This window comes from Bacteroides sp. D22 (assembly GCF_000163675.1).
Taxonomy (GTDB): Bacteria; Bacteroidota; Bacteroidia; order Bacteroidales; family Bacteroidaceae; genus Bacteroides; species Bacteroides xylanisolvens.
Genome location: NZ_GG774797.1, coordinates 312,047 through 359,719 on the forward strand (window position 1 = coordinate 312,047; position 47,673 = coordinate 359,719).

The 47,673-nt window shown below is 42.8% G+C and carries 26 protein-coding genes (1 of these 26 running past the window's edge); 16 read left to right on the plus strand and 10 right to left on the minus strand.

Features of this window, described 5'->3' with window-relative positions; genetic code table 11:
- The 4 genes from HMPREF0106_RS20285 to HMPREF0106_RS20270 all read left to right on the plus strand — a co-directional run.
- Positions 1–1,819: the 3' portion of a bifunctional UDP-N-acetylmuramoyl-tripeptide:D-alanyl-D-alanine ligase/alanine racemase gene (locus HMPREF0106_RS20285; protein WP_008020734.1), read on the plus strand. Its footprint begins 722 nt before the window's first position; the window shows 1,819 of its 2,541 coding nt (coding positions 723–2,541); the start codon falls outside the window, past its left edge; the stop codon is at positions 1,817–1,819.
- 157 nt (positions 1,820–1,976) lie between these two features.
- Entirely contained in the window at positions 1,977–2,198 is a 222-nt protein-coding gene (tatA, locus tag HMPREF0106_RS20280) for a twin-arginine translocase TatA/TatE family subunit (RefSeq protein WP_004301497.1), read from the plus strand.
- A gap of 17 nt (positions 2,199–2,215) precedes the next feature.
- On the plus strand, positions 2,216–3,052 hold the full coding sequence (gene tatC, locus HMPREF0106_RS20275; protein WP_004301498.1) for a twin-arginine translocase subunit TatC: 837 nt from the start codon (positions 2,216–2,218) through the stop codon (positions 3,050–3,052).
- Complete coding sequence (locus HMPREF0106_RS20270) at positions 3,015–6,572, plus strand: AAA domain-containing protein (RefSeq protein WP_032851012.1); 3,558 nt, start codon at positions 3,015–3,017, stop codon at positions 6,570–6,572. Before tatC ends, HMPREF0106_RS20270 begins: the two co-directional genes overlap by 38 nt.
- A gap of 400 nt (positions 6,573–6,972) precedes the next feature.
- Here the strand turns inward: HMPREF0106_RS20270 and HMPREF0106_RS20265 are convergent, their stop codons facing one another.
- From HMPREF0106_RS20265 to HMPREF0106_RS20255, 3 genes are all read right to left on the minus strand, one after another.
- Complete coding sequence (locus HMPREF0106_RS20265; RefSeq protein WP_004301500.1) at positions 6,973–8,490, minus strand: MFS transporter; 1,518 nt, start codon at positions 8,488–8,490, stop codon at positions 6,973–6,975.
- Between the two features lie 327 nt (positions 8,491–8,817).
- Positions 8,818–9,738 carry a 5-dehydro-4-deoxy-D-glucuronate isomerase gene (gene kduI, locus HMPREF0106_RS20260; protein WP_004301501.1) on the minus strand — a complete coding sequence of 307 codons (921 nt, stop codon included), beginning with the start codon at positions 9,736–9,738 and terminating at the stop codon, positions 8,818–8,820.
- A 67-nt stretch (positions 9,739–9,805) separates the two neighbouring features.
- On the minus strand, positions 9,806–11,212 hold the full coding sequence (locus HMPREF0106_RS20255) for a PTS galactitol transporter subunit IIC (RefSeq protein ID WP_004301502.1): 1,407 nt from the start codon (positions 11,210–11,212) through the stop codon (positions 9,806–9,808).
- Between the two features lie 301 nt (positions 11,213–11,513).
- Between HMPREF0106_RS20255 and HMPREF0106_RS20250 the strand changes: the two genes are divergently transcribed.
- The 5 genes from HMPREF0106_RS20250 (at position 11,514) to HMPREF0106_RS20230 (ending at position 22,134) form a co-directional block, all read left to right on the plus strand.
- On the plus strand, positions 11,514–12,713 hold the full coding sequence (locus tag HMPREF0106_RS20250) for a glycoside hydrolase family 88 protein (RefSeq protein ID WP_004320969.1): 1,200 nt from the start codon (positions 11,514–11,516) through the stop codon (positions 12,711–12,713).
- A gap of 9 nt (positions 12,714–12,722) precedes the next feature.
- Entirely contained in the window at positions 12,723–13,694 is a 972-nt protein-coding gene (locus tag HMPREF0106_RS20245) for a pectinesterase family protein (RefSeq protein ID WP_009039060.1), read from the plus strand.
- A 359-nt stretch (positions 13,695–14,053) separates the two neighbouring features.
- Positions 14,054–15,802, plus strand: a complete 1,749-nt coding sequence (locus tag HMPREF0106_RS20240; protein WP_032851014.1) for a pectinesterase family protein — start codon at positions 14,054–14,056, stop codon at positions 15,800–15,802.
- 365 nt (positions 15,803–16,167) lie between these two features.
- On the plus strand, positions 16,168–17,508 hold the full coding sequence (locus tag HMPREF0106_RS20235) for an ATP-binding protein (RefSeq protein WP_009039062.1): 1,341 nt from the start codon (positions 16,168–16,170) through the stop codon (positions 17,506–17,508).
- A 90-nt stretch (positions 17,509–17,598) separates the two neighbouring features.
- Positions 17,599–22,134, plus strand: coding sequence for a two-component regulator propeller domain-containing protein (locus HMPREF0106_RS20230; protein ID WP_009039063.1), 4,536 nt, complete (start codon positions 17,599–17,601; stop codon positions 22,132–22,134).
- A gap of 84 nt (positions 22,135–22,218) precedes the next feature.
- On the opposite strand, the gene HMPREF0106_RS20225 is transcribed toward HMPREF0106_RS20230, so the two are convergent.
- The 7 genes from HMPREF0106_RS20225 to HMPREF0106_RS20195 all read right to left on the minus strand — a co-directional run bounded on the left by HMPREF0106_RS20225 (position 22,219) and on the right by HMPREF0106_RS20195 (position 35,924).
- Entirely contained in the window at positions 22,219–23,715 is a 1,497-nt protein-coding gene (locus HMPREF0106_RS20225) for a pectate lyase (RefSeq protein ID WP_009039064.1), read from the minus strand.
- A 35-nt stretch (positions 23,716–23,750) separates the two neighbouring features.
- Entirely contained in the window at positions 23,751–25,409 is a 1,659-nt protein-coding gene (locus HMPREF0106_RS20220) for a pectate lyase (RefSeq protein ID WP_009039065.1), read from the minus strand.
- A 31-nt stretch (positions 25,410–25,440) separates the two neighbouring features.
- Positions 25,441–27,018, minus strand: a complete 1,578-nt coding sequence (locus HMPREF0106_RS20215) for a polysaccharide lyase family 1 protein (RefSeq protein ID WP_009039066.1) — start codon at positions 27,016–27,018, stop codon at positions 25,441–25,443.
- A gap of 94 nt (positions 27,019–27,112) precedes the next feature.
- On the minus strand, positions 27,113–28,756 hold the full coding sequence (locus HMPREF0106_RS20210) for a pectinesterase family protein (RefSeq protein WP_009039067.1): 1,644 nt from the start codon (positions 28,754–28,756) through the stop codon (positions 27,113–27,115).
- 83 nt (positions 28,757–28,839) lie between these two features.
- Entirely contained in the window at positions 28,840–30,717 is a 1,878-nt protein-coding gene (locus tag HMPREF0106_RS20205) for a DUF5123 domain-containing protein (RefSeq protein ID WP_009039068.1), read from the minus strand.
- Between the two features lie 15 nt (positions 30,718–30,732).
- Entirely contained in the window at positions 30,733–32,640 is a 1,908-nt protein-coding gene (locus HMPREF0106_RS20200; RefSeq protein WP_009039069.1) for a RagB/SusD family nutrient uptake outer membrane protein, read from the minus strand.
- Between the two features lie 26 nt (positions 32,641–32,666).
- On the minus strand, positions 32,667–35,924 hold the full coding sequence (locus HMPREF0106_RS20195; protein WP_009039070.1) for a SusC/RagA family TonB-linked outer membrane protein: 3,258 nt from the start codon (positions 35,922–35,924) through the stop codon (positions 32,667–32,669).
- Positions 35,925–36,269: 345 nt separating this feature from the next.
- Between HMPREF0106_RS20195 and HMPREF0106_RS20190 the strand changes: the two genes are divergently transcribed.
- The 7 genes from HMPREF0106_RS20190 (at position 36,270) to HMPREF0106_RS20165 (ending at position 47,453) form a co-directional block, all read left to right on the plus strand.
- Positions 36,270–37,064 carry a LiaF transmembrane domain-containing protein gene (locus tag HMPREF0106_RS20190; protein WP_008642166.1) on the plus strand — a complete coding sequence of 265 codons (795 nt, stop codon included), beginning with the start codon at positions 36,270–36,272 and terminating at the stop codon, positions 37,062–37,064.
- 3 nt (positions 37,065–37,067) lie between these two features.
- Complete coding sequence (locus tag HMPREF0106_RS20185; protein WP_009039071.1) at positions 37,068–37,886, plus strand: LytTR family DNA-binding domain-containing protein; 819 nt, start codon at positions 37,068–37,070, stop codon at positions 37,884–37,886.
- 460 nt (positions 37,887–38,346) lie between these two features.
- A complete protein-coding gene (locus tag HMPREF0106_RS20180; RefSeq protein ID WP_009039072.1) occupies positions 38,347–39,216 on the plus strand; it encodes a hypothetical protein in 870 nt (289 codons plus the stop codon).
- A gap of 11 nt (positions 39,217–39,227) precedes the next feature.
- A complete protein-coding gene (locus tag HMPREF0106_RS20175; protein WP_009039073.1) occupies positions 39,228–41,033 on the plus strand; it encodes a DUF5123 domain-containing protein in 1,806 nt (601 codons plus the stop codon).
- Between the two features lie 27 nt (positions 41,034–41,060).
- A complete protein-coding gene (locus HMPREF0106_RS28200) occupies positions 41,061–43,466 on the plus strand; it encodes a BACON domain-containing protein (RefSeq protein WP_009039074.1) in 2,406 nt (801 codons plus the stop codon).
- A gap of 41 nt (positions 43,467–43,507) precedes the next feature.
- Complete coding sequence (locus HMPREF0106_RS20170; protein WP_009039075.1) at positions 43,508–46,714, plus strand: SusC/RagA family TonB-linked outer membrane protein; 3,207 nt, start codon at positions 43,508–43,510, stop codon at positions 46,712–46,714.
- 19 nt (positions 46,715–46,733) lie between these two features.
- On the plus strand, positions 46,734–47,453 hold the full coding sequence (locus HMPREF0106_RS20165; RefSeq protein WP_009039076.1) for a RagB/SusD family nutrient uptake outer membrane protein: 720 nt from the start codon (positions 46,734–46,736) through the stop codon (positions 47,451–47,453).
- Positions 47,454–47,673 lie beyond the last annotated feature (220 nt).

The window sequence follows — 47,673 nt, forward strand, 5'->3', positions numbered from 1 at the left end:
GATTTACAACGGTGATAACGAGTTAATCAGCAATTGTGTCGCAAAATCAATGCTGACGGCACGTGAGATTGCCTGGAGCCGTACAGACATTGAACGCCCGTTGTATATCAGCCGTGTGACCAAGAAAGAAGATCATACCGTTATATCCTATCGTTATCTGGAGATGGATAATACTTTCTGTATTCCTTTCATCGATGACGCTTCCATTGAAAATGCACTGAATTGTCTGGCAGCTTGTCTTTACCTGATGACACCTGCCGACCAGATAACCGAGCGGATGGCCCGTCTCGAACCGATTGCCATGCGTCTGGAGGTGAAAGAAGGAAAGAATAACTGTGTACTGATTAATGATAGCTACAATTCAGACCTGGCATCATTGGATATTGCTCTCGATTTCCTTGTACGCCGCTCGGAAAAGAAAGGCTTGAAGCGGACGCTTATCCTGTCGGATATACTGGAAACCGGACAAAGTACCGCTACGCTTTATCGGCGTGTGGCACAATTGGTACAGAGCAAAGGCGTTAATAAACTGATTGGTGTAGGGCAGGAGATATCTTCTTGTTCCGCTCGTTTTGATGATGATCTCGAACGCTACTTCTTCCCTAATACAGAAGCACTCCTTGCATCCAATATACTTAAATCGCTTCATTCGGAAGTGATTCTGGTGAAAGGTTCCCGCGTGTTCAACTTTGATTTGGTATCCGAAGCCCTCGAATTGAAGGTACATGAAACCATTCTTGAAGTAAATCTCGGAGCGATGGTAGCCAACTTGAACCATTACCGTTCTATGCTTCGCCATCCGGAAACAAAGATGATCTGTATGGTGAAAGCATCAGCTTACGGAGCCGGTTCGTATGAAATTGCCAAGAGTTTGCAGGAACACCATGTCGATTATCTGGCCGTAGCCGTTGCTGACGAAGGTTCCGAACTCCGCAAGGCAGGCATTACCGCCTCTATTATCATTATGGACCCGGAACTTACCGCATTCAAAACCATGTTTGATTATAAACTGGAACCGGAAGTCTATAATTTCCATCTGCTCGACGCACTTATCAAAGCTGCGGAGAAAGAAGGAATCACCAACTTCCCCATTCATGTGAAACTTGATACAGGTATGCACCGTTTGGGCTTTGCGGTAGAGGATATTCCATTGCTTATCCGTCGACTGAAGAATCAGAGCGCGGTGATTCCCCGTTCGGTATTCTCTCATTTTGTAGGAAGTGATTCGTCACAGTTCGACGCTTTCACCCGCGGACAGATTGAATTGTTCGAGAAAGGTTCGCAAGAATTACAGGCCGCCTTCTCTCATAAGATTCTTCGTCATATCTGTAATACGGCAGGAATCGAGCGTTTCCCCGAAGCACAGTACGATATGGTGCGCTTGGGAATCGGACTTTATGGAGTCAGCCCGATAGACAATTCGATAATACATAATGTAAGTACGCTCAAGACCACCATCCTTCAGATCCGGGATGTTCCTCAAGAAGATACGGTAGGATATAGCCGGATGGGGCATTTGGTACGCCCTTCCCGCATTGCAGCTATTCCTATTGGTTATGCGGATGGACTGAACCGCCACTTGGGACGCGGCAACGCCTATTGCCTGGTGAACGGAAAGAAAGCTCCTTATGTGGGGAATATCTGTATGGACGTTTGCATGATCGATGTGACGGATATTGATTGTCGGGAAGGCGATCAGGCTATCATCTTCGGTGATGATCTGCCGATTACGGTGTTGTCCGATAAGCTGGAAACGATCCCTTATGAAGTGTTGACAAGTATATCGACACGGGTGAAAAGGGTATATTATCAGGATTAATTCACCACAGATTACACGGATTCACACAGATTGAAGAGAATATATAGTAGAAATAAATCGAAAGATAAGCTATAAATCTGTGTGAATCCGTGTAATCTGTGGTGAAAATGATTATATTTGCAGCAACTATTAAAAACCTCTTATATCAAATAAACTTATGACAAACTTATTATTGTTAGGCTTTTTGCCCAGTGGTTCCGAATGGATTATTATCGCTTTGGTTATCCTTCTTCTTTTTGGTGGAAAGAAAATTCCTGAACTGATGCGCGGATTAGGCAAAGGCGTAAAGAGCTTCAAAGACGGTGTGAACGAAGCGAAAGATGAAATAAACAAGGCAAAAGACGAGTTGGACAAACCTGTAGATCCTTCTAAGAACTAAAAGAGCACAACATACGGATGGCAGAAATGACCTTTTGGGATCATTTGGACGAACTGCGTAAGGTACTTTTTCGGGTAGTTGGAGTTTGGTTTGTATTGGCAATAGGCTATTTTATTGCTATGCCCTACCTCTTCGACCATGTGATACTTGCGCCTTGCCACAATGATTTCATATTCTACGATTTATTACGGCATATCGGTAAAACATTTGATTTGACCGATGACTTCTTCACGCAACAATTTTATGTGAAGCTGGTCAATATCAACTTGGCTGCTCCTTTCTTTATTCACATGTCGACAGCATTCTGGATGTCGGTGGTGACGGCTATGCCTTATATCTTTTTTGAAATATGGCGTTTCATCAATCCCGCCCTTTATCCGAATGAGAGAAAGGGCGTGCGTAAAGCATTGACTATCGGAACACTGATGTTCTTCATCGGTGTACTGTTGGGCTACTTTATGGTTTATCCGTTGACTCTCCGTTTCCTTTCTACTTATCAGTTGAGTTCGGAAGTGGAGAATATCCTGTCGCTCAATTCTTATATCGACAATTTTATGATGCTGATTCTCTGCATGGGATTGGCTTTTGAACTTCCATTGGTTACATGGTTGCTTTCTTTAATGGGAGTGGTCAACAAGTCCTTCCTGCGGAAATACCGCCGTCATGCGGTTGTCGTCATAGTGATAGCTGCTGCTATTATTACTCCGACGGGAGACCCGTTCACCTTGAGTGTTGTTGCTATTCCGCTTTATCTGTTGTACGAGATGAGTATTTTGATGATAAAGGACAAGAAGAAAACAGAAGAGGAAGTTGAAGATGAAGCTGGAGATGAAGTTGCCCTGTCCGAAGAGTGAAGCGATAGAATCTTATGAAATCCTTTTAGCAGTTTGCCGGACGGAAGATGCTTATCTTGCCGTAGGATATAAGCAAATGCGCGACTTGCTGGAGCGTATTTGTCGCGCGCAAATGCAAAACGAAAGCTTACAGATGACCGACCTTTCCGCACGAATCAGTTTCGTGGCGGCTAAGGTCGGTCTTTCTGTTGCAGAGCAGAACCGGCTGCATACTTTCCGGCTCACTTCGAATGCTATCTTGAACCGCCAGCAGGAGCCCAACCGGGAACAACTCTTGCGCGATGCGAAAACATTAGCTTTCTTTATTCGTAAACTCCTGGAAGAGGATATTCCTTTGGAACTATACCGGCTACTTCCGCGTGCGGATGCCACCTACCTGGTTGCGCCTCCTGCCCGCGAACGAGTGCAGCGGATGCGTGTCTGCTTCCAGTATGCCGACGAGCAATATTTGTATGTGACTCCCTTGGACGAAGTCTCGGAGAAACCATATTTAGTTCGTTATAATATCCCTCAAATCAATGAAGAGTTTGCAGAAACGTGCAAATTGCTTTGGCGTCATGCCCAGGTCAATTTATTGGATGTTGCAGTGGATGAGGCGGGAATCCTGACTCCTTCTTTCATTGTACTCGAACCGGATTATTTACTTGACATCAGTTCTTTGGCAGAGTGTTTCCGTGATTACGGGCATCATCCAGCCAATTATTTTCTTTCCCGCCTTCAACCGATTGAAAATGCCCGGCCTCTGTTACTGGGAAATATAGCCAATCTTTTCCTGGACGAATGGATTCATGCGAAGAGTGAAGACATAGATTATCGTACCTGTATGCAGAAAGCCTTCCGGCGTTATCCTATTGAGCTGGCTGCCTGTTCCGATTTGCGCGACAAAGAGAAAGAACGCCAATTCTTTGAGGACTGCAAACTGCACTTCGATCATATTCGTGAAACGGTCAATGATACCTTTCATGCAGCCGGTTATGAACTGGACAAGACGGATGCCGTGCTCGAACCGTCTTATATCTGTGAAGCACTCGGACTTCAGGGACGTCTCGACTATATGCAGCGGGACATGTCTTCTTTCATAGAAATGAAATCCGGTAAGGCGGATGAATACGCTATCCGAGGCAAGGTAGAGCCGAAGGAGAATAATAAAGTACAGATGTTACTTTATCAAGCAGTCTTGCAATATTCAATGGGAATGGATCACCGGAAAGTGAAAGCCTATTTGCTTTATACCCGTTATCCGCTCCTTTATCCCTCCCGTCCTTCGTGGGCGATGGTACGTCGGGTGATTGACTTGCGTAACCGTATTGTGGCCGATGAATATGGCGTCCAACTACGCAACAGTCTGGAATATACGGCACAAAAACTGGAAGAAATCAATGCCTCCACCTTGAATGAAAGAGGATTGAAAGGACGTTTTTGGGAAACATATCTGCGTCCCTCTATTGATAACTTTCAATCGAAACTGAAAGCTCTTTCTCCACTGGAAAAGAATTACTTCTATGCGGTGTACAACTTCATTACAAAGGAACTTTATACCTCAAAATCCGGTGATGTGGATTATGAAGGACGTACTGGGGCAGCTTCTTTATGGCTTTCTACATTAGCGGAGAAATGCGAGGCCGGAGAAATCATCTATGATTTGAGAATAAAGGAGAATCATGCTGCCGATGAACATAAAGCCGGACTTACTTTTTCTTTCTTTAAAAAGGAAAAGGCTGGGAAAACTTTGTTGAATGAGTCTGCCGTAAATGACATTACCGGAGATAAAGCTATTGGAAATGATATTACCGGAAATGAAGCCTCTGCAAGTAAGACTGTCAGAAGTGAAGCTCTTGAAACAGAGACTTCTCTTCCTAATTTCCGTCAAGGCGACGCCATTATCCTTTATGAACGTAACCGCGATACAGATAACGTTACCAATAAAATGGTTTTCAAGGGTAATATTGAATACCTGACAGAAAACGAAATAGGTATTCGCTTACGTGCTACCCAGCAGAACCCATCCGTACTTCCTGCCGAAAGCCTTTATGCGATAGAACATGATACAATGGATACAACATTCCGCTCGATGTATCAGGGGTTATATATTTATCTTTCTGCAAGGAAGGAGCGGCGTGACTTATTGTTGTCACAGCGTCCTCCTCGGTTTGATGAATCATTGGATTCCATGATTTCCCGTTCGGAAGACGATTTTACGCGAATCGCCCTGAAAGCAAAAGCCGCACAGGATTATTTCCTTCTTATCGGACCTCCGGGAACAGGCAAAACTTCATGTGCCCTGAAGAAAATGGTAGAGACTTTTCATGCAGATAAAGATGCGCAGATTCTTTTGCTTTCATACACCAACCGGGCTGTCGATGAGATATGCAAGTCGCTGGCTTCCATTGATCCGGCAGTTGATTTTATACGTGTGGGAAGTGAATTATCATGTGATGAAGCCTACCGCGGGCATCTGATTGAAAATGAATTATCCTCTTGTAACCGTCGTTCGGAAGTGTACGAACGCATCCGGAATTGTCGGATTATTGTGGGAACGGTAGCGGCTATTTCCGGCAAACCGGAACTGTTTTGTTTGAAGCATTTTGATGTAGCCATTATTGATGAAGCTACCCAAATATTGGAACCGCAGTTGTTAGGCATCCTCTGTGCACGTGGAGAAGACGGAAAAGATGCAATAGATAAGTTTGTGTTGATCGGAGATCATAAGCAACTGCCTGCTGTCGTACAGCAAAATACGGAGCAATCGGCCATTTATGATGAATCTTTACTGTCTATCGGGTTGACCAATCTGAAAGATTCCTTGTTTGAACGCCTCTATCGGAACTGTACTGCAACGGTTCAACGTATATTGTCTTCATCGGAGCAGTCGTCTCCATTGGAACAATCATATTCATCATTTGCAGCTCATCGCTCCTACGATATGCTGTGCCGTCAAGGGCGAATGCATCCGAAAGTTGCTTTGTTTGCCAATCGTGCCTTTTATGGAGGGCGTCTGATCCCTGTCGGCCTGCCTCACCAAATAGAATCATCCGATACCATCTGTCGTTTGGCTTTTTATCCCTCTGTGCCGGAGAAGGCCGGAGCGTCTGCAAAGATCAACTATTCGGAAGCACGTATTGTTGCCGACTTAGCTGTTCGCATTTATGAAGATCATCAGACAGATTTTGACGAATCCCGTACTTTAGGGATCATTACCCCTTACCGGAGTCAGATAGCATTGATAAAAAAAGAAATAGAATCATTAGGCATTCCAGCTCTGAACCGAATCCTGGTTGACACAGTAGAACGGTTCCAGGGAAGCGAGCGTGATGTAATAATCTATTCCTTCTGTGTCAACTACCCTTACCAACTAAAATTTCTATCCAATCTGACGGAAGAAGAGGGTGTTTTGATCGATCGGAAGCTGAATGTTGCCTTGACCCGTGCAAGAAAACAGATGTTCATCACAGGAGTTCCCGAACTACTCGAACGCAATCCACTCTATAAAAGTTTATTAAAATTAATAGAAAGCTTCTGAAAAATTGCATCATTTTGCAGATGTTAGTTTTTATTCTCTCTTTATGCAATTCATTAACACCTCTATGTTGAACAAACGCCTATATTTGCAACACGTTTTTTTCATAGAGATTTAGATTTAAGGTTAGAAGAATTGTGGAAGTCGTGAGACTTCCCTTTTTTTCATCTTAACGTTTACTATACTTCATTATAGGAATGCAAAAACACTGTTTCTAGTGTTTCGGTTAAAAATTTTGCAGGAGGATGATGCAGGATAAGTAAACCTAAAAAGCCTTCTTCGTGAGAAGAGGCTTTTTTATTTTTTCATTTTTCATTTTTTTGAATAATTGGTTAAAAACAAAAGAGTAACTCGGCGACGAGTTACTCTTTTGTTTTTAACGATTCTATCTGTTCGAATAGATTTACTCTAATACGATAGGTTTGTATTTCGGAACTAATGCCTTCATGATAACCCAACCCAACAGATAAGCTACTGCACATACGCAGAAGATAACGAAATATCCGGCTGGTTTGCCTTCGAATCCCATGAATGTCATGGCTGGGTGTACGAATTGTGCTCCTTGTTCGAGTAATTCTTTTGTCATTTCCACCTCTTTGCCGTCGATCATCGTTGTTCCGGAAGCATATACGAACAAGTTACCTGCCACTTTCTGAAGAATCATAGAGCCTACGCCTCCTGCCATACCACCTATACCGGTGATACTTGCAATAGCTGTTCTTGGGAACATATCGCCTACGGTAGAGAATATATTGGCCGACCAGGATTGATGAGCAGCTCCACCAATACCGATTAAGATAACCGGGAACCATGGAGAAACAGTACCTAACGGTTGTGCTAACAGTACAACCAGCGGGAAGAAGGCGAAGATTAGCATCGCTTTCATACGGGCTGCATACGGATTCATACCTGTTCTGTTGATGAAGATAGTAGGTAATTTACCACCATAGATAGATAACATAGTCACTGCATAAAGCGTAAAGATCAACGCCATACCCAGTGGGTCGGAGGTTTTGATACCGAATTGTGTATTCAGATAAGACGGAGTCCAGAAAAGGAAGAACCACCATACGCCGTCAGTCATGAACTTACCGAAGACAAAGGCCCATGTTTGTTTGTAGCTGAAACATTGCCAGAACTTCATTCTCTTTTCATCTTTTTCGTCTGTCATTGGAGCACTGCCTGCTTCGCGATTATCTTGCTCGATGTAGTCAAGCTCTGCCTGATTGACATGTTTGCTTTTCGACGGGGCATCATACATAAACACCCAGAATCCCATCCAGATAAAGCCAAGTCCACCAATTACGATAAATGCCATTTCCCAACCGAACATTTTTGCCAGAATAGGAATGGTAAGAGGAGCGATCAATGCTCCGATAGATGCACCAGCATTAAAGATAGAAGTAGCATAAGCACGGTCTTTTTTAGGGAAGTACTCTGCGGTTACTTTAATAGCGGCAGGGAAGTTACCGGCTTCTCCTAAAGCAAGGATACAGCGGGCAGCGAGGAAGCAGTACATACTGACCGTAGCAATAGTCACTACCACATCTCCTGTGGCACCTGCCAGTTCTGCTGCACTATGAAGTCCAACTTGTGCTTCTGTGACAATACCACAAACGGCATGAAGACAAGCACCTGCCGACCAGACACCGATAGCCCATAAAAATCCTTTTTTAGTTCCCATCCAGTCGACAAAACGACCGGCAAACAGCATACATATAGCGTATACAATGGAGAAAACAGAAGTAATAGTACCGTAGTGAGATTCGTCCCAGTGGAATTCCGGTTTGATAAATTCATCCCACGTCAATGAGAGAACCTGACGGTCGAGATAGTTAACTGTAGTAGCAAAAAATAGCATAGCACAGATGGTCCATCTGTAGTTTGTCATCTTTTCGCCTGTTTTTTGAAATGCATTCATGATAATGGATTTAAATAGATTTTGTTTCGTTGACAAAGGTCGGTATTTCGACTGAATTTTATTTGTAAAAATTGGTCAAAATCATGTATTATTCGTTGCATTATATATGCTATTTGTTTCAAAGGATATAAAAATGTCTCATAGCATTATCATTTGCAACGTTGGGGGTAATACAGAAAGAAGATAAACGAGTTTGTGAATCAAGAGCAAATGAGTCTAATCTTTTAGACGCAGATGACGCGGATAATGCGGATTCTTATTTTTGATCCGTGCTATCCGCGTTATCTGCGTCTGAAAAATTATATGTCATACAGGAATACGCAACGGTTAGCGCATTTCTGTATATTTGATCTTGTCCATGTCTCCGTAGTCGAGGTTTTCACCTGCCATACCCCAGATAAACATGTAGTTGCTTGTTCCGGCAGCAGCGTGGATAGACCATTCCGGTGACATGATAGCTTGTTCGTTCTGCATCCATACGACGCGTTCTTCTTGAGGTTCGCCCATGAAGTGGCAAATAGCATTTCCTGCCGGTACATTGAAGTAGAAGTATGCTTCTACACGACGAGAGTGAGTGTGTGCCGGCATGGTGTTCCATACGCTACCCGGTTTCAGTTCAGTCAATCCCATCTGCAATTGGCAAGGACCTTCCTCAAGTACGTTGTTAACAATCAACTGGTTGATAACGCGGTCGTTGCTTTCTTCCAGCTTTCCGGCAGCAAATGAGTTTGCTTTCAGAGAACCTTTACGTCCGTCGATAGTAATCAATTGAGTCTTGTATTCCTTGTGGGCAGTAGCCGAGTTGATGTAGAATTTAGCAGGATTGCTGGAATCTTTGCTCTTGAAAGTCACTTTCTGCTTGCCTCTACCTACGTACAGAGCATCTTTGAATTTCAGCGTATATTCTTTACCGTCTACGGTTACGATACCTTCGCCACCAATGTTGATGACACCCAGTTCGCGGCGTTCGAGGAAGAATTTAGATTTCAATGGGTCGATTGTTTCAAGTACCAATTCTTTTGTTGCAGGTACTGCGCCACCGAAGATCAGACGGTCGTACATAGAATAAGTAACGTTGATTTCGTTTGGAACCATTACTTTTTCCATCAGGAAGCTACTGCGCAAGCGGTTAGTATCATACGTTTTCACGTCTTGCGGGCTGCAAGCCACTTGCATCTTGTAATTCACCTGGGCGGAGGCAGACATTGCTGCGATACCCAACATCATTGCAATTGCTAATTTTTTCATCTTTCGAGTTTTTTATTGAGTTATATATTATATACCACTTATTATTATCAGTTAAAGGCTTTTCTACTTATTCCTTATTACTGTTCAATGCGTTTTTTGCGTCGTTTCTAGTCATGCGGATACGGTTGTAGATAGCCATTCCGAGTGCCAGTGCCACGAGGATGGCAGGGCCGATAATCTTCAGACTGTAAGTAAGGTGGAAGATACCCCAACAGAAGAGACTGGAAGCAAAGTCAAGCGCGCCGCCTTCAAAACCGGCGGGGATGTTTACTGTTGGGTCACCTGTTGCTTCGTATACATCTTTAGCAGCCAGTGTGAAGAAGCCTGCCAGTCCTGTTACGAAATACAGACCTACAATCAATGCCACCAGGCCGATAATAAATGATTTCACTACGTTACCTTTTGTAATAGGCAGAATCATCGGGAACAGGTAGAACATACCTGCCAGAGAAGCCAGCGGTAAGAAACGGTTGCCTGGAAGGATTACAGCCAAGAAGATAGTGACAGGGATCAACAGCAGAGATACCACCAGGGTAGTCGGGTGACCGATAACCAGTGCAGGGCTCATACCGATGCTCAAACCGGTGTTATTCTTATATTTCTTAGCGATCAGTTCGCGGGTAGCGTCAGAGATCGGTTTCAAACCTTCGATAAAGAGGCTGGTGATACGTGGAATCAATTCCATTACCGCACCCATCTTGATACCCAGTCCTAAAATGCCCGGAATATTATCCAATACTTCTTTCCAGCTGGCACAACCCAATGCGCCGATACCGCAACCGATTACGATACCCAAGAACAGCGGTTCACCCATCAATCCGAATTTCTTTTTCATACCTTCAGAATCGATATTCAGCTTGTCGAATCCCGGAATTTTATCCAATAGTTTATTGATTACAATAGCAAACGGAACGAAACTTTGGCAGAACGGTTGAGGAATAGAGATACCGTCCATTTTATCATAGAACTTCTGGAAAGCAGGAGCAGTCATATCAGCCATTACCAGTGTAATGATGTAGCAGATGATGGCAGCGAAGAATCCCCAATAGATATTGTCGGAAGCAAAGTAGACGATAGCACCGATAAATGCGAAGTGCCAATAGTTCCAAAGGTCGATATTAACGGTACGGGTTGTTTTGGTAAGCAACATTAATAAGTTAACTCCCAAGCAAACAGGGATGATGAAAGCACCGACTGAAGTGTTGTAAGCTACCGCCGCAGCAGAAGGCCAACCCATGTCGAAAATTCCCAATTCCAATCCGTAGATTTCAACCATTTTACTTAATGCCGGACCCAGACTGCTGGTGAGCAATGCCGTCACTACTGATAAACCAACGAAACCGACACCAACCAACAAACCGCTCTTCAGCGCTTTGGGAAGTTTAATACCGATACATACTCCTAAAATCGTGAAAATGATTGGCATCATTACTGCCGCTCCAAGACCGATAATGTACTTAAATACTTCTTCCATTCTGTTCTATTTTTTCTCTGTTTTAATGATAAATTACCTGTGTTTCCCCAGAGGGTATTAGTTGTAAACCGTGCCAAAAGTAAGACCTTTTTTGCTTTCTTCCAAAACGAAACTCTTAATTTATGAGATATTGCATCAAAAATGGACATTTTTGACGTTTGCGTGCACAAAATTAGTCGTTTCCGTGCACGAAAAACAAAAAATGCACCTACTTGACTAAAAAATCCCACTGGGTTTGGAGGAAAAACACTACTTTCGTACCGTGAAAAAAGACTATGTTGAATCCTTAAAATAACAAACCATGAGACGAACTCCTTTTTATAATTTTTTTATAGTGGCTTTATTGGTTACAATGACCGCTTCCGTATCGGCACAACAGGTAGACAGCAAACTTCCCTGGTCTGTGCGACTGACTGAATCGGAAATGATCCGTTACCCCGAATCCTGGCAGCTCGACTTTCAGCCGAAACTGAAGTGGGATTATTGCCACGGACTTGAACTGGGAGCCATGCTCGATGTGTACGACGCTTATGGCGACAAGAAAATTCGTGATTACGCCATCGCGTATGCGGATACAATGGTGCACGAAGACGGAAGCATTACCGCTTATAAATTAACCGATTATAGTCTTGACCGTATCAACTCCGGAAAAATCCTTTTCCGTATCTATGAGCAGACCAAGAATCCTAAATATAAGAAAGCGCTCGACCTGCTTTATAGCCAGTTTGAAGGACAACCGCGTAATGAGGACGGTGGTTTTTGGCATAAAAAGATTTATCCCCACCAAATGTGGCTGGACGGAATTTACATGGGAGCTCCTTTCTACGCGGAATATGCATTCCGTAATAATCTTCCGCAGGACTATGCAGATGTAATCAACCAGTTTGTCACTTGTGCCCGTCATACGTACGATCCTAAGAATGGTCTTTATCGTCATGCGTGCGATGTAAGCCGCACTCAACGTTGGGCGGACCCGGTGACCGGACAATCGAAACATACATGGGGACGTGCAATGGGATGGTATGCGATGGCATTGGTGGATGTGCTCGAATTTATTCCGCAACATGAAGCCGGAAGAGATTCCCTGCTTGATATATTGAATAATGTAGCTGTGCAGGTGAAGAAACTTCAGGATCCGAAGACCGGAGGATGGTATCAGGTGATGGACCGGAGTGGTGATAAGGGTAATTACGTAGAATCTTCCTGTTCCGCTATGTTCATTTATTCGCTCTTTAAGGCGGTTCGTTTGGGATATATTGATAAGTCTTATCTGGATGTGGCATTGAAGGGCTACAAAGGATTCCTGGATAATTTTATCGAAGTGGACAAGAACGGATTGGTAACCATCACCAAGGCTTGTGCAGTGGCAGGATTGGGAGGAAAGGTCTATCGTTCCGGCGATTATGACTATTATATTAATGAAACTATCCGCAATAACGATCCTAAAGCCGTAGGACCTTTTATTATGGCTAGCTTGGAATACGAACGTTTACAAAAGTAATTTCCGACAATGAAAAGGAGTATTTTTAAAGGAATGATGTGTTTGCTTCTACTGGGTGTGGGAGCAACATCTGTTTATGCACAACAACAGCAATGCAAAGACACATTAGTTGTGGCACGCGACGGGACAGGGGAGTATCGTAACATTCAGGAAGCCGTGGAAGCTGTCCGCGCTTTTATGGATTATACGGTGACGATATTTATCAAGAACGGTATATACAAAGAAAAACTGGTCATTCCTTCCTGGGTAAAGAATGTGCAATTAGTGGGCGAAAGCGCAGAAAAAACGATTATCACTTACGATGACCATGCCAATATCAATAAGATGGGTACTTTCCGCACCTATACGGTAAAAGTGGAAGGGAATGACATCACTTTCAAAGACCTGACGATTGAAAATAATGCGGCTCCACTGGGGCAAGCGGTAGCTCTTCACACCGAAGGTGACAGACTGATGTTTGTCAACTGTCGTTTCTTGGGAAATCAGGATACTATTTATACAGGAACCGAAGGAGCGCGTCTCTTATTCACAAATTGCTATATCGAGGGAACTACCGATTTTATTTTTGGTCCTTCCACCGCTCTATTCGAATATTGTGAACTGCATAGTAAACGTGATTCGTATATCACTGCCGCTTCCACTCCTCAAAGTGAAGAATTCGGTTATGTTTTCAAAAACTGTAAGTTGACGGCCGCTCCGGGAGTGAAAAAAGTATATTTAGGTCGTCCGTGGCGTCCTTATGCGGCAACGGTCTTTATCAATTGTGAGTTTGGTAATCATATCCGTCCCGAAGGATGGCACAATTGGAAGAATCCGGAGAACGAAAAGACAGCCCGTTATGCCGAATTCGGAAATACGGGTGCGGGCGCAGATACTTCCGGGCGTGTGGCATGGGCTAAACAGTTGACAAATAAGGAGGCAATGAAGTATACTCCGCAAAATATCTTTAAGGAAAGCAGTAATTGGTATCCCTATAAATAAAAATACGTAGGTTTTCCGACTGTTTATGCAGCTTGAAATTTTTGTTTCCGGGCTTGGCTCTTTGCTTTCCCTAGCTTAAAACTCCTGTTCCAAGGCAGGAAACTGCAGTTTCCCTATGTGGGAACTGTCGTTTCTCTACGTGGAAACTAGCGTTTCTTCCCGGGGAAACTGTAGTTCCTATGCGTGGAAACTGAATTTGCCTGCGTGCAAAACAGGATTATATAAGGTGTTGCAGATAAACATCTGCAACGGTATCTGCAACAGTATCTGCAACGCTGCAATCAGTTGATTGCAAGTAAGATACAAGCAAAACGTTGCAGGTGGCAGATAAAAACAAAAAATAAAACTCGTAAGAGGGGATGAAGAATATGAAAACACTTAGGGTTAAAATGGTAGGGCTACTTGCAACGGCTCTTATTCTTTTTTCTGCATTTCGTGCAGACAAACCGGTCATCACTATCTTTATGATAGGTGATTCGACAATGGCTAACAAGAAAATAGACGGAGGAAATCCCGAACGTGGTTGGGGAATGGTACTTCCCGGATTCTTCTCCGAAGACATACGGATAGACAATCATGCCGCCAACGGTCGAAGTTCTAAGAGCTTTATCAGCGAAGGACGCTGGGAAAAAGTAATTTCTAAAGTGAAAAAAGGAGATTATGTCTTTATTCAGTTCGGCCATAATGATGAGAAAGCAGACTCTACCCGTCACACCGATCCGGGCAGTACTTTTGATGAAAATCTTCGTCGGTATGTGAATGAAACCCGCGCCAAAGGTGGAATACCGGTATTGTTCAACTCTATCGTCCGTCGAAATTTCGTACAGCCGAAGGATGATGCCATCGCAAAAGATGTCCGCCGCACACCAGGGGAAAAGGAACAACCGAAAGAAGGAATTGTTTTATTCGATACGCATGGCGCCTATCTGGATGCTCCCCGCAATGTGGCAAAAGAACTGGGAGTGACTTTCATCGACATGAATAAAATCACCCACGACCTGGTGCAGGAACTGGGACCAGTAGAATCAAAGAAACTATTTATGTTTGTCGAACCCAATCAGGTGCCGGCTTTCCCGAAAGGTCGTGAAGACAATACTCATTTAAACGTATACGGAGCACGAACAATTGCCGGACTGGCAGTGGATGCCATCGGCAAGGAAATTCCGGAACTGGCGAAATATATCCGTCAATTCGATTATGTAGTGGCCCAAGACGGTAGCGGTGATTTCTTTACCGTGCAGGAAGCTATCAATGCTGTTCCCGATTTTCGCAAAGACGTCCGTACCACTATCCTGATTCGTAAAGGAACTTATAAAGAGAAACTCATCATCCCTGAATCCAAGATTAATATCTCTTTGATTGGAGAAGACAGTGCGATACTGACTTATGACGGTTTTGCAAACAAGAAAAATGTATTCGGCGAGAACATGGGAACTTCCGGTTCGTCCAGCTGTTACATCTATGCCCCCGATTTTTATGCGGAGAATATCACATTCGAGAACTCATCAGGTCCCGTAGGACAGGCAGTTGCCTGCTTTGTGTCTGCCGATCGTGTCTATTTTAAGAACTGTCGTTTCCTCGGCTTCCAGGATACCCTCTATACATACAGCAAGCAAAGCCGCCAATATTATGAAGACTGCTACATCGAAGGAACGGTAGATTTTATCTTCGGTTGGTCTACGGCTGTTTTCAACCGTTGCCACATTCATAGCAAACGGGATGGTTATGTCACCGCTCCCTCTACTGATAAAGGTAAAAAATATGGCTATGTATTCTATGATTGCAAACTGACTGCGGAACCGGAAGCCACAAAAGTGTATCTGTCCCGTCCCTGGCGTCCGTATGCACAAGCTGTATTCATCCGTTGCGAATTGGGGAAACACATTCTTCCCGTTGGCTGGAACAACTGGGGCAAGAAGGAAAACGAGAAAACTGTCTTTTATGCCGAATATGAAAGTCGGGGCGAAGGAGCCCATCCGAAAGCGCGCGCTGCTTTCTCCCAACAATTGAAGAATCTGAAAGGATATGAGATAAATGCAGTTTTGGCAGGAGAAGACGGATGGAATCCGATAGAGAACGGAAATAAACTGATAACGGTAAAGCGTTGATCTGACGAACAGATATGATTGTTTACTCAAGTTTCGGAAGTAGTTTAATAGGCTGAAAGCCTTCTATTATATAGCGTAGGGCATTGCCCTACGTGATAGGTATACACCAAACATAAGCCCTGAAAGGGCGGAACTGCATATGCTCAACTGGTACACTGCTTTATTGAGCTGGTACAACTTTATTGAACTGGTACAAAGTTGGTGTAATATACCTCTGCAATGGAACAAAAATTAAGCTAATTTACCTCTGCAATGGAACAAAAATTAAGCTAATTTACCTCTGCAATGAAACAAAAAATGAGTAAATTCACCCCTGCAATGAAACAAATTTGTATATTTGTAACTGTAAATAAACAAATTACGATATGTTTGAACGAAGGATACAGAAGCAGTTGCATGAGTGGGCAGAGAAAAATAATAGAAAACCTCTGATATTGAGAGGAGCCCGCCAAGTAGGGAAGACCACTATTGTTGAGCAGTTTGGCAAAGAATTTGATAATTTCCTGTCTTTAAACCTTGAAAAGAAAGAGGCAAAGGATTTGTTTGAGTCTACTGATGATGTAAAGATGCTGCTGCCTTTATTGTTTTTGTATGATAATAAGCCGCAGAGACCGGGACGAACCCTGCTTTTTATCGACGAGATACAGTCGTCGCCACAAGCTGTTGCATTGTTGCGGTACTTTTACGAGGAATTGCCGGAGTTGTATGTTATTGCAGCAGGTTCTCTTCTGGAAAATATGTTGGACAAACACATCTCGTTGCCTGTAGGACGGGTGGAGTATATGGCTTTGCATCCGTGTTCCTTTATTGAGTTTCTTCAGGCAATAGGAGAGGGACGGTTTGTAGATTGGATTTTGGAAGCACGCTTGCCGGAGGCTTTCCACCAACAATTAATGCTACTTTTTAATAGTTATGCACTGATAGGCGGGATGCCCGAAATTGTAGCGAGGTATGCTGCCAACCGAGATGTTGTATCCTTGTCCGATACTTACAATCAACTGCTAAATGCCTACAAGAATGATGTGGAAAAGTATGCGGAGACAAACACGCAAGCTGCGGTGATTCGTTACATACTGGAAGAAGGTTGGGGATATGCAGGGCAAGCTGTCACTTTAGGAGGATTTGCACAGTCCGCTTACAAAGCCCGTGAAACGGGCGAGGCTTTCCGTACTCTGGAAAAAGCATTGTTGCTGGAGTTGGTATATCCTACCACTCATACGATAATGCCAGCTACCACAGATTTGAAACGCGCTCCTAAATTGATCTGGCTGGATACAGGACTAGTAAATTATGCGGCTGAAATACAAAAAGAATATCTTCTTAGTAAAGATTTGACGGATACATGGAGAGGTATGGCTGCCGAACAAATCGTTGCGCAGGAATTAAAAGCTCTTTCCAACGAAGTAGGTAAGAAGCAAAAGTTTTGGGTACGGGCTAAAAGGGGGAGTTCTGCAGAAGTGGACTTTGTATACATATATGGCGGGAAAATCATTCCAATTGAAGTGAAAAACGGACACAACGCCCACTTAAAATCCATTCATCAGTTTATGAATGAAACGGAGCATGATTTGGCAGTTCGAATCTGGTCGGGGAATTATGCTATAGACGAAGTTACTACTAATGAAGGAAAACATTTCAAACTTATCAACCTTCCTTTTTACATGATAGCCGCATTGCCTAATATTTTAAAAAAAATAGAGACATAAGTCATGTTGGCCCGATTCTGTTAAATAGCCGCTAAAGATTGCATGATACTACAAGTATTTTTCTATCTTTACGCCACAGAACCGAGTGATATGATGAAGAAAACCTTAATTTCAGTAATTCTTTTGTTAGCTGTTGTGTTCTCAACATACGCGCAACAGCACTGTTTTTTCACCCACTATTCTACTGAAGATGGACTATCCCAAAATACGGTGATGAACATCTTGCAGGATCACAAAGACAACCTTTGGTTTGCCACCTGGGATGGTATCAACCGTTTCAACGGTTATACTTTCAAAACATACAAGGCTCGTCAGGGAAACTACATCAGTCTGACCAATAACCGTGTAGACCGTATGTATGAAGATTGTTACGGCTTTCTGTGGTTGCTGACTTATGACAACCGTGTCCATCGTTTCGACCCGAAGACAGAGACATTCGAGCAAGTGCCTGCTGCCGGAGAAGAGGGGAGTGCTTTCAATGTGCATACCATTGAAGTGATGCCGAACGGAACCGTCTGGCTGCTAACGGAAAACGATGGAGCTATCCGCATCCTGACGCATCCGGATGAGAATAATCGCTTGACATGGGATATTTATTCCAGCAAGACAGAACTGTTTCCTTCTTTACATGTATTCAAAGTTCATCAGGATAAAGCCGGCAATGACTGGTTGTTGACGGATAATGGCCTCGGTATGATCCATCCCGGAAAGAAAGAGCCGGATTCTTATTTTACGGAGACAAAAGGAAAGTTTGGCGGAATGAATCAGGCTTTCTATGCTGTGCAGGAACGCGATAAAGATATTTGCTTCGCCTCGGATCATGGACGCATCTGGTCTTATCAGAAAGAAAGCGGAGAGTTTACGTTGATCGAGCTTCCCACAAAAGGACAGATAACCTCCATTCATCCCATTGCACCGGACGTATCCGTTATTACTACCGATTCGGATGGCTTCTTTACTTACAACCTGCGAACAAAAACAAACGTACATTACTCGTTCCTGGCTTGTAAGGCGTTACCCGCAAAGCCGATCCTTTCTGCATACGTAGACCGTTCTTCGGAAGTGTGGTTCGAACAGGAAGAACCGGGTGTTGTAGCTCATTTTAATCCCTCGACCGGAGTGGTGACCCGTGAACAAATTCCAATAGAATATAGTAATCCCGAACGTTCCCGTCCGGCTTTTCATATCCATGAAGACGTAAACGGTTATCTTTGGGTACATCCTTACGGAGGAGGTTTCTCTTACTTCGATCCTCAAAAAAAATGCTTGGTTCCTTTCTATAACGGACTGGGTAGCCGTGACTGGCGTTTTTCCAATAAGATTCATTCGGCCTTTTCCGACAAACAAGGTAATCTGTGGCTTTGTACCCACTCTAAAGGATTGGAGAAGGTGACTTATCGAAATGTACCCTTTGCGATGATGACCCCTATGCCTCATGAACACGAATCGTTGCATAATGAGGTACGTGCCCTGTGTGAAGACAAACTGGGAAATTTGTGGGTTGGCTTGAAAGACGGTATACTTCGTATATATGATGCCGGCAAAACTTATAAAGGATACCTCACCGAAAGCGGCACGATCTCTACCACCGGTACTCCCATGCTGGGAACCGTTTATTTTGTTATTCAGGATTCAAAAGGAATCATCTGGATTGCGACAAAAGGAGACGGCCTTGTTCGTGCCGAGCCGATTTCTTCCAACGGAATGTCTTATAAACTGACCCGTTATCTTCATCGTGAAGATGATATGTACAGTTTGAGCGATAATAATGTATATTGCGTCTATGAAGATCATTATGGTCGTATCTGGCTGGCAACTTTTGCCGGAGGTATCAATTATATCACGGAGAATGAAGCTGGAAAGACATTGTTTATCAATCACCGGAACAACCTGAAAGGTTATCCCATTGATCCTTGTTACAAAGCTCGTTTCATCACTTCCGATAACAACGGACGCTTGTGGGTAGGAACAACTACGGGTGCCGTTGCTTTTGATGAGAACTTTAAGAAACCGGAGGATGTGAAGTTCTATCATTTCTCCCGTATGCCGAATGATACGCAAAGCTTGAGTAATAATGATGTCCATTGGATTATCTCCACCAAGAAAAAGGAACTTTACCTGGCTACTTTCGGCGGCGGACTCAACAAGCTGGTATCTATCAGTAAGGACGGTCACGGAGAATTCAAATCATATTCCGTATTGGATGGTCTTCCTTCCGATGTCCTGCTTTCCATTCGCGAAGATAGTAAGCAGAATCTATGGATTAGTACGGAGAATGGAATTTGTAAGTTCATCCCCTCTGAAGAACGTTTTGAAAGTTATGACGAGCGTAGTATCACTTTCCCCGTACGTTTTAGTGAAGCCGCTTCGGCATTGACTGCTAAAGGAAGCATGCTTTTCGGTGCTAGCGGCGGAGTCTTTATATTTAATCCTGACTCTATTCGTAAGAGCAGCTATATCCCGCCTATCGTATTCTCCAAACTGACAGTGGCTAATGAGGACATTACCCCCGGAAGTAACTCATTGTTGAAAGTGGATATTGACGACACTGATAAATTGGTACTTTCGCATAAAGAGAATATTTTCTCCGTTCATTTCGCGGCACTCGATTATACCAATCCGCAGAATATACAGTATGCTTATATTCTCGACGGATTTGAAAAACAGTGGACCTTTGCCGATAAACAGCGTAGCGTGACTTATACAAATCTTCCGAAAGGAGAGTATGTGCTTCGCGTCCGTTCTACTAATAGCGATGGTGTGTGGGTGGATAACGAACGTATCTTGGATATTGTCATTCTGCCTTCTTTCTGGGAAACGCCGATAGCATACGTGCTTTATATACTTTTCATTCTGATTATTATTCTTGTGGCCGTTTATATCTTGTTCACCATTTACCGGTTGAAGCATGAAGTGTCGGTCGAACAGCAGATTTCGGATATAAAACTGCGCTTCTTTACGAATATATCCCATGAGTTGCGTACTCCGCTTACGTTGATAGCAGGTCCGGTAGAGCAGGTCTTGAAGAATGATAAATTGCCGACTGATGCCCGTGAACAGTTGGTGGTGGTGGAACGGAACACCAGCCGTATGCTTCGTCTTGTCAATCAGATATTGGACTTCCGTAAGATTCAGAACAAGAAGATGAAGATGCAAGTACAGCGTGTAGACATCGTTCCTTTCGTGCGCAAGGTGATGGATAATTTTGAAGCTGTGGCCGAAGAGCATCGGATTGATTTCCTGTTTCAGACGGAAAAGGAGCATCTTTATCTTTGGGTGGACGCCGATAAGCTGGAAAAGATTGTATTCAACCTGCTTTCCAATGCATTTAAGTATACGCCGAATGGCAAGATGATAACGATGTTTATTCGTGAAGATGAGAATACAGTTTCTATCGGTGTACAAGACCAGGGAATTGGTATCGCGGAAAATAAAAAGAAGTCCTTGTTTGTCCGTTTTGAGAATCTGGTGGACAAGAATCTGTTCAATCAGGCTAGTACGGGTATCGGACTTTCATTGGTGAAAGAGCTTGTGGAGATGCACAAGGCTACAATTTCCGTGGATAGTCGTTTGGGAGAGGGAAGTTGTTTCAAAATCGATTTCCTGAAAGGGAAAGAACATTATGATAAGGAAACCGAGTTTATCCTGGAAGATGCGGAAGCTCCGGTAAGGATGGGGCAAGTGGTGGATATAGCCAACTCTTCCATTCAGTCTGAAACGCTGATACCCGATGAATCGGAGAAAATTGAAGCTGTTTATGAGGAAGATGCTGCGAAAGAAGAAAACTCCAAAGAACTGATGTTATTAGTCGAAGATAATCAGGAGTTACGTGAATTCTTGCGTAGTATATTTTCTCCGATGTACCGGGTAGTGGAAGCTGCCGATGGTAGGGAAGGAGCAAATAAAGCATTGAAGTATCTTCCGGATATTATTATCAGTGACGTGATGATGCCCGAGAAAGACGGTATCGAAATGACGCGTGAACTGCGTGCGGATATGACAACCAGCCATATACCTATTATCTTGCTTACTGCCAAGACTACGATTGAAAGTAAACTGGAAGGATTGGAATATGGTGCGGATGATTATATAACGAAACCTTTCAGTGCTACCTATCTGCAAGCCCGTGTGGAAAATCTGTTGATGCAGCGTAAGAAACTGCAAAGTTTCTATCGGGATAGCCTGATGCATATCCATATCTCTGCCGGTCAGGAGGATGCACCTGTTGCTACGGATGTGCCATCGGCAGAAGAAGACACCTCCGAAACTGTACCTGCAACGCTCGAGATGTCTCCCAACGACCGCAAATTTATGGATAAATTGGTGGAATTAATGGAGCAGAATATGGATAATGGTGAACTGGTGGTAGATGACTTGGTTCGGGAACTGGCTGTCAGCCGCTCTGTCTTCTTTAAGAAACTGAAAACACTAACCGGACTGGCTCCTATCGAATTTATCAAAGAAATGCGTATCAAGCGGGCCACGCAATTAATAGAAACCGGAGAGTTTAATATGACGCAGATTTCATATATGGTCGGTATTAATGATCCGCGTTATTTCAGTAAATGTTTCAAGGCGCAAGTTGGAATGACGCCTACGGAGTATCGGGATAAAGTGGGAAGATAATAACAGGAAAGGAAAGAATCAGAACTCTCTTCTCCGGTGAGGAAGCAATTCCTTACCGGAGAAGAGAGTTTTAGTTATCCAAAATTATTTTTTAGGGTATAGATGATTGACGAGGCTGTTCATATACATTTCCAGATTTGTATATTCCGGACTTAATGTATACTTGGCTCCGTCTGAAGGGTCATTCGGATTCAGATTATGTTTCTTTTCCCATTCGTCGGGGATACCGTCTCCATCTGTATCGGCAAGTGCTGTTTCTGATTTATATTCCGGCCATCCACCTACGTCAGACGGTTGGTCGATCATTCCGTTCGTGCTTTCGTGAGAACCTTCGTAAGTATACCTACCTTTGAGAGTTTCTTCTACGATGCGTTGATCTACGGCGTCACGACGATAAGAAGCTCCGGCAAATTCGAGAACGTCTTTGTAGGCTTTCTTCGCCGGTTGCAGGGAAGTATGTTCGGCTATGTCAAATGCTTTTTTAGACAATAGTTCTTTTTCTGTGGCAAAGTCTTTTTTGATAACCAGTCCGTAAGAGTTGTCCATATTCACTTTATAAAGAGCTTCTTTTTGCTTGTCGGTCAGTTTGGAACAGGTAGGATCCATGTAGTTACCTTTGAAATAGAACACACCATGAACACCGGCTTTATTATTGTTTTTGCCATCATCAGCATAAGCTGTGAACAAGCGTTTGAAAGAACCTTTGGTTGCGCTGAAAGGTCCCGGCTTATAGTAGTTGTTGATAAAGTTGTAGGAACCTCCTTCACCGGCATAAGCGCCGTCGCTACCATAATTATAAATCACATTATTGAATAACTCCACTTTTTCATCTTCCGGACGACCTGTATAACGGCTTCCGCAAAGACGGGGTGTGCGGTTGGTATGATGGGCGAGCAGATTATGGTGGAAAGTAGCAGGTTGTCCGCCCCAGATACCTCCATAACCGTGCGCTCCTTTCTCATGAATGGAGTTGGCGAGACTTTCACTGATGATGCACCATTGAAGTGTGAAGTTACGGTTGTCGTAGAAAGTGGCACATTCGTCCGTACACCAACTCATGGAGCAGTGGTCTATGATGATATTTTGGTGGGCTTTGGTACCATTCATTGCGTCGTCACCTTTCTGTTTGATATCAACTCCCATACGCGAACGGATGAAACGTACAATTACGTTGTCTGCCTGAATAGAGAATGTGTAGTTTTTCAGGCAGATACCGTCGCCCGGTGCTGTTTGTCCTGCAATGGTCACATCGCCATTGTTCAGTTTCAGTGCTTTTTGCAATTCAATGATTCCGCTGACTGCGAAGACAATGGTACGGGGACCTTTCTTGTTGATAGCCCAACGGAGTGTTCCCTCCGAGCCGTCGTCTGCCAGAGAAGTAACAGTGTATACAGTACCTCCGGCACCACCAGTTGTATATTTTCCTGCTCCGTCGGCGCCCGGGAAGGCGAGAACTTTGGAACGATCGGGGGTAGGATAGTCCTTCAATGCTTTTTCACCCGAAATGGCAGGTTGCATGGCTTGTCCTACCAAAGGAAAAGCCAATACCAAACTACAGATTGCTAATATATTCTTTCTCATTACTAATTTATCATTTGGGTTCGAATTTACTAAATTTATTCTACAACGCTACCACCTGCGGCACCATTTACCATGATTTCATGTACCAGACTATTGAGATACATTTCCAGGTTGGTATACTTTCCGTTTTTGTCGATAGTTGTTTCTTTTCCGTCAGCCGATTTCTTGGGATTCAGGCCATATTCTTCTTCCCAATAGTCGGGGATACCGTCACCATCTGTATCTTTCACATCTGCATTGGCAACAGATTTCAGAACGTCATAGGGGTCGCTTACTCCCAAAGCTGTGCAGACATCTTTAGGGTCGTTGATGTACCCTTTTTTGTTTTGTGAATAGCCGGAAAGAGTGTTCCACTTGCTGGCATCCCCTGTGCTGCTTGCAGCTCTGTTCTTAACATCGCTGATTATCAATTCATCGATTTTATCCCGGTAGTTGCTGGCTCCTACGTATGATGTAACACGTTCATAAGCTAAATCTGCAGTGTGAGTTGTTACTTTACCTGCCTCGACTACCAGTGAGTTGGATTTGATTTTGGTATGCTTCTCCCAAAGACCAGTTCCGCAGTTTTTATTGTCCATTTGGGCAAATACACCTTTTGTCCAGTTGTCGTTGCTTACATCCGTATTGCCTACTACTTTATTTCCGTTAATATAAAACTTCCCCCAGGTTTGAAACCATTTTTTGTAAGCTTCGCCAGAGTAATTTTCCGGATATACATCCGGCTTGGCGATACGGTAGGCACGGTCTGCTTTACCGGTTTCGTCGGTGCCGGGACCTGGTTTGTAGTAGTTGTTCACGATGTTGACGTGTTGGGCTTCGCCGCCGTAGCATCCTTCGCCACCCCAGTTGTAGTAAACGTTGTTGCGCATATCGACGCGCTCTCCGTCGTTGTTATTTAGTGCCAATGTCGTATAGCGTGGGCCGAGACGAGGAACACGGCTTTCACAGTGGGCAATCAGATTATGGTGATAAGACGCGTAGTTTCCTCCCCAGTTGCCTCCATATCCGTGGGCGGCAAATTTGTTGCCGGCTGCTGCTATCTTTACATCAGTGACACGCAGTGCTTGAGCGGCTATACACCATTGTACGGTAGAGTTCTGCATACCATAAACGGAAATACATTCGTCGCTGCCCCAGCTTACAGAGCAGTGATCGATCATAATATTTTGTTTGTCACATCCACCTAGTCCATCGCCATCCACATTTGGATTTCCGGGACGGAAGCGTATAAAACGGATAATGATATTGCTGGAATTGATCGTGAAAGGATAGCCGGCTATACAGATTCCTCCCGGTGAGGTTTGTCCTGCAATAGTCAGGTTGTCTTTCTGTGTTTTCAATTCTGCTTTCAGATGGATAGTGCCTGAAACGTCGAATACAATTGTTTTTGCGCCATCTTGTTTCATAGCCCAGCGCAAACTTCCACTGATATTTCCGTTGGCATCGTCTTCAAGGCTGGTCACATGATAAACCTTGCCTCCACGTCCTCCGGTGGTGTTGCGTCCGTGACCTTCAGCGTATGGGAAAGCAAGCAGTTCTCCGTAATCCAACTGCTTCACATTAGAAGATGTTCCGCCTGAATTATTTGTTCCTCCACCTGTATCGTCTATCGGATCGTCGGAAGAACATGAGGTACATAATCCTGCCATGCCGAATACTATAGCTATATAAAATAAGTATCTTTTCTGCTTCATTATTTTTGAAATATTCGAGAATATATACGATTTATTTATTGGGATACAACGATTCTACCAGACTGTTGAGATAAACCTCCAGATTGGTATACGTTTTACTTAGAGTATATTTAGCACCGTCGGCTTTGCTTTTTGGATTCAGACCGTTTGCAGTCTCCCATTTGTCGGGGATGCCGTCGCCGTCAGTGTCTTTCGGACCGTTTTCTTGTTTATATTCAGGCCAGCCACCTACATCGCTGGCTTTATCAATGAGTCCCTTTTCACTGCCATTGCTGCCGTTAGCTGTATAATCACCGTTACGTACGTTGGCAATGATGCGGTTATCAACATCATCATGCTTTAAGGAAGCACCAGCATACTTCAGTACTGATTCATAAGCATCTTTCGCCGATTGAGTGAATTCGGATGCATCTTCGGAAATGGTAAACTCTTTGCTTGATTGAAGAGCTTTTTCCCCTCCGTCAGGTAAAGGGACTTCATCTGTTGGATTGGGATGTAATCCTTGCCAGTTGTCACTGTTTACAGAAGTAAGCAAAGATTGATATTCAGCTTTCAATTCAGGACATGTACCATCAAAATAATTCCCTTTCAGATAAAAGCTGCCCCATGTACCTTTGACATTTTTATTTGTACCATCATCACCGTTAGGCTGGAAGATACGGTTTACGATATTTTTCTTGGTATTGGTAACAGGGCCGGGTTTATAGTAGTTATTCACAAAGTTATAACTTCCCCCTTCGCCTGCATAACCACCGTTGGTTGGTCCCCAATTATAGAATACATTGTTTCGTAAATCGACTTTTTCGTTTTCTGGTTTTCCTGTATAACGGCTACCGCATAAACGTGGTGTACGGCTGCTATGGTGGGCTAATAAATTGTGATGGAATGTCGCGGGCGATCCTCCCCATATTCCTCCATAACCATGATTGCCTTTGGTGTGCACCGAACGGTTCAAGCTTTCGCTGATGATACACCATTGCATGGTAAAATTAGTGTTATCGTAGAAAGAAGCACATTCATCATTGCTCCAACTCATGGAGCAATGGTCAATGATAATATTTTTATGTTGCTTTCCCCACAGTGCATCACCGCTGTCAGCTTCTGCTTCTGTCGTAAAGTTATCCGATCCCATACGGAAACGCATGAAACGGATGATTACGTTGTCTGCCTGTACGGATACGGGATGTCCTTTCAGACAAATGCCATCACCCGGTGCACTCTGACCGGCAATCGTCACATCTCCGTTGGTTATTTTCAAGGGACTTTTTAGTTCTATCAATCCGCTGACTGCAAATACGATCGTACGTTTTTCTGTACGATTTAATGCATAGCGTAATGTTCCTGGTGTTGTGTTATCTTCAAGCGAAGTTACTGTGTAAACAGTACCGCCTGCACCGCCGGTAGTATAACGGCCTGCACCGTAAGCACCCGGGAAGGCGTAACGTGTTTCAGCAGGTGTTTCTTCTTCGCCACCTTCGTTCTCATTGCCACCGTTACCGGTATTCTGCCCCGGTATTTCATCGGTAGTAGTTGGATCTTCACTGCTGCAAGCAACCGATAGGTTAATCAGACAGAAGCACAATAATCCCGTTTTAATAAATTTGAGCATACAAATTATCTTTTAAAAAAATAGAGTTCTTTGTCTCATACATTATATTCGCTGATGATGTGACAAAGAACTCTCTATTAAATCTTTATTGGTTTTATTCGCTTACTGTACCGTACTGGCTTACAGTCTTCACTGTATAGATATTGCTTTCGTCAATATTAGTCAGTGTGACGGTAGTGTCTGTAGTTTGCCCTGCATAGTTACCATTCATAAAGATGAGGTAACCGGCAGCACCGGATACTGCATCCCATGTCAGAGTGTTTCCCGACAGATTGACGTTGGATGGTGATGCAAGAGGAGTTTCCATATACTCTTTCGGGTTCCAGCTATTGGCTCTTACAATTTTTTCGTAAGTATATTCTGCAGCTTCTGCTGCTGTAAGAACTTTGCTTGTGAAACTATAATCACCACTACCGACTGTTTTACCTTCAGTAGAAATAACTTGTCCGTTTTTATCAACTGTATTATATTCGCCATAAAGTGCAGGAATGCTTGACCATGAAGACCAGTGTGCATCTACAATATCCATTTTTAATGTAGTGTTAATCCAAACGTTTTTTGTATCAGGTTTATATGGACGGCCAAAAGCGAAGGCTGTTATACCACTTTCACCATCTACTGTACAATCTTTCATTACATAGCCCCAAGTACCGGTTTCGCCTGATGCTGTTATGTAGGCTCCATCGCCTGTGTTATGGAACTTGCTGTTTTCAATAAATACATTACCACTTCCCCAAATATAGTCTGTACGACCTTCTATTAGGGTATTGCTGATATAAGCGAGATTATTAGAGTAAGCCGTGTGACGACACCACCATGTATCTTGGAAAGAAACAAGTACGCAATTGTATAGAGAGAAGCGGTCGTTACGTGTAATTAATGCTTCTGCTTGTCCGTCTTTGCCCAAACCGCCAGTGTAGCGGCTGGGTAATGCACCGTACAGATTGATAATGGAGAGATTTTCAGCATAGAAATCTGTGGCTTCAACTAATACAACACAGTTTTGGTCTTTAGTGTATCCAGCTTTACGAACGGCAGAGTTTGAATTATTGCTGGAGTACTTCCATGCATCGTTTGTTGCACTGCCTTGAGTCTCATCATTGTAATTTCCTACGCGGTTCAAAGCATACTGAATCTTTACTCCATCACGGCTTTCACCTATCAAATGGATAAAAGTTTTGTTTTTGTTGACCCGGATACATTCATTATATGATCCGTTCACAATAAAGATCTTGTAAGGACTGGTTTGTTCTCCGGGAGCAGCATCAATAGCAGCTTGAATAGTTGTAAAGTCACCATTCCCTTTAGAGTCAACTACTGCATTGAATACTTTTCCGCCACCAGAGATCTCCGATTTTGCAGTGAAGTTAAGGAAGAAGTCTTTATCATAAGCTCTTCCTTGCATATCAGTCAATGCTCCGGCAGGAATTTCGAAACTACATTCTTTGTTCTCCATACCAGAGAAGGTGTAACGCACTCTTTCGTAGTTGATAGATACACGTACTATTCCTCCGTTGAAGTAGATTTCTGTGTCTGGAGCCTGACGCATAGCTTTGCTGAAAGTCAGTTCTACATATCCGTTCGGACCTACTACATCACCATCATTGATGTTCTGTGAAATCAGAACAGGGATACTTGTGTCTTCTGCATCATCGTTGTCATTACAGGAAGCTCCTGTAAGAATCAGTAAGAACAGAAATAAGTATTTACTTATTGTATGGATTGAATTTGTATTCATAATATCTGTTGCTTTTTAGAGAAGACTCTCCATCAAGTCTTGTTTGACCTGAACTTGATGGAGAATCTTGTGGTTTTATTTAGTTATTTGTTCCAACGTGGATCACCGACTCTGTATTCTTCAGGAACATCTGCTCCGAAAGTCAAATCTTCATTTGAACCGTTAGGGAATAACTGGTCTGAAGTCAGAGGAAGGATGGTGTAGTCTTTACCCCAGTCGGCAGTACCAAATGTAAAGTCAGAAGTTTTGTACAAGCCGTTTGCATTGAGTGTTGCAGCTACGGAACTTGTGTTGTAGAAAGGCTTAACTCCACCTTTGGCAAACAGAGTGTTTGATATAGTCATTGTCATATCTTTTGTATCTCTACAGAAAGCATCACTTGCTGACATATCATAGAATGTACAATCTTTGATCGTTATTGTACCAGTTTGTCCTGACTTATGTCTTATGAATTGAGATGCAGAAGCTCCCTTGGCTACAATGACAGAAGTGTTGGAAACCATTAAATTGATAGAAGTCAAGGTAACCTTGTCGGAAAGGAGTAATCCATAATGATTAGAGGTTGCTGCTCTTCCCAATCCTATTATAATACAGTCGTTTACAGTGACTGACATAGCATCATTTGTACTCGCATTCATACGAACGATACCGCGGATATTAGTAATCGTACATGAGGTTACTTCTACTTCTTTGATGCAGCCTGAAGCACCGTTTTGATAAATAAGAGTTGTATTTCCTTCGTCTGTGATATTCAGATTATGGAATTCAACTTTGTCGCATACTCCGCTTGCACCTATTCCTTTTTTAATAGTCATATTAACTTGTCCATCTTGACTATCGCCCCAGAAAATGAGGTGAGTCACACCAGCAGCAATGCTTTCTTTTTCTTGTGCGAACCCTTCTGTTCCAGAAACATTGATTAATACTTTTCCCGAAAGATTATCCCAGTTAGCAAGAGCATCCTCCCATGTCATTTCAGTATATCCTGTCGGTTTACCTTTCTTCGTTGTAAAGGTGATACGAGAACATATAGAACCGTTTGCAAAAGCATAAGCAGTATATTCCGTGCTAGAAGCCAATCCTGTAATAGTTACCTTATGTGCAGCAATGTCTGCCGGCGTTAATTTAGTTCCTGATTCAGGAACTCCTTCAGTAGAAAGAACACAAGCATATTCATCTACATCCACTGTTTCTTCCCAAGAGAATACAACCGAATTGGCTGTTATATCACTAATTGTAGATTCGATTTCCAAACCTGGGATGGTAACAGTCTGTGAACCACGCGGACTATTTCCATTATAAATAGTAATCGTATATTCTGTGAACGACTTTAAATTCTCAACCCATGCTTCACCGGCTGCAGCTTCTGTTGATGAAATAACTCGTGTAGTTGCTTCAGTGGCACCAGTTTCCATGATTTCGAAATGATCCACTGCCAATCCGGCTTCCCATGACATACGTACTTTTCCTTGACCTTCAGGCAAGTCTTCAGTAGTTGGAATATTCAGGATAGCTTCTGCTTTCACTGAAGCAAAAGTCTTTTTATAATTCACCCAGCGGGATTCCTTCTCTCCGGAAATAGATTTGATACGCATATAATAAGTCGTATTCACGGCAAGATTATCCAGTGTGTAAGGCGACTGTTTGATCCGGTTGGCAGGATCATTTCCATAAACTATATTGCCATTTTCTTCTGATCCCATCGGAGTTTCATCAGTCATCTCGTTAGGACTGATTTCGATAATGTAATAGTCTGTATTGGATGTTGAACTCCAAGTTACTACTGCTCTGGCTACTTTACTGTCCGTTTCTACACTGATTCCGTTTTCATCAGTTCCGAAAGGATGGCTATAAGAAGAGTCGATATCCCAATCACTTTTCTCTGTACACGAAGATACAGCCAAAGAGGCTAGGAGCATGAAAGCTCCCATTCCCAATATATTTTTTATATTCTTCATCATTTTACAATTTAAAGATTAATCCGAATAACCATAAGAGTTATGTAATTTACCGTTTGAGGTAGAGATGGTCGTAGAAGCTATCGGCAATAAATAACGATTCTTCACAGCCTTATTCAATCCGCCGGAAATACTAGGCAAGTTTACTTTCAGATTCTTCTGCTCTTTGTCGGTTGTTTCAGCACCGAAGAAGCTCTTGTTTTCGTATTCTCCACCTACTTTAGCACCAAATACAAGAGAAGACATATCAATGTACATCGGATTATCAGTGCGATATTTATAGTTCACATATTGCGGATATGTACCATTGTACACTGCGTCTGTATATTCATTTTTGAACTCATCTATTTTTTCGCTCAACAGGTTCCAACGGATTAGGTCGAACTTACGAACGCCTTCTCCTGCCAGTTCCCATGCGTTTTCGTCAACAATCGCATCGAAGAAGTCTTTTCCCATCAGTGCACTCCATGCTGCATCACGTTTGGTTGCATCGGTGAAAGCACGGTCGTGTACTTCTTTCAAGGCTGCTGTCGCTGTTAATGTACAGCCTTCGGCTGTTGCACCCTTGCCATAGAGCTCGTTTACTACTTCGGCATACATCAGCAATACTTGCGGATAACGCATTTTCACTACGTTGATACCCGAGCAAACTTTCTGATCGCTAGCCAATACTGCTGCATACCATTCAGAATTTTCCATCATCTTGCGATAATCCCATTTTCCACAATAAAGACCGAAAGGAGCATTTCCTAACATATATTCTTTAAACACTTTTGTATTCTTGTCTGTAGAAAGTTGTGAAATAGCACAAGTCAGATCACGGCGGATATCTCCTTCGCCAAACGACAGATAATAAGGAGCAGTCAGTTTCAACTTACCGGATGAGTTTCCTTTCGGACCGAATAGGGAACTTGCACCGTTTATACGATATCCGATAGTATATCCCAGTTCACCACTTTTGTTCAGTCCCATTGGAATCTCAAACAAATTTTCTTGATAAGTCTGGTCGAGTTGTCCAATATTAATTAAACGCCAGTACTCTTCTATTGATGGATTCAATTTGTGTTTTCCTGAACTGACAACAGCTGCCAGATGTTTTTCTGCCAATTCGAATAGTTCTCTGCGTTTCGTATCACTGCAACGTTGTGTTGGATAAGCAGCATCGCTGTTGTTTCCGGTGATATATCCATCTTTCGCTTGTTCGCGGATAGCATATCCGGCACGTGTCATTGCAATGTTAGCCAAGAGAGCATGAGCATAACCTTTGCTGACATGTTCGGTTGTATAACCATCTTCACCAGCCCAAGGCAAATATCCGATAGCTTCCTCAAGTTCGATCATTAATTCATCCATGATATCATCACGATCTGTCTTGCCAATGTAAACATTAGACAAGTCGCTGTTGGAAGATTCTGTTTTGAAAGGAATGTCGCCGAATAAGCGGATGAGATCAAAGTAAATCATCGCACGCAATGTCATAGCTTCTGCACGGAATCTCATCATGCTGGTGCGAGTTGCTCCAGCTTGTTGTATCAGTTGGCTGTTGTTGATACCATCTACCACCAGATTTGCATTTTCGATGACTCCGTACATGGCGTCCCATACTTTTGAAAGTTGTGACCATCCCGGATTAGCGTTGTAGTTCATGTTACCACGTTCGCTGGATGTGTTGCTTGCATCCGTACCCAAACCGTCAATCAGTTCGCAGTCGGTATTGGTTCCGGCAATGATAGGCAAGAAGTTAGAGTAAGTCTGGTCTTGCGTCAGGCTGCCGTAAACTTTATTAAGTGCCAATTCTGTATAATAGGCATTATTAAAAGTTGATTCATTATCTAGTTCAGATGGTGAAGTCTGACTCAAGAAGTCCGAACAGGAAGACAGGGCAATTAACCCCAGCCCCAGGAATAATGTCTTATATATTTTCATACGATCAATCCGTTTTAATGTGTTAATTAGAATGTAACGTTAATACCACCGACAAATGTGCGGCTCTTAGGATAAGCGGCGTAATCTATACCCGGAGTCATTGCATTTTTCTTGCTGCTTGTATCGACTTCTGGATCTGCTCCGCTGTAGTTAGTCCAACAGAACAGGTTATATCCTGTCAGATAGATTCTCACATTCTGCATAAACGCTCTCTTTACAATTGTTTTCGGAAGAGAGTATCCGATAGTAATGTTATTCAAACGCAGGAATGAAGCATTTTCTACTGCATAATCGGTCAGTTGCATGGTAGTAGCACTGCCCGGATTGTACATATTGGCGTTAGCGTTTATTTCATTCAGACGTAATCCTGCTGCAGTCATGTCTCCATAGGTGTTGAGGACATCTGTAGAACTGGATGACAGATTCAATCCTGTTTCCGGGTCAATCCAGGTGTAACGGTTGGATAGTCTGAAATCATTGTTTAAGTTATAACCGGTTCTTGAACCTGAACGGAAAGAAGAAGCCAGTTTTGTTCCGTTGACAATTACATTTCCAAGAGAGTAGTTGAAGAATACATTGAAATCGAAATTACCTACGCGGCCATCGAATCCAAAACCTCCGGTTGTAGGAGCGATAGTGTTACCCAAACGTTGTTTGAGAGGGTTACCATCTTTATCACATTCTAGCTTCAAACCACCCGGATAGTATTTACCACCAGTAACAGTAGGACTATAATCTTGCATTCCGTCTTTCAATCCCCATTCACTACCTGCCCAAACCAGTTCACCGGTAGGGTTGGTGACAGGATCATATACGGTGTAATATCCATTTGTTCTATATCCCCAAACTTCACCCAAACGTCCGCCTTTCTCCACACGGAAGTCTTCGTATTTAGCCATTGTACTACCTGACCAGTTACTGCTTTGCCAAGGAGAGTCTGTGTTCAGTTTATCAATACGGTTACGGTTGTAAGCGATGTTGGCATTGAAATTCAAAGAGAAGTTCTTTTTGTCGAATAAAACGGCACTTACTGATAATTCCACACCTTTGTTAGAGGTCTGTCCGAAGTTTTTGTACTGATAGTTATAACCGGAGAGAGAAGGGATCTCTGTACGCATCAATAAGTCTCTGGTTGTATTCCAATAAAAGTCGATAGCACCGGAGATACGGTTGTTCCAGAACCCATAGTCAATACCGATGTTACGGGTTACTGTCGTTTCCCATTTCAAATCGGGGTTATATAAATTGGTTCCATGTTCCAACATGGTAGTGCTTTCTCCATTAAAGAATGGGTTACGTGCATCATTACCTCCTAAAGAGTAAGTTGTAGCAAGCAAACCGGAATTGATACGGTTGTTACCGGCAGTACCGAAGCTCAAACGCAGTTTCAAGGCTGACAGCCAGTCATGAGTGTTACTCATAAAAGCTTCATCAGAGACGCGCCATGCCAAAGCTGCTGACGGGAAAATACCCCAACGGTTTCCTGAACCGAATTTGCTCGAACCGTCTGCACGTACTGTAACAGCAAGCAGGTATTTATCCATCATATTATAGTTTACGCGACCAAAGAATGATAGTATGTTCTCTTTTGCAGCAATAGTAGACTGGTTAGCTAAAGCTTTTCCAGAACCGATGTTTGCTTTCATATCATCAAAATTCATAGTCACAGGGAAAGCTACAGATACGTTTTCAATAGATTTCTTTTGGCTGCTGCTTACTTCATGTCCTATCAATACGTTGAGTTTGTCACGGCCTTTAAATAGCTTTTTGTTATCATAGGTCAATGTGTTGGCATTACGCCAGCTCATGGTCTTTTCTCTTAACAGATAAGCTTGTGGCTGACCGTTATATCCATATTTAGAATTAGACACTGCGTCTACTCCCCAATATTGCTCTGTATCATCAAACTTCCATCCATATCCGAATTCAGAACGGAAAGTCCAGTTCTTGAATGGTTTCCAGTTTAAACCTACATTGTAGTTCTGATTGAAAGTATTACGTGTCTTGTCAGTTGCAAGCAAACGTTCCAGCGGAGATTTCTGTTGTGCCGAACTGTTTTCTTCGTCATCGTCACTGTATTTTAGTGAGTCAACCGGGCGGAATACGGCAGCATTGGCTATGGTTGAATTAGCAGCATTAGATTCGTTGGTATCAGCGCCACCACCTAAACCGTCAATGGTAGAGTAGCTTAACCGGGCATTAAAGTCCAGTGTCATCCATTTATTCAGTTCAGATTTAATTTTTGCATTTACATTGTCTTTTTTAAAACCGGAATTAAGCATAATGCTTTTTTCTTCATTATGAGCATAGCTGACACTATAAGTCATTTGCTTGGTTCCGCCACTTACATTAATGTTATATTGTTGCTGGTTTCCGGTACGTCCGAACATCTCGTCTTGATAGTCAGTACCATCGATAGAACGCCAAATATCCATATCTGCAAAGTTTCCATAGTCTAAAGAACCAATTTCACGCTGATAAGCAACGAAATCGTAAGGGCTTAAAACTTCAGTCAATTTAGTAACTTGTTTAAAACCGAAAGAAGCACCAAAATCTACTTGCGTCTTACCTTCTTTTCCACTCTTAGTAGTGATAATGATTACACCATTGGCACCACGAGCACCATAAATTGCAGTGGAAGAAGCATCCTTCAAGACGTCAATAGTTTGAATTTCCGAGGGAGCGATATCACTAATGCTTGAAACAGGGAAACCGTCTACAATATATAAAGGAGAGTTATCCTGTGATAATGAGCCACCACCACGAACACGAATCTTTATATCTGCATCGGGAGAACCTTCAGTAGTAGTAACACTAACTCCGGCAAGTTTACCAGTAAGAGCTTCAGATGCACTTGCTACTGGAACAGCTGCTAAGTCTTTGGCACTGACAGAGGCTACAGAACCGGTTAAATCTCTTTTATTAACTGTACCATAACCAATTACTACGACTTCATCCAAAGCTTTGGAATCATCGACCATTTGTACATTAATTGTTTTTCTACCTTGAACGGCTACTTCTTGAGTTTTCATACCGATGTATGAAATAACCAATGTCTTTTTGCCATCAACTTTAATAGAAAAGTTACCATCTAAATCTGTAATCGTACCGTTGGATGTATTACCTTTTTCTACAACAGAGGCCCCGATAACAGGCTCTCCGCTGGTGTCTTTCACGTTACCTTTTACAGTAATCGTTTGCGCAGATACGCTAAGCGATATTGCCGAAAACAGTATAAGCAATAAAGAGCGCATGTTTTTCACTTTGTTAGACATTCTTTGCATGTTTATTAATTAATGGTTGTTGTTTGATATTTCATAAAACTCCGATGAGAGTTCATTCATCGCTACAAAAGTATGAGAATGAAGATACAGTGATGTGCAATATTTGTTTTTCACCTCGTATTTTTTGTTTTTTAGTTTGCTACAAGGTGTAGTAATTAGCTTTGAAGGGTGTTATTTGTCTTCTAAAGGCCGACAAATATACGCATCAGAGATTTATAATTTGATTTTTTCACCGGTTTTTATCCGGTATTCATCGGAATTTATACCGGAAATCAACAGAAAAGGCTGTAGAAGCAGTGGGAAATGATGTATCTTTGAACCATTAATCAATTAATAATAGAGACAATGGAAGAGAAACAAAAATTTCCCACTGCTACAGGCTTTTCCGGTAAAATACTGATAGCTTCGCTTTTTATCCTTTCCGGGATTCTGCTGTTTGCCCGTAATATGGGATGGATTACATCTGAAGTCTTCGATATGATCGTGTCCTGGCATTCACTCCTTATTATATTAGGTATATATTCTATGATTCGCCGCCATTTCATCGGTGGAATCATCCTTTTGCTGATAGGTGTGTATTTTTTGATTGGAGGGCTTTCATGGTTGCCTGAAAATTCGCAGGCAATGGTATGGCCTATCGCTCTGATAACAGCAGGTGTCTTATTCTTTTTTAAATCCGGCAAGAACAGGCGGGGGCACTGGGCGCACCATCATGCCATGCAGCACCGTCAGAAGTGGATGAAGATGCATCAGGGACAACCCGGCATGAACTTTGAAAGTGAACAACAGCAGTCAGAGTCAGTAGATGGTTTTCTACGTGCCGAGAATGTTTGGGGAGCTGCCCGTCACGTGGTACTTGACGAATTGTTTAAAGGAGCTGTTATTCGCACATCCTTCGGAGGAACAACGATTGATTTGCGCCATACCCATATTGCACCCGGAGAAACATACATAGATTTGGATTGCAGTTGGGGAGGAGTTGAGATATACGTTCCTTCTGACTGGAAAGTCGTGTTTAAATGCAATGCTTTCTTTGGAGGATGTGATGATAAACGTTGGCAGAATGGAAATATAAATAAGGAGAGTGTGCTGGTAATTCGGGGAACACTTTCTTTCGGAGGCTTGGAGGTTAAAGGCTAGCGTATGAAAGCACATCCGATTATAGAATCTCCTTTTCGTTGGATTCCGATGCTGGTGCTGGCATTGATTCTGGTTGTATTCCAAGTAGCTTTAGTCTGTGGATACACCGGAAACGATTATCTTCCCGCTTTGGTAGATGGAATAGTAACGATCGGTTGGTTGGCGGCTATCGCCTATCTGGCATGGTTTGTGGTCGGTCTTGTCTCGTTGTTCCAGACGGATGTAATTATGATTATCGTTGGAAGTCTGCTTTGGCTGGCAGGAAGTTTTATGGTCTGTGACATAATGGTGAGAATTGTAGGAGTGTCCTATGTTCCTTTTGCGCAGACAATCCCTTTCCGGTTATTGTTCGGACTACCGGTTTTAATTGCCATTACTCTATGGTACCGCTTGATAGTCACAAAAGAAGAAGTACAAAACCAGGAACTGGAAAAAGAACTGGCTGTACATCAGGTGAATGTGGCTGAACAGCAGGAAGAATCACCCATTGAATGGATAGATCGTATTACAGTGAAAGACGGCTCCCGGATTCATTTGGTGAAGGCAGACGAATTGATTTACATACAAGCATGTGGAGATTATGTGATGCTGATAACCCCCACAGGCGAATACTTGAAAGAGCAGACCATGAAGTATTTTGAAACTCATCTCTCTCCGGATACATTTGTTCGGGTGCATCGTTCTACGATTGTGAATGTTACGCAGATTTCCCGGGTCGAGCTTTTCGGAAAAGAAACCTATCAGTTACTATTGAAGAATGGAGTGAAACTTCGGGTTAGCCTTTCCGGTTACCGGTTGCTGAAAGAACGATTGGGGATATAGATAGAATCTACCTGATGACTGGATATTAATTTCTAAATGGTTTGATGGAAAAGATAGACTCACAAGACAAATAGTAACTGGATAACTTTCGTTTAATAGGATTATTTTTGTACTTATACTCCCTGAATGTTAGATGATAACATTCAGGGAGTAGGACGTTTATATGTATCTGTATAGGTAATGTGTATTATTTGAACCAAGTCCGTTTTTTACTCCTTTTCTACTAAATCTTACTCTTTGTTTCTCATCTATTTTCTCAAATTTGCACTCGTGAAAGACTAGAGAATTTACTTTAGTGAGAATAGAACCATAAATGTATAATGAAAATCTAATCAAATGAGAAACATGAATTTATTGCGCCTGATAGTAAAGCCTCCTTAGAATTTTATTTTCCTTTTATAAAAAGGCAATAGAATTATCACTTATAATTATATTTTTAAAACTATACAAACTAATATTTATGAAACATCTAATTAATACATTTCTTGTATTGTGTCTGTTTCTTGTCTCTTGTTCGCAGAACTCGGATGAGGAATGGAATTCTGATACTTCAAATGTACCTGAAGTTCAAACCGTTGGTTTCCGTTTTACAAGAGCAAGCCTTGAAACGTTTGCTGCTCATGGAATAACCGAAATTGGTATTTATGTGTATTTGTCAGATTCTCTGGTTTATGGAGAGAATCTTCCTTTGAATGACGGTAATTTGGAAGTGGACGTTCCTTTAGGAGAAAGACTTCAAACATTTGCCGTGGCTAATGCAGACCGTTTGGAAAGAACAGATAGTCTTTCTAAAGTGATTCTTTACCAAGATTTACAGGCTCAAAAAGAAATTTATCTTTCGGAAGTGACCGAGTTCATGTCAGATCGGACGGTCAGCCGGGTAAACTTGGAATTAAAAAGAATTGTGGGGCAAGCTACTTTTCAACCAGCCGAAAGCGGAGAAGATATTGCGGCTATTACTCAATTTGACAGGCTGAACATGGTATTTACCAATGTTGGCATCGGTTATATGGTGAACACTGGCGAGTGTATACAAGAAGATGTGGAAGTCAGTGCAGATCTTGCATCAGGTTTCAGTGCATCCGTTTATTCTTTTCCGACTACCGGTCAGAATTCTACCGGACTAGATCTTATTTATATAAAGGATGGGCAAGAAGTGAATCGTACAAAGCGTGTATTAGATACGAATATCACATTTGAAACTTCTAAACATACGGTAGTCAGCATACCGGTTCTGGACGAAAGTTATTTGCAGGAGTCTTTTACTCGTAATCGTATATTAAAGACTGCTATTAATCAAGGATTGACTATCAAGGAATATAATTTTTAATTGAAAGCTTTATGAAGAAAAATATACTATATTCTTTAGTGGGATTAGCCGTCCTGTTTGGTATGTCTGCCTGTTCGGAAGACAGATATGAAACTTCTGTCGTGAAGCAGATCGAGTTGTTTTTGAATGATGATGAATGGTTTGTGAATGTGGGAATTAATACAAAGCCGCTTTTCATCTATAATGCCGGTAGCGGAGAGTATGTGGCGAATTATACTTCTCATTATCGTTTTCCGTTGGAGAATGGCACTTATAAGGTGGTGGCTACTCCTTCTCCTGAACAGTTGATTCCCTCGCCTGTCAATTTGAATGAACTGGTTATCGAGCAAGACCCCGAAGCTAGAAGAAAGGTGGAAATCTCCTCTCCGGTAGAGTACAGTTCGCCTTTCGATACTCCTTTGAGTATCCGTATGTATAGCCGTACCGGTGTACTCCGGTTGAGAGCGACGGATAAAAAGTCCGACAAGAGTTATTCGACGGTACGTGCCATTGTTTCTGCTCCTATATCGGGCTATCGTGTGGCGGATGCCTCTTTCATAGAGTCACCGGTCGAATTGGTGCGCGACAGAGCTACCTCCACTGGTGGTGTAAACTATACGGATGATTTTGTCACTTTTGAAACCTCTACTATCGGGCAGGCAGTAAATGTCCGTATCGATTATTTGGACAATCAGGGAAATGTCATTCAATCCAAGCCGATGGACGGTTCTTTCCCTATTCATCCTAATGATACGACACAAATTGATTTCCCGTTAAATGATACGGAACACCCGATTATTCAAGATTACACGGTAACTATACTTTCTGAAGGCTGGAATGAAGAAACTGTAGTTCCGGAGGTGCCGATTATTGTACCGGAAGGATATACTTATGCAGCTCCCGGCACTAATTTGCGCAACCTTTGCAATGAAATGTTCGATAATGAGGAAGTGACAGAAGTACGACTTTTCCTGAAAGCAGGAACTACCTATGAACTTGGCCGTTTGGAAATAAAGAAGCCGCTTTCAATACTAGGACAAGAGCCTTCGACAGGCGAAACACGGACCGTTATGAACATGGGTAATGCCTCTATCAATGGAGAGTTGGATTATTTACGTTTCGAAGGCATGGATATTAATGTCACGGACGACTATATGTTCAGACTGGCGCAACTTTCTTTCCATGTAAAAGAACTGACAGTTAAGAGTTGTGATATAAACGGCCTGCGACGTAGTATGTGGTATGCCGAGATTTCAACAGACGATCAGCAAATAGTGGATCATTTTGTATTGGATGACTGCCGGTTACTGAACTTCAATGCCGGTGACAGGAATTATTCGATGATAAGTCTGGGAAACAATAATCCGATTTATAATATTACTATACGAAATTCTACGGTTCATACTGTGACACAGGGCTTGAGAAACACGTTAATCGGCGGAACCAGAAACCAAAAAGAGAATATGAATATTACGTTAGAGAATAGTACATTCGTCCGTTTAGGTCCTGCCAATATGACTTTCTTTGATTTGCGTACAGGTAGTGCAATGACGGAATTGAAATTGACAGTTAAGAATTGTCTCTTCTCAGGAACCACAGAATCGGGACAAGGAAGATGGATGTATCTTGATGGAAAAGTGGTGAAAGATTTTTCTGATAACTATCGCACCAGTGATTTTGTCCTAAGTAACTGGGGAGTTGATACAGTTGAAGTACCTGTTGCTACGGTAACTAAAGACGAATTGTTCGAAGATGCCGCAACCGGAAATCTGATTGTCAAAGATAAGAGTTCGGAGGTATACACGAAACGTATCGGAGATCCGCATTGGCTTGAGTAATATAAAAAACAGATAAAGAATTAATACATGAAATCATTTATATTCATATTACTATTATCTTGTGTATTTGGGGCATGTAGTTCCTCGGATGAGGCTGATGAAGCATTGATTGCCAATTCATTGGAACTATCCAAAGAGAGTGTAAAACTTTCTAATATACAAGGATCATATACTGTCTCTGTGACGGCCACCGGTGAATGGAGTGCTTCCGTGACAAGTGGCGGAGATTGGTTGAGCATTTCCCGCTCAACTGGTAACGGCAGTGCCGACTTGCGCCTGTTTTTTACAGACAATACGCAAGGAGAGAAACGCGAAGGCATGATTAAAGTCGTGCAGGAGTCGGGAAACACTACCATTGAAAAAGAAATTGCCGTAGAGCAATTAGGAGGAGACCCGGATATATTACTTGATTATTCAAAAGAAAAACTCTCCTTCAGAGGAGGAGAGTTCTCTGTTACGGTAGTGGCTAATGTAGACTGGGAGGTATCGATTGACGAAGAATGCGCTTCTTGGATACGGCCTGTAGAAGAAGATGCTTTGGGAAGAACACGTGCTTTTACAAGTAATGAACGCATTTTTTCCATATCACCGAATAACGGATTGGAAAGAGTAGGAAAAATTGTTTTCAAGACTACCGGTGATTATGTACTTGATAGAACCGTTGAGTTGACTCAAGAAGTATCACAAGCCTTTCTTGAACTGACGACAAAAGAATTTGTCCTGCCTTATCGTTACCAAATGCTGTCGATTCCCGTTGATTTAGGAGAATTTGACGGTGCCGAATACACGATTGAAACAGGAGAATCCTGGATTACTTGGGATCGGGAAGCCTCTACCTCTTCACAGATTGTACTGCAAATAGAAGATAATGAAACGGACTTTCCTCGAAATGCTAAAGTAACAGTGAAAAATGTCACATTGGAAGAAACTGTTGATATTCTCCAGTATGGTAAAGCCAATATGACTATCGGTGACGATGCAGCTACTTTATTGGCATTTCCCGGAGCGGAAGGCTTTGGACGTGTCACTACCGGTGGACGTGGCGGAAAAGTGTATCATGTGACCACTTTGGAAGACGGTGAGCAGGAAGGAACCTTACGCTATGCCATCAATCAGCGGGACACCCGTACCATTGTGTTCGATGTGGCAGGTACGATTTTCCTGAAAAGTGATTTGAGGATTCGATATGGTAATCTGACTATTGCCGGGCAAACAGCCCCCGGACAAGGAATTTGTATTGCCAGCTATCCGGTAGTTCTGGCAGCGGATAATATCATTCTTCGTTATTTGCGTTTTCGTGTCGGTAATGAGAGTGGCGGTGAGCCTGACGGATTGGGAGGCATGGAAAATACCAACGTTATTGTAGACCATTGCTCCATTAGTTGGAGTGTTGACGAGTGCTTATCAGTATATGGTGGAGAAAACCTGACTGTTCAATGGTGTATTGCTTCGGAAAGTCTCCGTACAGCAGGACACGGCAAAGGTACGCATGGTTACGGTGGAAACTGGGGAGGTACGAATGTGTCTTATCATCATAATTTATTGGCACATCACGGAAGCCGCGTGCCCCGTCTTGGCCCTCGTCCTAAAACACAGGAGAACGAATATATGGATATGCGTAACAATGTGTTCTACAATTGGGGTGGAAACGGTTGTTATGGCGGTGAAGGTATGAACGTGAACATAGTGAACAACTATTATAAGCCGGGACCGGCAACTCCGAACAATTATGTCCGTTATCGGATTGCCGGAATTGGAGTCCGCACTTATGATTATTGTCATGAGGAAGATGGAACACCGAATGCATGGTTCCCGATGATGCACAAATGGGGTACGTTCTATGTAGATGGCAACGTGGTAGAAGGCAATGCCGAGGTGACAGCGGACAATTGGACGCAAGGTATCTATGGGCAAATTGATAACTCGAGATGTGACGATACGTTCAATGACCAGGTAAAAGCAGAAATGCATCTCACCACTCCTTTGGCAACCGGTAGAGTAACCACTCATTCTGCACAGCAGGCCTTTGATCTTGTAGTTGATTATGCAGGATGCTCGAAGGGACGTGATCTGATTGACGACCGAATTGCCATGGAAACCCGGAACGGAACAGCAACCTACATCGGTAGTGTGACTCCCAATGCGGGAGATTCACCGGGGCTGATCGATCTTCCGGATGATGTGAAACCTGCGGGTGCGGTGAGTGCCTGGCCGGAGCTATCGGGTAACGGTATATCATCTGCAAACTTGAAAGATACGGATGGAGACGGAATACCTGATATTTGGGAAGATGCGTATGGGCTGGATAAAGAGAATTCGGCAGACGCTTCCGGTTTCACGCTTAATTCCCGCTACTCAAATCTGGAGGTTTATCTCCACAATCTGGTACAGCACATTGTTCATGCCCAAATTCAGGGAGGAACAGTGGAATAAAAGCTGTCTACTTAAATATGTAACTAAAAACTTATACTGTAATGAATAAAATTATCATAAGTATTTTTACTCTCCTACTGGTGGCGGTAGGCACTTCCGCCCAGGTTGTGACCGGTACGGTGACAGATGATTTGGGACCTGTTATCGGAGCTGCGGTGATGGTAGAAGGAACAACCATTGGAGCTACGACAGATCTTGACGGGAATTTTTCTATCAATGTTCCCAATGCGAAAACCGCTGTACTGGTGGTTCGCTACGTCGGGATGAATGAAATAAAAGAGCCATTGAAAGGGCGTACATCAGGTATTCTTATTAAGATGACAGAAGCAGTCGGACAGTTGGACGATGTGGTTGTGATAGGCTATGGCACTCAAAAGAGGGGAAATTTGACCGGTGCAATTGCCAGTGTGTCAGGAAAGGTATTGGAGAAGGTTCCGACAGCTTCAGTGGCTGAAGCCATGGTCGGAAAACTTCCGGGTGTACAGATTACTTCCGTAGACGGTTCGCCGGATGCAGAAATAAAGATTCTTGTTCGTGGTGGAGGATCTATTACGCAGGATAACACTCCGCTTATTTTGGTGGATGGTTTTGAAGTTGGAAGCCTGAATGATATTCCTCCCACTGATGTGGAGTCTATCGAAGTATTGAAAGATGCTGCTTCAACAGCAATCTATGGTGCCCGTGGTGCGAACGGCGTTATTCTTGTTACCACTAAAAAGCCAATGGAAGGACGGGTGAGCATCAATGTAAATGCTTACCTGCAAACCAAGACTTTGTCGAACAAACTGGATGTCATGGACCCGTATGAGTTCGTACTGATGCAGTATGAATACGAGCGTCAGAGAAGTTCTAATCCTACCGGCTTTTTTGATAGGTATGGCAGGGCCAATGAACTGTATATTTATCAGGGTGACGAAGGTACGGATTGGCAAGATGAAGTGTTCGGTACCAATCCGGTAGCTAAGTATGTAGATATCAGCCTGAATGGAGGTACGGAGAAAACGAAATATAAATTCTCTTTTATCCATCAGGATCAGCCAAGTGTAATGGTGAACAACGGACTGAAGCAGAACAACCTGAATATGACGTTGAATACTAAGATTCTTGATAAACTGACCTTTGAATATCGTACGCGTGTGGTACATAAAGTGGTGGACGGTTCCGGAACGGAAGGAGTGAGCTTGCTTTCTGCACTCCGTCAAGCTCCTACAAGGGGATTGGACGAATACATGACCTTGCCGGAAGATAATACCTATTTCGATCCGGAGTCCTACGATGAAGAGGTACGTTTTAATCCGATAGAGGAATCGGAGAGAAACTACCGGAAACGAATTTCAAAAACGTTCAATACGATGGGAGCATTGACTTGGGATATTTTGAAAGGACTGACTTTCCGTTCGGAATTTGGTTATGAATATAGTACAACAGAGAATCGTCGTTTCTGGGGAATAGATACCGGCACGGCCCGGAGCCATAACAATCAGCCGTTTGTAGAATGGGGAATGAGTCAGAATTCCAAATGGCAATTAAGCAATGTGTTGAATTACAACTTCATGTTGAATGATGTACATGACTTCCGCTTAATGATCGGACAGGAAATGAAACATAATGTTACAAAAGGCAAGACATATACTACCCGTTATTTCCCAGCCAATACTACAGCGGAGAAGGCGTTTGATAACTTGGCGTTGGGTACGCCTTATGAGAATTCTTCTTCAGCGGGATCTCCTTCGCGTATAGCTTCTTTCTTTGGCCGTATCAACTATGGATATGAAGATAAATATCTGGCGACATTGACGTTGCGTGCCGATGGCTCTACAAAATTTGCTTCCGGCAATCGTTGGGGATTTTTCCCGGCAGCTGCTATTGCCTGGCGTATGTCTAATGAGGATTTTCTGAAAGACAGCCCGATTGTTTCCAACTTGAAATTGAGGTTGAGCTACGGTACGTCCGGTAACGACCGGATTCCTGCCGACCTGTATGCCAAATATTATGGGGTAAGCAGTAACCGTCCGGCGGGATGGGGAGAAATTTCCCGTTACTATTATCGTTTCTACAATACCAGTTATCTTTATAATCCGGATGTGAAGTGGGAAACAACGATCACTCGAAACTTGGGTGTGGACTTCGGTTTCTTCAAAGAAAGATTGAGCGGTTCGCTTGATATTTACTGGAATACAGTAAAAGATTTGCTCGTTCCTTCGGATATTCCCGGCTATACTGGTTATACGAGTCTCATGAGCAACGTAGGGCAGACCTCCAACAAAGGTATTGAACTTTCATTGACAGGATATATTATTGAAACCAACGATTTTAGTTTAAATGCAACTTTTAATATCGGTCATAATAAGAACAAAATCGATAAACTGTCGAGTGGAGAAAATGAATGGATTCTGTCTTCCGGATGGGCAGGGACACAGTTGCTCAATACCGATGATTACCGGGCACGCGTAGGCGGAACCAGCGGTCTTATCTACGGATTTGTGAATGACAGCTTTTATACAATGAATGATTTCGAGTCATTTGATTCTACAGCCAGAACATGGAAGCTAAAAGACGGAGTAGTGGACTCCAGCCCGTTGTCGGGAACACCACGTCCGGGTAATGCTAAATTCAAGAAGTTGACTCCGGTGGATGAGAATAGTGCTAATCCTTATCAGATTACGGATGACGACCGTACTGTCATTGGTGAAACGACTCCTAAGTTCTCGGGAGGATTCGGACTGAACGCTACCTATAAAGGTTTTGATTTGAGTATGTTTTTTAACTTCATGTATGGTTTTGATGTGTATAATGCAAATAAAATCATGATGACTACCTGGTATGATAATAGTGGCAATAATCTTAGTATGGATGTTGCTTCCGACAAGCGTTGGCGTAATTTTGATGATATGGGAAATGAAATCCGTTACAATCCGGAAGCATTGGCGAAGTTCAACGAGAATGCAACGATGTGGAATCCTACCTCTATCGGACGTCCCATTGCGATGTCGTATGCTATTGAAGACGGTTCATTCTTACGTTTGAATACTCTTACACTAGGATATACTCTCCCACAGGCATGGACTCGTAAAGCCGGATTGAACAAAGTGCGTTTTTATATGTCGGGCTATAATCTTTGGACAATCACAGGTTATTCCGGCTACGATCCTGAAGTAAATATCGCTACCGGATTAACACCGAATATCGATCATGATGCTTATCCGAGAAGCCGTACTTACACTTTTGGCGTGCAACTGACATTTTAACAATTAATACAGAAGAACTATGAATAAGAAATTAATATATTCGGCTATTGTTTGCCTGGGACTGTCGATGTCTTCCTGCAATGACTTTCTGGATGTGGAACCTCCGGCAGGATTTACTCCCGAGTATCTTTTCGAGTCGGAAGATGAAATCAATTCTTTGATTACTAATGTTTATTCGGCAATGACCAGAGATCAGATATATGGAGGAGCATTTGCCTACAATTTAAATACGAATACAGATGTAGAGATGTCTTCTTTCAGCAATAATACGGTCAACTCTGCCGGATCGGACATCGGTTGTTTTGATGTGAAGCCTTATTGGAGCACTCTGAACGATACATGGAATGCTGTTTATTCTGCCATTAATGTGTCTAATGACATCATTGAGGGAATTGAAAACTCTCCTTTGTATTTGCAAGGCAGAGCCAGCGAACAGTTGAAACACATGTACGGAGAGATTAAAACCCTCCGGGCTACGCTTTATCTGGATTTGATCCGTACGTTTGGAGATGTGGTATTTGTTACAAAACCGTCAGAGTCTACTGATAACTTTCAGGTAGGAGTGACAGACCGCAACGAGATTCTGGAGTTTCTGATTGAAGATCTAATCAGTGTGGAGCCGGGTATGAAATATGCTGCCGATCTGGATTACGGTGTGGAACGTGCTTCCAGAGAATATTGCCAGGGATTGATCGGGCTGCCAGGGCGAACGCTCAATAACTTGTACATGTTAATTTAGCTTTTATTATTCCCTAAATAGATAGTTTTTTTCCTGTATTTTTCAATATCTTCTGTTCCTATTCTCTGTGTGAATATAATTCATTACATTTGCATATCTACTATATTAATCCCTACCGCAATATGACCATTCAAGCCTTTTCAGCTATAATTCCTGATGTAAGAGATGATAAGAATAAAATATATCAGTCTAACGAAATAGTGTTCATCGCCCTAGTCTC

What these genes read in the sequence shown, in the direction of transcription:
- tatA (WP_004301497.1), top strand. Translation starts at nt 1,977, where the DNA reads ATGACAAACTTATTATTGTTAGGCTTTTTGCCCAGTGGTTCCGAATGG.
- tatC (WP_004301498.1), top strand. Translation starts at nt 2,216, where the DNA reads ATGGCAGAAATGACCTTTTGGGATCATTTGGACGAACTGCGTAAGGTA.
- HMPREF0106_RS20270 (WP_032851012.1), top strand. Translation starts at nt 3,015, where the DNA reads ATGAAGCTGGAGATGAAGTTGCCCTGTCCGAAGAGTGAAGCGATAGAA.
- HMPREF0106_RS20265 (WP_004301500.1), bottom strand. Translation starts at nt 8,490, where the DNA reads ATGAATGCATTTCAAAAAACAGGCGAAAAGATGACAAACTACAGATGG.
- kduI (WP_004301501.1), bottom strand. Translation starts at nt 9,738, where the DNA reads ATGAAAAAATTAGCAATTGCAATGATGTTGGGTATCGCAGCAATGTCT.
- HMPREF0106_RS20255 (WP_004301502.1), bottom strand. Translation starts at nt 11,212, where the DNA reads ATGGAAGAAGTATTTAAGTACATTATCGGTCTTGGAGCGGCAGTAATG.
- HMPREF0106_RS20250 (WP_004320969.1), top strand. Translation starts at nt 11,514, where the DNA reads ATGAGACGAACTCCTTTTTATAATTTTTTTATAGTGGCTTTATTGGTT.
- HMPREF0106_RS20245 (WP_009039060.1), top strand. Translation starts at nt 12,723, where the DNA reads ATGAAAAGGAGTATTTTTAAAGGAATGATGTGTTTGCTTCTACTGGGT.
- HMPREF0106_RS20240 (WP_032851014.1), top strand. Translation starts at nt 14,054, where the DNA reads ATGAAGAATATGAAAACACTTAGGGTTAAAATGGTAGGGCTACTTGCA.
- HMPREF0106_RS20235 (WP_009039062.1), top strand. Translation starts at nt 16,168, where the DNA reads ATGTTTGAACGAAGGATACAGAAGCAGTTGCATGAGTGGGCAGAGAAA.
- HMPREF0106_RS20230 (WP_009039063.1), top strand. Translation starts at nt 17,599, where the DNA reads ATGATGAAGAAAACCTTAATTTCAGTAATTCTTTTGTTAGCTGTTGTG.
- HMPREF0106_RS20225 (WP_009039064.1), bottom strand. Translation starts at nt 23,715, where the DNA reads ATGAGAAAGAATATATTAGCAATCTGTAGTTTGGTATTGGCTTTTCCT.
- HMPREF0106_RS20220 (WP_009039065.1), bottom strand. Translation starts at nt 25,409, where the DNA reads ATGAAGCAGAAAAGATACTTATTTTATATAGCTATAGTATTCGGCATG.
- HMPREF0106_RS20215 (WP_009039066.1), bottom strand. Translation starts at nt 27,018, where the DNA reads ATGCTCAAATTTATTAAAACGGGATTATTGTGCTTCTGTCTGATTAAC.
- HMPREF0106_RS20210 (WP_009039067.1), bottom strand. Translation starts at nt 28,756, where the DNA reads ATGAATACAAATTCAATCCATACAATAAGTAAATACTTATTTCTGTTC.
- HMPREF0106_RS20205 (WP_009039068.1), bottom strand. Translation starts at nt 30,717, where the DNA reads ATGATGAAGAATATAAAAAATATATTGGGAATGGGAGCTTTCATGCTC.
- HMPREF0106_RS20200 (WP_009039069.1), bottom strand. Translation starts at nt 32,640, where the DNA reads ATGAAAATATATAAGACATTATTCCTGGGGCTGGGGTTAATTGCCCTG.
- HMPREF0106_RS20195 (WP_009039070.1), bottom strand. Translation starts at nt 35,924, where the DNA reads ATGCAAAGAATGTCTAACAAAGTGAAAAACATGCGCTCTTTATTGCTT.
- HMPREF0106_RS20190 (WP_008642166.1), top strand. Translation starts at nt 36,270, where the DNA reads ATGGAAGAGAAACAAAAATTTCCCACTGCTACAGGCTTTTCCGGTAAA.
- HMPREF0106_RS20185 (WP_009039071.1), top strand. Translation starts at nt 37,068, where the DNA reads ATGAAAGCACATCCGATTATAGAATCTCCTTTTCGTTGGATTCCGATG.
- HMPREF0106_RS20180 (WP_009039072.1), top strand. Translation starts at nt 38,347, where the DNA reads ATGAAACATCTAATTAATACATTTCTTGTATTGTGTCTGTTTCTTGTC.
- HMPREF0106_RS20175 (WP_009039073.1), top strand. Translation starts at nt 39,228, where the DNA reads ATGAAGAAAAATATACTATATTCTTTAGTGGGATTAGCCGTCCTGTTT.
- HMPREF0106_RS28200 (WP_009039074.1), top strand. Translation starts at nt 41,061, where the DNA reads ATGAAATCATTTATATTCATATTACTATTATCTTGTGTATTTGGGGCA.
- HMPREF0106_RS20170 (WP_009039075.1), top strand. Translation starts at nt 43,508, where the DNA reads ATGAATAAAATTATCATAAGTATTTTTACTCTCCTACTGGTGGCGGTA.
- HMPREF0106_RS20165 (WP_009039076.1), top strand. Translation starts at nt 46,734, where the DNA reads ATGAATAAGAAATTAATATATTCGGCTATTGTTTGCCTGGGACTGTCG.